We start from the raw sequence: 43,737 nt of genomic DNA on the forward strand, positions 1-43,737 counted from the left end.
GTAGGCACCGAGGACGTGGCCCTGCTCGGCGGACTGGCGCAGCCAGTACTCGGCGGCCGGCTCGTCACCGCGTTCACGGTGGTAGCGGCCGAGCGCGTGCGCGGCGGCGGCGGAACCGGCCACGGCGGCGATCCGCCACCAGCCGGCCGCCTCCTCGGCGTAACCGCGCTGGTGCAGCAGCACTCCCAGGTTGTTGGCGGCGGCCCGGTCACCGGCCGCGGTGGCGGCCCGCAGCTGAGGTTCGGCTCCGTCGAGGTCGCCACGGCGCAGCAGGATGGATCCGAGGACACTGGCCGCCTCGACGTCACCGCTCTGCGCGGCGAGCGCGAGACGCGTCTCCTCGGCGGCTTCCCCCATGTCCACCATTTCGTCGCGGGTCGGCTCCGTGCCGACAGGCTGCACAAATCGCCCTGTCTCGAACAGAGTTGCCTTGTCCCCCATAACGTCCATCGTCGCACCACCTGCAACCTGGGTACACCCGGTATACCGCAGCCCGTGAGGTCACTTCAGCGTTTTGTCGACATGCCCACAGGGAGACAAGTCAAACACACGGCGCCCAACTCCCCACGGCGGCGCGGCCGTCCCTCCCCCCAGCACATGAGTTCGCACACCACGAAGGCCCGGATCCGTGTCGGATCCGGGCCTTCGACTTCAGTAGCGGGGGCAGGATTTGAACCTACGACCTCTGGGTTATGAGCCCAGCGAGCTACCGAGCTGCTCCACCCCGCGCCGTTGCAGGTCAACCGTACCACGGCGCGGAGGGGGCCTGATCAGCTCTTGTTCTTGCCGTTGGTCCCGCCGGCCTTGGACTGTGCGTCCTCGGCCCGCTTGAGCGCGTCCCTCAGATCCTGCTGCGCCTTGGCGTAGGCGCCCCAGTCCGGCCCCTCCTTGAGCGCCTGCTGCCCGGCGTCGAAGGCCTTCTGGGCGTCCTGCAGGGCCTGTTGGACCGTCGGGTTGCCGGTGGCGGGCGGTTTGGTGGTGCCGGTGTCCGGTGGCGCGGTGGTCGTCGGACCCTTTGTGTCGAAGACCTTGTCGAGGGCGTCGCCGAGCGTGTTCTCGAACGCCGTCCGGCCCTCGTAGGTGACCAACACCTTCCGCAACAGCGGGTACTTCAGTCCACCGCCGCGTACGTAGACGGGCTCCACGTACAACAGGCCGCCGTCCAGTGGCACGGTCAGCAGATTGCCGTACTCGATATCGGAGTCGCCGCCCTTGAGCAGCTTGATCGCGGCGGCGATCTCCTGCTCGGAGTTGAACTTGCTCTGTACCTGTTTGGGTCCGTCGACCGTGGTGCTGGTCGGCAGTTTCAGGATTCTGATCCTGCCGTAGTCACCGGTGCCGGCCTCCGCGTCGACGGACATGAACGCGCTGAGGTTGTCCCGGCCGTTGGGCGTGAACGTCGTCGACAGCGAGAACGCCTGCTTCTGCTGGTCCGGCATCTTCATGCTCAGGTAGTACGGCGGCACCGCGTTGCCCGACTTGTTGGTCGGGTCGTCCGGCACCTGCCACACCTCGCTGCCGGTGAGGAAGGTCTCGGCGTCCGTCACGTGGTAGCGGGTGAGCAGCTCACGCTGCACCTTGAACAGGTCCTGCGGGTAGCGCAGATGGCCCATCAGTTCGGGGGAGATCGCGCTCTTCGGCTGCACCGTGCCGGGGAACGCCTTCATCCACGTCTTCAGCACCGGGTCCTTGGTGTCCCACTCGTAGAGCTTGACCTCGCCGGTGTACGCGTCGACCGTCGCCTTCACCGAGTTCCGGATGTAGTTGACCTGGTTCTGCTGGGCGACCACCGCGCGCGAGTTGTTCGTCGCCGTCAGCGAGTCGGCCGTCGTGTCACCGAGGGTCGTACGGGAGGAGTACGGATAGCCGTTGGTGGTCGTGTACGCGTCGACGATCCACTGGATGCGGTGGTGGACGACGGCCGGGTAGGCGTCGCCGTCGATGGTCAGCCAGGGGGCGACCGCCTCCACGCGCTCCTTCGGTGTGCGGTTGTACAGGATCCGCGAGCCCTTGCCGATCGCGCCGGAGTAGAGGATCTGCGGCTCGTTGAACGCCACCGCGTACGCGGCCCGGTTGACGGGGTTGTCGAGGTTGACCCCGCTCCCGCCCTCGTAGCTGGTGGTCTTCTCCCCGTCGTTGTCGGAGTAGTCGATCTCCTTCTGGGGACCGCCGACGATCGAGTAGGTACTGGTCTTCTCGCCGTAGTAGATCCGCTGCTGGTACGTCCCCAGGTCGCCCCTGGACGGCAGGTCGTACTCGGTGAAGACCGGCTCACCGTCCTTCGCCTCGGTGCCCTTGGCGGCGACCACGCCGTAGCCGTGCGTGTAGCGGAAGTGGTCGTTGATCCAGTTGTTCTTCGGGACGCCGTCCAGGTTCAGCTCGCGCAGCCCGAGGACCGTGTCCTGTTCCTTGCCGTCCTTGGTCGGATACCGGTCGACGTCGAGGTTGGTCGGGAAACCGTAGAAGTTCTTCATCTGCTGCAGCTGCTGGAACGTCGGCGAGACGATGTTCGGATCCATGATCCGGATGCTCGCCGCGTCGTTCGCGTCGCTGCGCAGCCTGGTCTTGTCCGAAGTCGTCGACACACCGTCGTACTTGGTGACCTCGGTGTCGCCGATGCCGTACGCCTCACGGGTCGCCTTGAGGTTCTTCTGGACGTACGGGGCTTCCTTGGCCTGCTCGTTGGGCTGGACCTGGAACTTCTGCACGATCGCCGGGTACAGGCCGCCGATCAGGATCGCCGAGAGGACCATCAGGCCGAAGCCGATCACCGGCAGCTGCCAGGTGCGCCGCCACAGTGTGGCGAAGAACAGCAGGGCGCAGATGACGGCGATGCAGAACAGGATCGTCTTGGCCGGCAGATAGGCGTTGGCGTCGACGTAGCGCAGGCCGGTCCAGTCGTCGGTCGCCTTGAAGTCGCTGGACTTGACGGCCAGGCCGTACCGGTCGAGCCAGTAGGCGACCGCCTTCAGGGCGACGAAGACGCCGAGCAGCACCGACAGGTGCCCGGTCGCGGCGGCGGTGGCCCGGGCACCGGGACTGGTGACGCGCAGCCCGCCGTACAGGTAGTGGGTGAGCGCCGCGGCGATCAGGCACAGGATGGCGGCGGCGAAGCCGAAGCCCAGCAGGAAGCGGTACCAGGGCAGGTCGAAGGCGTAGAAGGCCACGTCGAGGTGGAACTGGGGGTCCTTCTCGTGGAAGGGCACGCCGTTCACCCACATCAGCCAGGTCCGCCACTGGCTCGACGCCGAGGCGCCCGCGATCAGCCCGACCAGGGAGGTGACGGCGAACAGCAGCCACCTCTTGTACGGCGCGATGCCCATGCGGTAGCGGTCCAGGCTCTGCTGCTCCATGGACATGGCGCTGAGCGGGGGCCGCAGCCGGTGCGCGAGCCAGATGTTGACGCCGACCGCGAGGGCCATCAGCAGGCCGAAGACGAAGAACAGTCCGATCTTGGTCGACAGGGTGGTGGTGAACACGGACGAGTAGTGCACCGACCGGTACCAGAGCCAGTCCGTCCAGAAGCCCGCGAACATGGTGAACGCCATGCCGAGGACGGCAAGGACGCCCAGGGTCACGAGCAGGGCCCGGATCCTCCGGGACGGGCGGCCCGCTCTGATCCGTGGCCCCGTCGGGCCTCCGCCGCGGTCCGGCATCTGGAAAGCCAAGGTGCGCACCTCGAAGTTCGCTGTCGATCCGTCAGACCCCCGGGTTCGCGGGCCCGCCGTGGCCCCCCGTGATCGTGGGCCCACACCTATGCAACTTACTCACCGCTTACGCGGTTCCCGGTTCCGGCCGGGAACAAGGCAGGATTGTGACCATGTCCAACACTCCCATGGCAGCGAACCCGCTCACCCGGGCCGTACTCGAGATCGACGAGTACGTCTCCGGCCTCGGCTGGGACCAGCCCGCTCGCCTCTTCGCCCTCGTAGACACCGCACGGCTGCGGGCTCAGGAACCTTCGCTCGCGGCTCAGCTGGGTCTCGGGGACGAGTCCGAGACCGCCGGTCTCACCCCGATCGAACAGGACGAGGTCCCGTCCGGCAGCCCGCTGGACGAGTTCCTCGGCACCATCGCCTGGCCCGACGCGGTCACCGGCTGCGCGCTCACGGTGGAGCGTCTGATGCTGCCGCCGTCCGCCGAGGCCCAGGTCCCCTCCGGTCTGGACGAGGCCGGGCTGGCCAAGTGGGTGGCCCAGCACCCCGAGCGCCAGGAGGTCCGCATGACGGTGGCCGTGCTGCGCGACGGCAGCCGCGACGCGGCGCTGCGGCTGCGCGAGAAGGACTCCCCCACGGAGGTCCTGACCGGCCCCGAGCTGGTGCCGGGCCTGGCGGAGGCCCTGGCGGCGACGTTCGCGGACTGATCCCGTCCGCCGCGGTACGGCGATGGGGGCGCCCCTGGTCTTCGGGGAGCGCCCCCAGCCGTTTCCGGGCCGGCTCAGCCCTTGGTGGTGCACTTCGGCAGGGCGCCGGTGTCCCCGCCGCGGATGTCCTTGAGCGCGTCGAGCGCGTCGCCGATGGTCTTGACCCTGACCAGGGTGAGCCCGCTCGGCGTGTCCTTGGCGGCTGCCGCGCAGTTGTCGGCGGGGGTCAGGAAGTACCGGGCGCCCTTGCTGCGCGCGCCGACGGTCTTCATCTCGATGCCCCCGATCGGACCGACCGTGCCGTTGTCGTCGATGGTGCCGGTACCGGCGACGAACGTGCCGCCGGTGAGGTTGCCCGGCGTGAGCTTGTCGTAGATGCCGAGGGCGAACATCAGGCCGGCACTGGGTCCGCCGACGTCGGCGAGCTTGATGTCGATGGTGAACGGGAAGGTGTGGTCGGTCCCGGCGGAGATGCCGACGATGGCCCGCTTGGCGCCCTTGTCGTCGGAGGTCGCGGTCCTGATCGTGATGTCCCGCGTCCCGGTCGCCGTCCTGTGGGCCTTCTCGGCGGCTGCCTGGTCCTTCGCGGGGACGACCGTGAAGACGACGTTCTGACCGGGCTTGTGCTTCGTCACCAGCGTGGCGACGTCGGCCGGCTGCTTGACCGCCGTGCCGTCGACGGCCTTGATCACGTCACCGGCGTGCAGCCTGCCCTCGGCCGGGGAGCCCTTGACGACCGTGGAGACGATCACCCAGGACTTCACCGGGACGCCCAGCTCCTTCAGGGCGGCGACCTTGGCGCTCTCCTGGGACTGGCTGAACTCCTCGGCGTTCTCCTGGGTGGACTGCTCCTCCGTCTTGCCGTCCGGGTAGAGCGTGGCGTGCGGAACGATCTTGCTGTCGTGCGCCAGCCAGCCGTAGACGGCCTCGACCAGGTTCATCCGGTAGTCGGCGCTGGTGACCCGGACGGTGGTCATGTTCAGGTGGCCGGTTGCCGGATACGTCTTGTGCCCGGCGATCTGCAGCACCGGCTCGCCGTCGTGCTGCCCGAGCGTGTTCACGGTCGGGCCGGGAGACATCTCCGCGTACGGCACGGGGATGAGCACTCCCGCGCACAGGAGCGCGATCAGCATCAGGGTCGAGGCGAGCATCGTCGCGGTGCGGCGTGGCATGCCACGACAGTACGGGACGCGTCTGTCGGCGCACCGTCAGGGCACCCCGGTCACGCGCCGCGCGCACCCGAGCGGGGCTTCTCCATGGCCTCCCGGAACCGGGCGTATCCGTCCAGTTCAGGGCCATCGCCGCGCACCTTGCGGGTCCGGTTGGCCCAACTGCCCCACAAGCCGCCGCCGACCGCGGCCACCAGCGGGATCAGCAGCCAGACAAGCACCCCCATGCCGACCTCCCTCACGCCAAGAGCGTCCGCGACTGACTGATCAGCAGATTAACCATCCGCAGGGACAACGCTCACGCCAGGGTGCCGGTTACGCAACCGGAAGAGTGTGTGCACCGGCGGCATTCGGAGGATCAGCAGGCGCCGACCCACTCCTCGGTGCCGTCCGAGAACTTCTGGTGCTTCCAGATGGGCACCTCGTGCTTGAGGTCGTCGATCAGCTTGCGGCAGGCGTCGAAGGCCTCCGCGCGGTGCGGGCAGGCCACGGCGACGACCACGGCGAGGTCCCCGACCCGGAGGTCGCCCACCCGGTGCACGGCGGCCAGCGCGCGCACGGGATGGTCCGCCACGACCTTCTCGGCGATCCGCCGCATCTCGGCCTCGGCACTGGGGTGGCACGAATACCCGAGCGCGTCCACGTCGGCGCCCCCGTCGTGGTTCCGCACGGTCCCCACGAACAGCGCGATGCCTCCGGCGGCGTCGTCCCCGACGGCCTGGAACACCTCGTCCACGGAGAGCGGGGTCCGCCGGATGCCGATCAGCTTGATGGGGTCCTGTGCCGCCTGCTCACCGGGGTGCTCACTCGTCTGCGCCATAGGCCCATCGTGCCGCACGTCCCGGACAGCGCGGAATACGAGTTTCACCACTCACGCGCGCGGTGCCCTTTGGAGGCTTCTACAGCTGGGAGGCTCTACAGCCGGGAGGCTTCTGCCGCGCCTGTCCGCCCGGCCGGCAGGAGTGACGGGCAGGGGGGCGCCGGTCCCGTCACCGTGCGCCCTTCCGGTCGGCCGAAGCTCAGACCCGGCGACGGGCCTTCCGGGCCCGGCGTACGACAGCCGCCGCGCCCAGCAGGGCCACCGTCGCGCCCGCCGCCCCGGCCGCCGTCGCGTCCTTGCGCCCCAGCCGCCGCCCGGCCACCGTGTGCCGCCCGGACACCTCCTCCAGCAGTTCCGCGAGCACGTCCTCGTTGGTCCAGTTCGGCCGCCACCCGGCGTCGTGCAGCCGGCTCCCGCTGACCACCCAGGGGTACATCGTGTACGCCAGGTCTCCCGCCGGGGACGGAGTGAGCCCGATCCGGTGCAGCCGGGCCGCCGCACCGAGCGCGACCGCCGACGGCAGCTCCATCCGCCGGATCCCGCTCAGCTCCTCGACCTCCTCCTGCTCCAGCCAGCCGTCGCAGCCGACGGCCAGCTCCCCGTCGACCTTCTCCAGGACGGCGTACTCCAGAGCACCGCACAGGTCCTCGACATGGCAGAACTGCCACGCGGGCCGCGACCCGGCGACGACGAGCAGCCGCGGCGACTCGAAGTACCTGGTCAGCGCGGTGTCCGTGCCTCCGACCAGGATCGCCGGCCGCACCACGGTGACGTTCAGCCCGGGATGCGCGCGCGGGGCCCGCCGGGCCAGCCGCTCGATCTCCAGCAGGTCCCCCACGCCCGTGGCCTCGGCGGTGGCGCGCAGCTCGGCGTCCTCCGACAGGGGCAGCTCGTTGTCCGGCAGGGCGCCGTAGACCATCGCCGAGGTGCACAGAACCACCCGGTGCACTCCCGCCGCCGCGGCGGCGGTCAGGACGGTCTGGGTCCCCCGGACGTTGTACGCGGTGCGCGCCGCCGGGTCGGTCTCCAGATCGAGGTCGAGCGCGAGGTGGACGACCACGTCGGCGCCCCGCAGCTTGTCCGCGATCGCCGGGTCGCGCACGTCGAGGATGTGCCACTGCGCGTCGGCGCACTCGCCCCGCCGCTCGTCGATGGCGACGACCTGCTTGACCTCCTCGGACGCGGCGAGCCGCTCGGTGAGCAGGGCACCGACCCCGCCGGCGGCGCCGGTCACCGCCACCACGGGCCCGCGCGCGGCGGTCGTCTCACCGGCGCGGAACGCCGTCGTCGAGGGGCGGTGGTCGGGCGACGGAGGGGTTGAGGGGTTTCGCGCTGCGCGAACCTGTGGATCTGGGGAACTCACCGGGCGTCTCCAGCGGTTGTCTTCAGTACGCGCGCGAGTGACGCGTACGTACCAGGTGCATCCATCCTGCCGCAGGCCTTCCGCAGGCGAAGCACCGAGGCCCGATCGGGCCCGGGTGTCTACGCTGGGTGGTGTTGTCGGGCAGCCGCGCCGCCGGAGTGAGACCGGTGGCCTTACCAGCCGAGGAATCCCGTGAGTGACACCCCATTCGGTTTCGGCCTTCCGCCGGAGGAGCCGGAAGACGGCGACGAGGGCAAGAAGAAGGACCAGCAGAGCGGTGGTGGGCAGGGACCGGCGAATCCGCTCGGTTTCGGCGGCCTGCCCGGAGCCGGTGGCTTTGGCGGCCCCGGCGCCGACAATCCGCTCGCAGCCATGTTCGGCTCCCTGAACCCCACCGATCTGGGCGCCGCCTTCCAGCAGCTCGGCCAGATGCTCTCGTACGAGGGCGGCCCGGTGAACTGGGACATGGCCAAGCAGATCGCCCGCCAGACGGTCGCCCAGGGCACCCCGGACGGCACGAAGGACGCCAGCGTCGGGCCGGCCGAGCGCAGGGCCGTGGAGGAGGCCGTCCGCCTGGCCGACCTGTGGCTGGACGACGCGACGTCCCTGCCGTCGGGCTCCGCCGCGGCGGTCGCCTGGTCGCGCGCGGAGTGGGTCGAGGCGACCCTGCCCGCCTGGCAGGAGCTGGTGGACCCGGTCGCCGAGCGGGTCGGCGCGGCCATGGGTGACGTCCTGCCCGAGGAGATGCAGGCCATGGCGGGCCCGCTGATCGGCATGATGCGCTCGATGGGCGGCGCCATGTTCGGCACGCAGATCGGGCAGGCCGTGGGTGTGCTCGCGGGCGAGGTCGTCGGCTCGACCGACGTCGGTCTGCCGCTGGGCCCGGCGGGCAAGGCCGCCCTGCTCCCGGCCAACGTGGAGGCGTTCGGCAAGGACCTGAGCGTGCCGCAGGAGGAGGTACGGCTGTATCTGGCCCTGCGCGAGGCCGCCCACCAGCGCCTGTTCGCGCACGTGCCGTGGCTGCGCTCGCACCTGTTCGGCGCGGTCGACGGCTACGCGCGCGGCATCAAGGTCGACACGGCCAAGCTGGAGGACGTGGTCGGTCAGTTCGACCCGCAGAACCCCGAGCAGCTGCAGGACGCGCTCCAGCAGGGCATGTTCCAGCCGGAGGACACGCCCGAGCAGAAGGCCGCCCTGGCCCGTCTGGAGACCGCTCTGGCGCTCGTGGAGGGCTGGGTGGACGCGGTGGTCCACGCCGCCGCCAAGCCGCGCCTGTCGTCCGCCGACGCCCTGCGCGAGACACTGCGCCGCCGCCGCGCGACCGGCGGCCCGGCGGAGCAGACGTTCGCCACCCTGATCGGACTGGAGCTGCGCCCGCGCCGGCTGCGCGACGCCTCCCGCCTGTGGGCCTCGCTCACGGACGCGCGCGGGGTCGACGGCCGGGACGCCCTGTGGCACCACCCGGACATGCTGCCGACCGCGGCCGACCTGGACGACCCGGACGGCTTCGTCCACCGCGAGCAGCTGGACTTCTCCGAGCTGGACAAGATGCTCGGCGAGGCCGCGGGCGGCCCGGAGGGCAAGCCCGACCTGCGCAAGAAGGACGACGAGGCCGGGGGCGACGACACCGAGTGAGCCTGTACGACGACGCGGTCCTCGTCCTGAAGGGGTACGAGGGCCAGGAGGAGCTGCGCCGGTCGTACCTGGACCATCTGGCGGCTCACCCGGACGGGATGTGGAAGGCGTGCCAGGCGGGTCATCTCACGGCCAGCGCCCTGGTGATCGATCCCGAGCACGGCCGGGTGCTGCTCACGCTGCACAGGAAGCTGCGGATGTGGCTCCAGATGGGCGGCCACTGCGAGCCGGGCGACCCGACGCTTGGGGCGGCGGCCCTGCGCGAGGCGACGGAGGAGTCCGGCATCGCCGGGCTGACGCCGCTGCCCGGCGGCCCGGTGCGGCTGGACCGGCATCCGATCCCGGCGCCCTGCCACTGGCACTTCGACGTCCAGTACGCCGTCCTGGCCCCGCCCGGCGCGGTGCACGAGATCAGCGACGAGTCGCTCGACCTGCGCTGGTACGGCTACGACGAGGTGGCGGGCGTGGCGGACGAGTCGGTCGTACGCCTCCTGGAGGCCACGCGCGCCAGGCTCTGACCGGGTGAGGGGTGGCCGCGTGGCCGGTCACCCCTCACGTGTCGCTCTTCTCCCTCGTCGCGGTCCCTCGTCGCGGTCCCTCGTCGTGGTCCTGGGTCGTGACTCAGCTCCAGACGTTGCCCTGGTTCTGGCCGCGTGCCCCCTGCTGGCCCATGCCGAACTGGGCGGCGAGGCCCTGTCCGATCACCGCGTTCTGCGGCGGCAGCAGCTCGCTGGGCTGCACGAGCGCGAACCCGGAGCCCATGAAGCTCAGCTCCCAGCCCTCACCGGTGCTGCCCCGCCGGCGCCACACGCCGGAGGAGTGCGTCTGGGCCTGCATCTGCACGCGCAGCCCGGTGGACCAGGCGACGATGGCGTCGGCGTCGCAGTTGACGTACCTGTCGGGCGTGACCTGCATCAGCAGCGGAGCGCCCGAGGTCATCAGGGCGACCTTGCCGCGTCCGGTGATGTTGAGCTGGTACTTCCCCGAGCCGGCGATGCCGTAGAGGCTGTCGACGGCGATGACCTCGTGGTGCAGCGAGGAGTCCATGGCGAGGACGTAGGAGCTGTCGACGGTCAGCCCGTCCTGCTCGACGTCCATGACGTGCACGTGCTGGGCGAGGTTGGCGAGGTAGACCGTGCCCTGGCCGTGGCAGCGCATCAGGTCCAGGCCCTCGCCGGTGTACGCACGCGCGCGTGACTGGTTGTTGCTGCGGTACTCGGCGTCGAACTCGACGAGGCCCTGGTAGGCGACCATCGTGCCCTTGCGGGCGAGGATGTCGTCGTGGCCCTCCAGGGCGATCCGGAGCATCTGCTTGTTCTGCAGGCTCCAGCGCTCCTGGGTCTGGGAGTCGTTGTGCGCGAAAAGCGGGCTCTGCATGGTGTTCTGGCTCCCCCTCAGCCCCGGAACCGCAGGCGGTCGGTGCTGTCCTCGCTGGGCTGGACGACGACGATGCCCTGTCCGGAGAAGGCCATCTGGTAGGCCTCGCCGCTGCCCCGGCCGATCAGCGACTGGGCCTTGAAGCTGCGCTTGCCCTTCACCTTCAGGTTCGGCGACCAGGCGACGAGCGCGTCCGGGTCGACGTAGGTCTCGTCCTCGCCGCCGCCGCAGTCCACGACGATCGGCTTGCCCCGGGAGGTCAGCGCGACCCAGCCCTGGCCGGAGATCTTCGTGTTCCACAGACCCTGCCCGGCGAACTTCGCGAGGCCCTTGACCCGCTCCACGCCCCAGCTGAGGTGGGCGTCGAAGGCGAGCAGGTTGGTGGCGTTGACGGAGATGCCGTCGCCGTTGAGATTGATCACGACGACGTCGGCGCCGTAGTCCGCGAGGTAGAGCAGGCCGTCGCCGGAGCACTTCATCAGCGGGGCGCCCTCGCCGGTGATCCAGTCACGGGCGATCTGCCGGACGGCCGGCGGGTTGGGTTCGTACTGGATGAAGCCTTCGTAGGCGACCATCGACCCCACGCGCGCGAGGAGGTCGCTTCCGGTCTGCATGGCGACCTTCAGCATGTGGTTGCCGTGGTTCTCCATGCGGGCGGTGACGGGTGCGGGGGCGTAGCCCGCGAGCGGCTGGTTCATGACGGGCTCCCTCAGACCTCGTACGGCTGGACGACGATGAAGTTGCCGGGCGCGCCCCGGAACTGGAGGTTGACGCTCTCGCCGGTGTCGCCGGGGTAGGCGTTGCGGCGCATGCGGACCTGGCTGGACACGATCACCTGGGAGGCGGCCGACCAGGCGACGACGGCGTTGCAGTCGGCGAAGGTGGTCGGCGTGACCGGCAGCACCACGGGCGTGCCGTGCGTCTTGACGACGATCGTGCCGGTGCCCTGGAACTGCATGGTGAACAGCGCGCCGCCGGGGATGCCGTGTCCCTCGACGCGGCGGACCTCGTACTGGAGGCTCTCGTCGAAGGCGAGGACGTTCTCCGCGGAGACGCAGAGCGCGTCGCCCTGGAGCTCGACGGGGTGCAGGTGGGTGGAGTTGTCGGCGAGGAACACCTGGCCCTGGCCGGTGCAGCGCATCAGCTGCATCTCCTGGCCGGTGGCGTTGCCCACGACCCGGCCCATGAAGCCGGCGCCCTTGTAGCCGAAGTCGACCTTGCCCTGGTAGAGCACCATGCTGCCCTGCCGGGCCAGCACGGGCTGGCCGCCGACCCCGAGGTCGACCCGGATCAGTTTCTTGTTCTGCTGCGTCCAGCGCAGTCCGGTCGGCGTCTCCTTGAACGCCTGGAGCGCGGCCGTCACCCCGGCACCGCCGGGTGCGCCCTGCGGCACGCCGTAGGGGGCGGGCTGCCCGCCGGGGGCCTGCCCGTAGCCCGGAGGCATGGGAGGGGTCGTTCCGCCGCCGTAGGGGGGCGGCTGCTGGCCGTACCCGGGGGGCATCGACGCGCCGGGCTGCCCGCCGTACGACGGCTGCTGGGGCGGCCGGCCGTAGGGGGCGGCGGGTGCGGGGGGCGCGGCCGGCGGCGGGACGGTGCCGCCGGCGGGCGGGGTCAGGGGCGCGATGACCGTCGGTGCGCCGTGCACGTTCGGCGCGGGGGCCGGAGCCGGGGGCGGGGTGTGGCCGGGCGGCGGGGCGAAGCCCTGGGGCGCGGGGGCGGGCTGGGGGGCCGGCGCGGGGGCGGCCGGGGCACCGAACGCGGGCTGCGGGGCGGCCTGGGCCGGCGGGGCGAAGCCGGGGGCGGCGCCGGGCTGCGGCTGCGGCTGCTGCGGGGCGACGGGCGTCTCCTCCTCCAGCACCTCGCCGCCGAAGTTCTTCAGCAGCGCCTCCAGACCGCCGTCGAAGCCCTGCCCGACCGCGGCGAACCGCCATCCGTCCTTGAAGTAGAAGTCACCGAGCATCACGGCCCGCTCGGTGGAGAACTCCGAACCGTCGAAGGAGTACCGCGCGACTTCCTCTCCGCCCGCCACGATGCGCAGGTAGCCGGGGGCGATGTGCGACATCTGCCCGGCGCCGTCGATGGTCGCCGTGAAGGACAGCTTGCGGATCTGCGACGGGACCCGGTCGAGTGTGATCCGGAAGGACTCCGTGTCGCCCGCCTGGGCTCCCAGCAGCTGGACGGACTCCTCCGGGGACTTCGGCTGGTTGAAGAAGATGAAGTACCGGTCGTCCGACAGGCGCTCGTCGGCGTCCAGGCCGAAGCAGCTGATGTCGAAGGTCAGCCCCGGAGCGGAAATCTGGACGCCTACGTACAGATCGGTGCCCGGCGTGAGGTCACTGATCCTGGCCTTGTGGCCGCGTTGGAATTCCCTGGCCATGCGTTACGACCGTCCCCCATCCCGAATGTGAGTGCGTCGCGCCAGGCTAACGGCAAAGACCCACGACGAGGCCCGGGGGCGGTGGTCGGTACAGAGCCGGTACACAACCGCGTCCGGCCCCTCACACAGGAGGACGTCAGTGCCGGGACGGACACACGGACGGGCGCTCAGTCGTCGCGCTCGCCCAGCTCGTCACGTTCGCCGCGCTCGCCCAGCTCGTCGCGCTCATCGCGCGCGCCCGGTAGGTGCGGCAGCCGTTCGGCGGCGACCACGCCCTCCAGGTAGCCGCGGGCCCGCTCGGTGCGCGGATACGCCTCCAGCAGCCGCCAGAAGTCGGGGCCGTGGCCGGGGACCAGCAGGTGCGCCAGCTCGTGGCAGAGCACGTAGTCGATGACGTACTCCGGCATCCCCTGCAGGCGGTGCGAGAGCCGGATGCTGCCCTCGGCCGGGGTGCACGAACCCCAGCGGGTGTTCTGGTTGGCGACCCAGCGCACGGAGGCGGGCCGGGCCCGCCCGTCGAAGTACTGGGCGGACAGCCGCTCGGCACGCCCGGCCAGCTCGGCGTCGCCCAGCACTCGCCTGCTCTCCTGGGCGGCGAGTTTGTCGAGCATGACGGTCACCCAGCGCTGCTCCTCCGCCTTCGACATCCGGGCGGGGATCAGCACGACGGTGCGATCGCCCTCGCGGTACGCGGAGACCGTGCGGCGGCGCCGGGCACTCCTGCGGACCTCGATCGCGCTCACCCCCGAGCCGCCGGGCGGCTGGCTCGTCGTGCTGCGCTGTGGTGTTCCGGCGCTGTGCAGTGGGTCGGCGGGCACGCCCCGACGTTACCCGGTGGGCGGGGACAAAGTCCCGGCTCCGGGACGGTTCGCCGCCGATCCCCCACCATGTGTTTGATTCGTACGACCGATCCAGTTGTCCGATATGCGCAAGTTGAGCCCCTGTTCCCGTGTGGCATGCTCCCGATTTGTACGACGAATCCCTCGGCCTGTGGACAACCTTCGACGCCCGGTGCCCGGGCCGGGCATGCTGGCAGGCGTCGAGCATCCGGTGTCCGGCATCCGGCCACCGGTCCCGTCGGCAGGCCATGGGCTGTACCGGGCGTGTCGTACGTCTCGACTCGGTTTGCCGGACGTCTCGACGGACAGGGGGGTGGATCATGCATCCGGTGGTGAAGCCGGCACTGCGGCGCGGCTGGCGCGATCTCCGTACGGTGCAGTTCGGGATGACCCCGGCGCACGCGTTGACGCTGGGCCCGGTCGACGCGGCGGCGGGCAGCTTCCTGGACCTGCTCGACGGCACGCGCGGGCTGCCGCTGCTGCGCGAGGAGGGCCGCCGCGCGAGAGTCCCGGACGGTCGTGTCGACGCCCTGGTGGAGCGGCTGGCCGCCGCCGGCCTCGTCGACGACGCCCGCGGCGGCGGACCGGCCGCGGACGCGCTGCGGGAGAAGACGGACGTCCTCGAGCGGCTGCGCCCCGACCTCGCTTCGCTGAGCCTGATCACACCCGAGCCGGGCGGAGCGCCGGCCCGGCTCGCGGCCCGGCGCGCGCTGCGGGTGCGGGTGCGGGGAGCGGGCCGGGTCGGCGCCCTGCTGGCGTCGGTGCTGTCGGGCGCCGGCGTCGGCGAGGTCGACGTGCAGGACGGGGGCCGCGTGGAGCCGTGGGACGTGGCGCCGGGCGGGCTGGCCGCCGACTCGCTCGGCGACCGCCGGGACGCCGCGGCGCGGGCCGCCGTCCGCCGCGCGGCGCCCGGCCGTGCGCCCCGCCACGCGCATTCCCCGGGGTCGGGCGCCGAGCACCCCGGCCTCTCCCTGGTGATCTTCACCCCCCGGGACGACGTCGCCGTGCACGCCCCGGATCCGCTCACCGCCGAACCGCTTATGGCCTCCGGCACGCCTCACCTGTACGCGGGGGTCGTGGAGGGCACGGGAGTCGTCGGTCCGCTCGTGCTGCCCGGCGAGACGGGCTGCGCCGGATGCCTGGACCGGGACCGGACGGACCGGGATCCGGTCTGGCCCCGGCTGGTCACCCAGTGGCGGTCCGGCCGGGGCCCCCGGGTCGGGGCCTGCGATCTGGCGCTGGCCACGGCCGTCGCCGGTCTCGCCGCGGCGCACGCCCTGGCCTTCCTCGACGGGGAGTCGCCGTCCGTCGCGGGAGCCCGCTGGGAGGTGTCCCTGCCCCGCCTGAACTGGCACACCCGCCCGGTCCGGCCGCATCCGGCCTGCGGCTGCGGGGCGGCGAGAAGAGACAAGCGGGAGGACTCCTCAACGGACGGGGAGCCACGCGCGACAATGGCGGTGCAACGGCCGTCGACTGAGCGACGACGCGAAGCAGGCGCGGCACGGCCGGCTGGGACCTGGAGGGCGCATGTCTGATCTTCCCCGGAAGGCGGTCACCCGTACCGCGAAACTCGCCGCGCTCCCGCTCGGCATCGCCGGCCGGGCGACCTGGGGGCTGGGCAAGCGGATCGTGGGCGAGTCCGCGGAGATCGTCGGCCGCGAGCTGCAACAGCGTACGGCGGAGCAGCTCTTCAAGGTGCTCGGCGAGCTGAAGGGCGGCGCGATGAAGTTCGGACAGGCCCTGTCCGTCTTCGAGTCGGCGCTGCCGGAGGAGGTCGCCGGCCCCTACCGCGCGGCGCTGACCAAACTCCAGGAGGCGGCCCCGCCGATGCCGACCCGCACCGTGCACGCGGTGCTCCAGGAGCGGCTGGGACCGGACTGGCGCGATCTGTTCGAGGAATTCGAGGACAAGCCGGCCGCCGCGGCCTCGATCGGCCAGGTGCACCGGGCGGTGTGGCACGACGGCCGTGAGGTGGCGGTCAAGGTGCAGTACCCGGGCGCCGGCGAGGCCCTGCTCTCCGACCTCGGCCAACTCAGCCGTTTCGCCCGGCTCTTGGGACCGCTCATCCCGGGCATGGACATCAAGCCGCTGATCATGGAGCTGAGGGACCGCGTCTCCGAGGAGCTGGACTACGGGCTGGAGGCCCAGGCCCAGGACACGCACGCGCAGGAGTTCGCGGACGACCCGGACGTGGTCGTACCGGCGGTGGTGCACCAGTGCGAGCAGGTCCTGGTGACCGAGTGGATCGACGGCATCCCGCTGTCCGAGATCATCACGGACGGCACCCCGGAACAGCGCGACCGCGCCGGCCAGCTCCTGACCCGCTTCCTCTTCTCGGGGCCGGCCCGCACCGGCCTGCTGCACGCCGACCCGCACCCGGGCAACTTCCGTCTGCTGCCCGGCGGCCCGGACGGGGAGGACGACTGGCGCCTCGGCGTCCTGGACTTCGGCACGGTCGACCGGCTCCCCGGCGGCCTGCCGGCCGTGATCGGCGACTCCCTGCGGATGACCCTGGACGGCGACGCGGAAGCGGTCTACGAGCTGCTCTGCGCGGAGGGGTTCGTGAAGGAGACCATCGAGCTGGACCCCGACGCGGTCCTCGACTACCTGCTGCCGATCATCGAGCCGGCCCGGGCGGAGGCGTTCACCTTCACCCGCTCCTGGATGCGCGGCCAGGCCGCCCGCATCGCCGACCCCCGCTCCCCCGCCTACCAGCTCGGCAAGCGGCTCAACCTGCCACCGGCCTATCTGCTGATACACCGGGTGACCCTGAGCACCATCGGCGTCCTGTGCCAGCTGGGTGCGACGGTACGGATGCGGGAGGAGCTGGAGGCGTGGCTGCCTGGGTTCGTGGCCGACGTGGGTGACGTTGTCGAAGGTGACGTGGCCGAGGGTGACGCGGGCGAGGAGGAGTCGGCGGCGGGGGCCTGACCCGGCCCTCATCGGCCGGGGCCGGAGCCGGACGGCACTCCGCACGCCCGCTCACCGCCCGGCCCGTCACCACCAGGCCGAGTCCAGCCGCCCCTCGATCGCCCGGAGATTCTCCCGGGAGCAGGCGTCGCAGAAGTACTCCCGGACGCCGTTCTCCACGGAGCACGTCCAGGTGGCCGGCTGCGGTCCGCCGGCGGGGACGCCGCAGCGGGCGCACACCAGGCGTCGGCGCTCCGCGGTGGAGCCGCCCTGATCACTTCCTCCGGGAAGACTCGTCACCCGGCGACGATAACCCCGCACGTGGCGGATCCCCGTGCGCAACGCACCGCGGGGGCCGGTCCGTTCGGCCGGACCGGCCCCCGCGGGGAAGCTTCGCCCCCCCTGGTCGGGGAGGCCACCGCTGCTCAGGTGTGTTCGTTACTGCATGACGGCCATGGCGAGCGCGCGGCGGGCACGCAGCGAGGCACGCTCCGCCCGGCGCTGCATCCGCTGGGCCACCACCAGGCGCATGGCCCGGCGTTCGCGCACGGCGTCATGGAGCCGCTCGTGCATATGCGCACGAGCCAGGGCTTCTTGCATGAGTTGCATCTCTCGGTTCCTGTCCTGGCGCGCTTCGGTCGCGCCGGTGGTGGTGAAGTCTGGGGTCACGGAGCCGACGGGCTCGCTGGTGGACGGCTTCATCGGGGCCTGCTTCTTGGGGTCGTGCGTGACGGGGCGGTCGATCGTTCCTGCGGTTTTCATGCTGTGACCGGGTTCTTGCGCGGGCGGCCGCGGGGCCGCTTCCGGGCGACGACGACACCCTGGACGAACAGCTCGCCACCCCAGACGCCCCAGGGCTCACGCCGCTCCTTGGCGCCGGCGAGGCAGGCCTCGACCAGCGGGCAGGTACGGCAGAGGGACTTGGCGTACTCCACGTCCGCGGGCGACTCGGCGAAGAAGACCTCCGGGTCGTAGGAACGGCAGGGGACGGGTACGCCGAGGTTCTCGATGGCGTCGTCGAGCGCGGTGAGCGCAGTGAGGGGGATCAAGGTGGAGTCCTCCGTGAGACCGGGCGGGGGGATCGTTTGTGAAGGCGGTACGGACGGGGCGTGCGCTTCGAGTTGCACGGTTGGTTTTCCTCGTCTGGTCGTTCCGGCCGGTTGACCGGGTGGCGGCTGGTACCGGGTTCTCTTCCTGTCCCGAGGCCCCTTCGCTCCGTCCGCCCCGTTCGGGGCAAACAGAAGGGCCGCGGATCCCGGGTGGGGTTCCGCGGCCCTGAAGGCGCCGGCCTGATCGGCGATCAGGCTGGATCACTCCAGGGTTCTGGCCCACGGAAGGCCCACATCAGGTGGTGCTGCGTCGTCTGCTTCCGGAATCCGGCACCGGCCGCCGCAAAGGCATAGGCATGCGCCTGTGCCACTACCGCTTCCAGTGCCTTGGTCGGTCGCTCATTGCGCTCACGGACGGGAAGACCCGCGGGGGCAATGGAGGACGCCGGACGCACGGCACGGGCGCCGGACAGACCGGTGCCCTTGTTCGAGGCGCCGAGCATGCACAGGGAGACGGTCGAGCGATCGGTCAGTTTGGCCGCGCTGGTGGTGCTGATGTTGATGCTGATCACTGGACTCGCCTCCTCTCGGCGTCTTGAGGACTGGGATGAACCAGTCCGTTCGGATACGCAAGTACAACACGGAACCGGGGCCTCGGAGAAGGCCGCTGCTTCCGTGCCTAGAACCTATGGGGATTGCCGGGGCATGCGCAAACTATTTTCGCGACGAGTTCGGATCAGTCGCCCCCGTCACCCTCCACACGCTCCTGACCTGCACAGATGGCCAGAACGTCGGCTCCGTAGCTGCGCAGCTTGCGGCTGAGGACGCCGGGGATGCGGGCGAGCTCGGCGGAACTCTCCGGGCAGGTCTCGGCGATGGCCATCAGGGTCCGGTCGGTGAAGACGCAGAAGTCCGGCTGGCCGCTGCGCTCGGCCTGGGCCGCCCGCCACTCCCGGAGCCGCTCGTAGAGTCCCTCGTCCATGTCCGAGGGGCAGTCCGCGCAGCGCATCAGCTTCATCTCGCCCGCGTCGTTCAGCGTGCGACCGCAGACCCGGCAACGGGCCGGGGTGCGCTGGGCGCGCCGGGGAACGGCGGCGGGGCTCGCGGTGAACCCGCGCTCGACGCCTCCGCCCGCGGCGGAGCCGGTGTGGCCGACGGTGGGGGTGGTGCCGGGACGCAGGCCGTCCAGGAAGCGGCTCGGCCGGCGGTGCGGGCGCCCGCCGGGTGAACGGGACAGGGCCCAGGAGACATGGAGGCGCTGCCGGGCGCGGGTCACGCCGACGTAGAGCAGGCGGCGCTCCTCCTCGATCTGCTCGTCCGTCCGGGCGTAGGTGATGGGCAGCATGCCCTCGGCCACGCCCACCAGGAAGACGACGTCCCACTCCAGGCCCTTGGCGGCGTGCAGGGAGGCGAGGGTGACGCCCTGCACGGTCGGGGCGTGCTGGGCGTTCGCCCGCTCGTCCAGTTCCGCCACGAAGTCGGCGAGGGTGACTCCCGGCCGGACGGCGGCGAGGTCGTGGGCGAGGCCGACGAGGGCGGCCAGGGACTCCCAACGCTCTCGGACGGCGCCGGAGCCGGCCGGGGGCTGGCTGGTCCAGCCCTCGCCGGACAGGACGGCGCGCACCTGTGAGGGCAGGTCCACCACGTCGTCCAGGAGGGAGTCGTTGCCGCCGAAGCGGGCCGCGCCGCGCAGGGCGATGCCGGCCTTGCGGATCTCCGGCCGGTCGAAGAAGCGCTCGGCTCCGCGCAGCTGGTAGGGCACCCCGGCGTCGGCGAGTGCCTGCTCGTAGGTCTCGGACTGGGAGTTCGTGCGGAACAGCACGGCGATCTCGGCGGCCGGGACGCCCGCGTCGATCAGCTCGCGGATGCGCCGGGCGGCGCCCTCGGCCTCGGCGGGCTCGTCGGTGTACTCGATGTAGACGGGCTCGGGGCCCGGGGCGCGCTGGGAGACGAGTTCCAGCCGGTGGTCGGCGGCGCGGCCCCGGGCCTGGGCGAGCAGTCCGTTGGCGAGGCGGACCACCTGGGGGGTCGAGCGGTAGTCCCGGACCAGCTTCACGACCGTGGCACCGGGGTGCCGGGCACGGAAGTCGAGCAGATGGTCGGGCGTTGCACCCGTGAACGAATAGATGGTCTGGCTGGCGTCACCGACGACGCACAGGTCGTCCCGGTCGCCGAGCCACAGGTCCAGCAGCCGCTGCTGGAGGGGGCTGACGTCCTGGTACTCGTCCACGACGAAGTGCTGGTACTGCGCGCGGACCTGCTCGGCGATGTCGTGCCGGTCCTGCAGGACGGCGACCGTCAGCAGCAGGACGTCCTCGAAATCGATGACCGCGCGGTCACGCTTGAGGTCCTCGTAGGCCGCGTAGAGATGGGCGATCTCGGCCGGATCGCGGGGGGCCTCACGGCCGGCCTTCGCAGCCGCGTACGGGTAGTCGGCGGGGACGGTCTGGGTGACCTTGGACCATTCGATCTCGGCGGTCACGTCCCGCAGCTCGTTGCGGTCGAGGCGGGTGCCGAGAGCGGCGGCGGCGTCGGCGACGAGCTGGATCTTGCGGTCGACGATCCGGGGGAGGGAGCCGCCGATCGCTTTCGGCCAGAAGTACTGGAGCTGGCGCAGAGCGGCGGAGTGGAAGGTGCGGGCCTGGACGCCCTGGGCGCCCAGCTGGCGCAGCCGGCCGCGCATCTCCCCGGCAGCGCGGTTGGTGAAGGTGACGGCGAGCACGCTGGACGGCTGCAGGATGCCGGCGCGGACGCCGTAGGCGATGCGGTGGGTGATCGCACGGGTCTTGCCCGTGCCCGCTCCCGCCAGCACGCACACCGGGCCGTGCAGGGCGGTGGCCACCTCGCGCTGCTCGGGGTCGAGCCCTTCGAGCACCGCGTCGGCCGTCTCCGGTGCCTGCGGGAAAAGGGTGGAGTGCGTTGCTGCTGTCACACCGCCATGCTGCCAGGTCGCCCGGGACGGCTGTGCCGGTTGTCCACAGGCAGGGGCTCGCACTCGTATGAATGCGGTGGGTGCCACGGGTGAATGCGGTGGGCGTCACAGCTGGAAGGGGGCCGGGCGGGTGACTTCCGACCGGGAATGACGGGCCGGTCGCCTACGTTCTCTCCCTGGACGACTTATCCGAGCGGCCTGAGGAGAGCGAGACAGATGCAGGGCACTGTGACGATGTACAGCACCACGTGGTGCGGCTACTGCCGGCGGCTGAAGAGCCAGCTGGACCGGGAGGGCATCGCGTACAGCGAGATCAACATCGAGCAGGACCCCGAGTCCGCGGCTTTCGTGGAGAAGGCGAACGGCGGGAACCAGACGGTCCCGACGGTTCGGGTCGTTCCCGGCGACGGCGGTACGGAGGTCGTCATGACGAACCCGAGCCTCGCCCAGGTGAAGCAGGCTCTCGCGGTCTGAGGCCGCCCGGTCCGGCCTGCTCGTACGCGGCGGGCCAGGACACGGGAGGGCGGAACCGGCCGGATTCGAACCGGCGTCCTCGCGGTTTTGGAGACCGCGCGCGACGACCTCTGCGCTACGGCTCCGCCCGGCCGACATCGTAGTCGGGTGCACGGGGGTTCTCCCCGGAAAAACGGTCCGGTCCCCCGGTGACCGGACCGGCAGGGCGGCCCCTTCCTCGCGGAAGGGGCCGCCCTGTCGTGTCTCAGACGAAGCCGCGGGTCGGCAGGGGCTTGCCGTACCACATCTCGATCAGGCGGGCCGCGATGGAGATGCCGTAGGGCGGGAGCACCTCACCGGATTCGAAGGCCTGGTGGAGCTCTTCGCGGGAGAACCAGCGGGCCTCGTGGATCTCGTCGCCGTCGACGTCGATCTCGGTGGACGTGGCACGGGCCATGAAGCCGAGCATCAGGCTGGACGGGAAGGGCCAGGGCTGGCTGGCGACGTACTCGACCGGTCCTACGGCGACGCCGACCTCCTCGGACACCTCGCGGCGCACCGCCTGCTCGATGGACTCGCCGGGCTCGACGAACCCGGCGAGGGTGGAGAAGCGGCCTTCGGGCCAGTGCACCTGGCGGCCGAGCAGGATGCGGTCCTCCTCGTCCGTGACCGCCATGATCACGGCCGGGTCGGTGCGCGGGTAGTGCTCGGCGCCGCAGGCCTGGCAGCGACGGATGTGACCGGCCGCGGCGATCACCGTGCGCTCGCCGCAGCGGGAGCAGAAGCGATGGGTGCGCTGCCAGTTCTCCAGGCCGACGGCGTGCACCATGAGCCCGGCGTCACGCGGCGACAGCAGCAGGCCGGCCTCCCGCAGCCCGGCCGGACGCGCCGACTGGTCGATACGGCCGGGCAGCGAGTCCTTCTGGAGGGCGAAGTAGCTGACGCCTTCCTCATCGGTGCCGAGGAAGTAGCGGTGCGCCTCGGTGAGGGGGGCCTCGAAGGACGGCGTCATGACGAGTTCGGTCCGGCCGTCCGGGGTCTCGTCGACGAGGACCTGGCCGCCGGAGACCACGAAGCAGCGGGTCGTGGGGTGGCTCCATGCCGCCGCCAGCCAGGCCTCGTCCAGCCGGTGGTGGGCGGCGCGGTCGATGCCGCTCGGGGCGGTCAGCGAGATGGGTCGGTCGGCTGTGTGGTCGGTCCAGGTGGTCACGGGTGCTTCCAACTCCCCCAGTACAGCGGTTCTTTCGGCGGGCGGTTCGGCGGGACACAGGGCGGGAGGGCACCGGGTCGGGCACGGGCGGGGCGGGCGGGCGGTCCTTCCAGTGTGCCCCGCGCGCGGTGCCCTTCCGTTCGGCACCGGCCGGTCAGGATGCGGGACGCCAGTTCCGGGCCAGGTCAGCCCACAGGTAGGCGCTGGTCTCGACCCCCTTGAGGAGGAGGTCGAGCTCGACCTTCTCGTCGGGAGCGTGCCAGCCGTCGGACGGCACGGAGATACCCAGGAAGAGCACAGGGGCACCGAGGACTTCCTGGAGGTCGGCGGCGGGGCCGGAGCCGCCCTCGCGGGTGAAGCGGACCGGCTCCTGGAAGGCGCGGCTCATGGCGCGGACCACGGACCGCAGCGCGGGATGGTCGAGCGGCGTCAGACACGGGCGCGTGGCAGGGCCGAAGTCGATCTCGTGGCGGATCCCGGCGGGCACCTGCTCGGCGGCCCAGGCGCGCACGGCCTTCTCGAGGTGGTCGGGGTCCTGGCCGGCGACGAGCCGGAAGGAGAGCTTCACCATGGCCGCGGACGGGATGACCGTCTTGCTGCCCGGGCCCTGGTAGCCGCCGCCGATGCCGTTGACCTCGGCGGTCGGCCGGGCCCAGATGCGCTCCAGGGTCGAGTACCCGGCCTCACCGTGGAGGGCGGTGGACTTGGCGGTGTGCAGCCAGCGTTCCTCGTCGAAGGGCAGTTCGGCGAAGAGCTCGCGTTCGCGGTCGGTCAGCTCCACGACGCCGTCGTAGAAGCCGGGGACCGCCACGCGCGCGTGCTCGTCGTGCAGGGCCGCGACGAGGCGGGCGGCGGCGGTGGCCGGGTTGGGCACGGCGCCGCCGAAGGAGCCGGAGTGGATGTCCTGCTCGGGGCCGTGGAGCCGGATCTCGCACTCGGCCAGGCCGCGCATGCCGGTGCACACGGTCGGGGTGTCCTCGGACCACATGCCGGTGTCGGAGACGATCACGGCATCGGCGGCGAGCCGTCCGGCCCGCTCCTCGACCAGGGCCCGGAAGTGCGGGGAGCCGGACTCCTCCTCGCCCTCGATCAGCAGCTTGAGGTTGACGGCCGGCGCGGTGCGGCCGGTGACGGCGAGATGGGCGCGGACGCCGAGTGTGTGGAAGAACACCTGGCCCTTGTCGTCGGCCGCCCCGCGCGCGTAGAGGCGGTTACCGCGGACGACCGGCTCGAAGGGGTCGCTGTTCCAGCCGTCCTCGCGGGCGGCGGGCTGCACGTCGTGGTGGCCGTAGACCAGGACCGTGGGCGCCTCCGGGTCGCCCGAGGGCCACTCGGCGAAGACGGCGGGGGCTCCCGGGGTCTGCCAGACCTCGGCCGTCGGGAAGCCGGTCTCCTGAAGCTTGGCGGCGAGCCAGTCGGCGCTGCGCCGTACGTCGGGCGCGTGGTCGGGCTGGGCCGACACGGAGGGGATGCGCAGCCATGCGGCGAGGTCGTCGAGGAAGGCGGCGCGATGCTGCTCGATGTACGTACGGACGGCGCTGTCCGGGGTCTGGCTCATGCTCCCGAGCCTATCCGCCCGCACCGGCATCCCCGGAGGGCGGTTCGTCACACTCAGCCCGCCTCCGGTGACCGCTGCGTCCCGCCCGTGAGCAGGCGCTCCAGCGCGGCCCGGCCGGGCAGGCCGGTGGGCCGTACGACCTCGCCGCTGCGCACGTACAGGAAGGCGGCCGTGACCGACTCGGGCGGGACGCCCTGCTGCTCGGCCCAGGCCAGCCGGTAGACGGCGAGCTGGAGCGGGTCGGCGGTGCGGGTGCGGCCGGTCTTCCAGTCGACGATCTCGTACGTCGCCGCGTCGCCGTCACCGTGCCGGTAGACGGCGTCGATGCGGCCCCGGACGACGCGGCCGGCGAGGGTGAGCTGGAAGGGCGTCTCGACCCGGTACGGCGTGCGCCGGGCGTACTCGGTGCGTTCGAACGCCTCCTTCAGGGCTTCCAGGTCCCGTTCGTCGGCGATCTCGGCGTCGCTGCCGGGCAGCTCGTCCGGTTCCAGCAGGGGCAGCGTCAGCGTCTCGAAGCGGCTTTCGACCCAGGCGTGGAACCGGGTACCCCGGCGCGCGGCCGGTTGCGGGGGGCGCGGCATGGGGCGCGCGAGCTCCTGTGCGAGCCCGTCCGGGTCCTCGGCCAGACGCAGCAGCTGGGACGCGGTGAGCGTGGCGGGCAGGGGGACGTCGGTGACGGTCTGCCGGGCGCGCAGCAGCTCTCCGGTGAGCGCGTCCAGGTCGCGGTCCCAGGACGCGATGGCCCGCGCCTCCTCGGGAGTGAGGGCGGCGGGGGCCGACGGTTCGGCGGCCCGGGGGCGGGCCGACGGGGCCTGGTGGGGGACGGTGGGCCGCTCGGCGCTCCAGGCGTCCCAGCCGGCGGGACCGTCCGGGTCGGGGGCGGGGGCAGTGGCGGGGACGGCCGGGGCATCCGGGGACGCCTGAGCCCCCGGGGACACCTCCTCGGGGAAGCCCTGAGGGGGCTCCTCGTCGTACGGTCCCGCGTGGGGCACCTCGCCGTACGGCCCCCCGTAGGGATCCTCCTCGTACGGCTCGTCGTAGTCGTACGGCTCGTCGCCGAGGGGATCGTCGTCCGGCGGCGCGGGCCAGTCCGGGTGGTCGTCGCCGGCGGGGTCGTGCAGGGCCGGGCCGGGGCCGTCGGGACGGGTGGCGAGTGCGTCCAGGTGGGCGAGGACGGTCTCGGCGGCGGCGCGGCGGCGGGCCAGGGCGGCGGCGTCCAGCGGGAGCGGCCACACCTGGTCGGCGGTGGCCTCGTGCAGGGCGGGCTTCTCCGCGTCCTCGGCCGGCTCCTGCGCCCATGCCTCGATCTCGCCGTGTCCGGCGGCGCAGTGGTCGTACAGCTCCCGGAGGAAGTCGGAGGGGCCGCGCGGCTTCTTCTGGCTGGGTCCCCACCAGTGGCCGGAACCGAGCAGCAGCGAGCGGGGGCGGGTGAAGGTGACGTAGCCGAGGCGGAGCTCCTCGGTGTGCTGGTGGTCCTTCATGGCCTCGTGGAAGGCCTTCATGCCGCGCGAGTCCCAGCCGTCGACGTCGGGCAGGGTGTCGGTGTCGCCGCGCAGGGCGTGCGGCACCACCCTGGCCTGCGCGGTCCACTTCTCACGGCCCTGGGCGCTGGGAAAGGTGCCGGTCACGAGGCCGGGAACGGCCACGACGTCCCACTCCAGGCCCTTGGACTTGTGCGCGGTGAGCACCTTCACGGTGTTCTCCCCGCCGGGCAGGGCGTTGTCGAGCCCCTTCTCGTACTGGGCGGCGGTGCGCAGGAAGCCGAGGAAGGCCAGCAGGGTCGCCTCGCCGTCGCTCGCGGCGAACGACGCGGCGATGTCCAGGAAGTTGGACAGGGTCTCGCGGCGGCGGGCGGCGAGCGCGTTCGGCGAGGCCGACAGCTCCACCTCCAGGCCGGTGACGGCGAGGACCCGGTGCAGGACGTCCATGAGCGGGTCGGACAGGGAGCGGCGCAGGTCGCGCAGCTCGGCGGCGAGCCGGGCGAAGCGCACGCGCGCGTCCGGGGAGAACGGCAGCCCGTCGTCGGCGCCTTCCTCGTAGCCCCCGTCCGTCCGCGTCTCCAGGAACGTGTCCAGGGCGTCGGCGAGTGATGTCACCTCGGCCGGGTCGACCCCCTCCACCGCCGCGGCGAGCCGGCGGTCGGGGTCGTCGGTGCCGTCCGCGCGCGCGTGGGCGACCAGCAGGCGCGCGCGGCGGCCCAGCAGGGCGAGGTCGCGGGGGCCGATGCGCCAGCGCGGTCCGGTCAGCAGACGCACCAGGGCGGCGTTGGCACCGGGGTCCTGGAGGACCTCGCAGACGGCGACGAGGTCGGCGATCTCGGGCAGGTGCAGCAGCCCGGAGAGGCCGACCACCTCGACGGGGATGTCACGGGCGACCAGGGCGCCCTGGATCTCGGCGAAGTCGGTCGCGGTCCGGCACAGTACGGCGATCTCGCCGGGCGGCGTACCGGTGCGCACGAGGTGGGCGAGGGAGTCGGCGATCCAGTCGATCTCCTCGGCGTGGGTGGGCAGCAGCGCGCAGCGGACCATGCCGTCGTGCTCGGCGCCGGGGGCCGGGCGGAGGGCCTCCACGCCCGCGTGCATGGCGCGCAGGGGCGCGGCGAGACCGTTGGCGAGGTCGAGCAGGCGCCCGCCGCTGCGGCGGTTCTCGCTGAGCGCCTGCCGGGTGGCGGGCCGGCCGTCGGAGCGGGCGAAGTGGTCGGGGAAGTCGTCCAGGTTGGCGACGGAGGCGCCGCGCCAGCCGTAGATGGCCTGGCACGGGTCGCCGACGGCGGTCACCGGGTGGCCGGTGCCGCCGCCGAACAGACCCGCGAGCAGCACGCGCTGGGCCACCGAGGTGTCCTGGTACTCGTCCAGGAGCACCACGCGGAACTCCTCGCGCAGCAGGCGGCCCACATCGGGAATGCCGGCGAGCCGGGCCGACAACGCGATCTGGTCGCCGAAGTCGAGCAGATCGCGCTCGCGCTTGGCGGCCCGGTAGCGCCGGACGAGGTCGGCCAGTTCCCGGCGGGCCGCGGCCGTCTCCGGGATCTTGCGCAGGTCGGCGTTGGTGAGCTTCGCGCTCTCCAGGGTGCGCAGCAGGCCGGCGTCCCAGGCGCGCAGCTGCTCGGGGTCGACGAGGTGTTCGGAGAGCTCGGAGTCGAGGGCGAGCAGATCGCTGACGAGGTCGGCGAAGGAGCGGGTCAGCGCGGGGTAGGGGCCGGGCGCCTCGCGCAGCACGCGTGCGGCGAGCTGGTAGCGGGTGGCGTCGGCCAGCAGGCGTGAGGTGGGCTCCAGGCCGAGGCGCAGGCCGTGGTCGGTCAGCAGGCGGCCGGCGAAGGCGTGGTACGTCGAGATGACGGGCTCGCCCGGCGGGTTGTCCGGGTCGATGACGTCCGGGTCGGTGACACCGGCCTTGATCAGCGCCTTGCGGACGCGTTCGGCCAGTTCACCGGCGGCCTTGTTGGTGAAGGTCAGGCCGAGGACCTGTTCGGGGGCGACCTGTCCGGTGCCGACCAGCCAGACCACGCGGGCCGCCATCACGGTGGTCTTGCCCGACCCGGCACCGGCCACGATCACCTGCGGTGCGGGCGGCGCGGTGATGCAGGCCGTCTGCTCCGGGGTGAACGGGATGCCGAGGAGCTCCTTGAGCTGCTCGGGGTCGGTGATACGGGCGGACATGTCGAAAGAGGCTAGCGGCGGGGACTGACAGTCGGGGTCACAGTGCCGGGCAGAAACCAAAGACGCGCAGGTCAGCGCAGGTGGTGCCGTACGTCACTCCACCACCTGCCGGCCCTCCGGGCGCGCGCTGCAGGAGGCACGGAACGCGCAGTGCGTGCAGTGCTGGCCGGTGGTGGGCGTGAACCGCTCGTCGAGGACCTTTCCGGCAGCGGTGGCCAGCAGTTCGCCGGCCCATTCCCCGGTCGGCGGCTCCTGGGTCTGCACCTTGGGCAGGCTGTCGCCCCCGTCGCGCTTGGCGGCACCCTGTCTGAGGTGGACCAGTTCGGCGCCGCCCGGTTCGGGGCGTACGCCGTCGAAGGCCGTGTCGACGGCGCCCTCGCGGACGGCGAGCTGGTAGACGGCGAGCTGCGGGTGGCGTTCCACCTCGCGGGCGGTGGGCGCCTGCTTGCCGGTCTTGAAGTCGACCACGTAGGCCCGGCCCGCGGCGTCCGTCTCCACGCGGTCCATCTGGCCGCGGATGCGGACCTGGTAGTCGCCCGCTTCGAGGGTGACGTCGAAGTCCTGCTCGCTCGCCACCGGGGTGCGGCCGGCCTGGGCCAGCACGTGCCAGTTCAGGAAGCGTTCGAGCGCCACGCGCGCGTTGTCCTTCTCCTGCTGCGACTTCCAGGGGGCGTCGAAGGCGAGCGCGTTCCACACGGAATCCAGTCGCTCCATGAGGACGTCCAGGTCGGCCGGGGTACGACCGGAGGCGACCTCGTCGGCGAGGACGTGCACGACGTTGCCGAAGCCCTGCGCGGTGGTGGCGGGGGCGTCGGCCTTCACCTCGCGGCCCAGGAACCACTGCAGCGCGCAGGTGTTGGCGAGCTGGTCGAGGGCACTGCCGGAGAGCACCACGGGCTGGTCGCGGTGGCGCAGCGGCACCTTGCTCTCGGTCGGCTCGAACATCCCCCACCAGCGGTAGGGGTGCGCGGACGGCACCAGCGGGCGGCCGTCGTCGTCGGCGAGGGCGGCGAGCCGGGCGAGCCGGCGGGCGGCGGCCTCGCGCAGGACGGCCGACGCGCGCGGGTCGACCGTGGTGGCGCGCAGTTCGGCGACGAGCGCGGGGACGGACAGCGGGCGGCGGGGGCGTCCGGTGACGTCCCTGGGCTCGACACCCAGCTCGGTCAGGAACCGGGACGGCTGGTCGCCGTCGTCGGCGGGTGCCTTCACCGCGGTGACGACGAGGCGGTCACGCGCGCGTGTGGCGGCGACGTAGAACAGGCGGCGCTCCTCGGCGAGCAGCGCGCCCGGGGTCAGCGGTTCGGCGAGTCCGTCACGGCCGATGCGGTCGGCCTCCAGCAGTGAGCCGCGGCGCCGCAGGTCGGGCCACAGGCCCTCCTGGACGCCGGCGACGACGACCAGCCGCCACTCCAGGCCCTTGGAGCGGTGCGCGGTCATCACACGGACGGCGTCGGGGCGTACCGCGCGGCGCGTGAGCGTGTCGGCGGCTATGTCCTCGGCCTCGGTCTCCTCCAGGAAGTTCAGGGCGCCGCGGCCCCCGGTGCGCTCCTCCGCGCGCGCGGCGGTGGCGAACAGCGCGCACACGGCGTCCAGGTCCCGGTCTGCGTTGCGGCCCGCCGCGCCGCCGCGCCGGGCGGCCCGCTCCAGACGCGCGGGCCACGGCGTGCCCTCCCAGAGGTCCCACAGCGCCTCCTCGGCCGTACCGCCGCCCGCGAGGCGCTCGCGGGCCTTGCGCAGCAGCGCGCCGAGTCGCTGGGCCCCGCGCGCGTAGGCCGGGTCGTGCACGGCCAGGCGCTCGGGCTCGGCGAGGGCCCGCGCGAGCAGCTCGTCGGACGGGGGCGGCAGGGGGTTGCCGGCGGCCCGCTCCTCCTCGCGCAGGGCGCGCCCGAGGCGGCGCAGGTCGGCGGGGTCCATGCCGGCGAGCGGGGAGGCGAGCAGGGTGAGGGCGGTGTCGGTGTCGAGCCAGGACCCGTCCAGGGTCCACTCCGAGGTCCCCGCCGAGCCGGACGCCGCGCCCTCCACCACCGAGCCGGCCGACCCCCCGTCAGAGGTCGTCTCGTGGTCGGACACCGTGCCCTCCACCACAGACCCGGCCGGCCCGTCCGAGACCCCCGCCGAGCCGGACGCCGCGCCCTCCACCACCGAGCCGACCGCACCGTCCGAGGTCGCCTCCTGGGCGGACGCCCTGCCCTCCACCACAGACCCGGCCAGCCCCTCCGAGGTCCCCTCCGAGCCGGACACCGTGCCCCCCGCCACAGACCCGGCCGGCCCGTCCGAGACCCCCGCCGAGCCGGACACCGTGCCCCCCGCCACGGACCCGGCCGGGCCGTCCGACGTCGCCGTCGAGCCGGCCGGGGCGTCCAGCGCTCGTGCCGGGGCGGACGTCGCGCCCTCTCCCACGGATGCGGCGGGCTCCGCCTCGTGGCGTCGCGCCTCCGCCGTGGCCACCGCGCGCAGGGCCGTGAGCAGCGGTGCCACCGCAGGCTCGTGCCGCAGCGGCAGGTCGTCGCCGTCGATGTCCACGGGCACGCCGGCCGCGGTGAGGGCCCGGCGGAGGGTCGGCAGGGTGGAGCCGGCGCGTACCAGGACGGCCATGTCGCTCCAGCGGACGCCGTCCTCCAGGTGGGCGCGGCGCAGGATGTCCGCGATGTTGTCCAGTTCCGCACCGGGTGTCGGGTACGTGTGGACCTCGACCCGGCCGCCGTCCCGGACGGGGGCCGGCTCCCGGTGGGCGCGGACCTTGTCGGCGGGCAGCCGGGTCAGCGGCATGCGCTGGGTGATCAGGCGGGTCGCGGCCAGCAGGGCGGCGCCGGAGCGGCGGGAGGTGCGCAGCACCTCGACCGGTGCGGGGCGGCCGTCCGCGCGCGGGAAGGCGGCCGGGAAGTCGAGGATGCCGTTGACGTCGGCGCCCCGGAAGGCGTAGATCGACTGGTCGGGGTCGCCGAAGGCGACGAGGGTGCGCCCCTGGCCTGCCAGGGCCCGCAGGAGCCGGACCTGGGCGGGGTCGGTGTCCTGGTACTCGTCGACGTACACGGCGTCGTACTGGGCCGCGAGCCGTGCGGCGGTCTCCGGGCGGCGGGCCAGCAGCACCGCGCGATGCACGAGTTCCGCGTAGTCGATCACGCCCTGGAGGTCGAGGGTGTCGAGGTACTCGGCGAGGAAGGCGGCCGCGGCCTGCCAGTCGGGGCGGCCGATGCGGCGCGCGAAGGCGTCCAGGGCTTCCGCGCCGAGGCCCAGCTCGCGGGTGCGGGCGAGGACGGCACGGACCTCGTCGGCGAAGCCGCGCGTGGTCAGACAGGCGCGCAGTTCGTCCGGCCAGCGCACGTGGGTCAGCCCGAGCCGCTCCAGCTCGGGCTGGCCGGCGAGCAGCTCGCGGACGGCGACGTCCTGCTCGGGGCCGGAGAGCAGGCGCAGCGGTTCGGTGAACCGGGCGTTGTCCTGGTGGGCCCGGACCAGGGCGTAGCAGTATGAGTGGAACGTGGTCGCCCTGGGCGCGTGGGCCGCGCCCATGCGCAGGGCCATCCGGTCGCGCAGGTCTACGGCGGCCTTGCGGCTGAAGGTCAGCACCAGGATCCGCGCGGGATCGCCACCCCGGCCTGTCCGCGCGGCCACCGACTCGACCAGAGTGGTGGTCTTGCCGGTGCCGGGGCCGGCGAGGACGAGCAGCGGTCCGGTGCGGTGGTCAACCACGGCGCGCTGCGCCGCGTCCAAGCGAGGGGGATCCACGACGGCCGGTGGGGTACGGACAAGTCGGTAAGCGCCACGGCTCCCCTGCCGCACCGAGGGGTACGGCAGGCGCCTGGTGGAGGAAGAGGAGCTCACGTGATCGGCCGGTCCTGGTGGTTGTGCTGGTGGGCAGGCGGTCACGCGTGCGAGGAGGTGACCGCGGGGTGAGGGGGACACGCGCTGCCGACGCTACGCCGCCACTCCGGGCGGAAGCAGAGCTTCCGGTTCTTCCCTCGCGGCGCTCGGGCCTCGCGCGTCCCTCCCCCCACGAACGTACGGCATGCCACGGACGTCCCCCATGTCCCCCGAAAGGACCACGGGCACGCCCTGGCGTCATTCGATGGCGGAAGCTGTCAGGTGTGACCTCCCGCGTCCGAGCCGCCGTCCCATCGGGCCCGTCGCATGTCGAGCCGCGGCAGATGCCCCTCCGTGCTCGCGCCCGCCTGCTTCAGCGGGGTGCCCTCCGCGCGGTAGTGCGCGAGCGCGCGCAGTTCGTGCCCGGGCAGCAGCACCCCGTCGGCGCGGACGACGCGCCACCACGGGACGGCGCCGCCGTACAGGGCCATCGCCCGGCCCACCTGGCGGGGCCCTCCCTCCTCCAGCCACTCGGCGACATCGCCGTAGGTCATGACCCGGCCCGCCGGAATCCGCTCGGCGACCTCGAGGACCCGCTCGGCGTACTCCGGCAGCGCGTCCGCATACGCCTCGCGGGCGTCCTCGGGAGGGATCTGCTCGCTCATTCGTCCCATCCTGCCGCACCTCGCCGGCATCCCGGCGGGTGCGCGGGCAACGGTCCTCTCGCCCTCGGGCGGTCCTTCGGGCAGACTGTGCGCCCGCGCATCCGCACCCTGATGACCGCGTGTGCCGGTGGGGCATGCCACCATCGTGCGGGCGGTGACTGGTGATACGAGACCAAGAAGAGACCATGAACGAGCCGGGCGTGCACCCCGAAGGAGCGGCGGGCACTCCTGACGCCTCCGCACGCCCGGACAGCGCCGGAGCGCACCGGGAAGACGCCGGTCCCCGCAAGGACGACTCCCCCCGCGCGCGGGGGGATGACGCCGAAGCCGACGAAGCCCCTGTCACGCGCGCGCGTGACGACGGCGCGGATGCCACCGAGGGGGCGCCCGACTCGGGGAACGCGCCCTCGGCTCCCGGGCCGGGAGACGATGACGGCCCCTGCGGCGGGCGGGACGAAGACCCCCACGCCGAGCGAGTGGAGGGCGACGAACCGCTGCTCCCCGCGCGCGTGCACCGGCCCTCCGACCTCATGCGGCTCCTGGCGGGACTGCTCGGCATCGTGGTGCTGCTCGCGATCGCCGCGTTCGCGCACGGCACCACCTCGGGCCTCGAGCAGGACATCAACAAGGGCACCGGACAGGCCCCGGACCTGCTGATCAAGATCGCGGGGCTGGCGTCCAGCATCGCGATCCTGCTGGTGCCGGTGGCCTTCGCGATCGAACGGCTGATCAAACGGGACGGCCTTCGCATCGCCGACGGCGTCCTCGCGGCCGTCCTGGCCCATGGAGTGACGCTCGCCACCGATCTGTGGGTCGCCCGGGCCGCCCCCGGCTCCATCCAGGAGGCGCTCACCCAGCCCTCACCGGGCGACATCCACGCCCTGACCGACCCGGTGCACGGCTATCTGGCGCCCGTGATCGCCTACATGTCGGCCGTCGGCATGTCGCGCAGACCCCGATGGCGCGCGGTGCTGTGGATCGTGCTGCTGCTCGACGCGTTCTCGATGCTGGTCACCGGCTACACGACGCCTTTCTCGATCATCCTGACGGTGCTGATCGGCTGGACCATCGCCTACGGCACCCTCTACGCGGTCGGCTCCCCGAACGTGCGCCCGACCGGCCAGAACCTGATGGCGGGCCTCAGGCACGTCGGCTTCCACCCGGTCAACGCGGCCCGGGAGGAGGTCACGGAGTCGGAGAACGGCGACCGGGGCCGGCGCTACTTCGTCACCCTGGAGGACGGCCCGCCGCTGGACGTCACGGTCGTCGACCGGGAACAGCAGGCGCAGGGCTTCTTCTACCGCGCGTGGCGCAATCTGACCCTGCGCGGCTTCGCCACCCGCTCCAGCCTTCAGTCACTGCGCCAGGCGCTGGAGCAGGAGGCGCTGCTGGCGTACGCGGCGATCGCGGCGGGCGCCGACGCGCCCAAACTGATCGCCACCGCCGAACTCGGCCCCGACGCGGTCATGCTCGTCTACGAGCACACCGGCGGACGCACCCTGGACTCCCTGGCCGACGACGAGATCACCGACGAGGTGCTGCGCAACACCTGGCACCAGGTGCAGGCGTTGCAGTCCCGGCGCATCGCCCACCGCAGGCTGGCGGGGGACGCGATCCTGGTGGATCGTTCCGGCAGGGTGATCCTCACCGAGCTGCGCGGCGGCGAGATCGCTGCCGGTGAGCTGCTGCTGCGCATGGACGTCGCCCAGCTGGTCACCACGCTCGGCCTGCGGGTCGGTGCCGAGCGTGCCGTCGCCTCGGCGGTCGGGGTGCTCGGCCCGGACGCGGTCGCCGGCTGTCTGCCGATGCTCCAGCCCATCGCGCTGACGCGCTCCACGCGCGCGACGCTGCGCCGGCTGGCCCGGGAGCGGGCCGAGCGGGAACGCGACGCGGTACTCGAAGCCTCCCGGCAGGCCAAGCTGACCCGTGAGGAGGCGTCCGAGACGGCCGCGCCCGTGCTGGAGAAGCCGGACAAGAAGACGGTCCGCGCCGAGCAGCGCGCGGAGAAGCGGGCCATCGACGAGGCTCTGGACGAGGCGCGCGAGGAGGATCTGCTCACCCAGATCCGGCACCAGGTGCTGCGGATCAGGCCCCAGGCGCCCGTCGAACCGGCCCGGCTGGAGCGGATCCGGCCGCGCACGCTCATCAGCTTCATCGCCGGTGCGATCGGCGCGTACTTCCTGCTGACACAGCTGACCCACATCGAGTTCGGCACGCTGTTCGCGCGGGCCCAGTGGGGCTGGGTGATCGCGGCGGTCCTGTTCTCCGCGCTCAGTTACGTCGCCGCGGCGATGGCCCTGCTGGGGTTCGTGCCGGAGCGGGTGCCGTTCGTGCGGACCGTGGCGGCGCAGGTCGCCGGGTCGTTCGTGAAGATCGTGGCGCCGGCCGCGGTCGGCGGTGTGGCCCTCAACACGCGCTTCCTGCAGCGGGCGGGCGTGCGCCCGGGGCTCGCGGTGGCGAGCGTCGGCGCGTCGCAGCTGTTCGGGCTCGGCTGCCACATCCTGATGCTGCTGTCCTTCGGCTATCTGACCGGCACCGAGAAGACGCCGTCGCTGTCGCCGTCCCGCACGATCATCACCAGCCTGCTGACCGTGGCCGTCCTCGTGCTCGTCGTCACCTCGGTGCCGTTCCTGCGCAAATTCGTCGTCACGCGCGTGAGGTCGCTGTTCGCCGGTGTCGTGCCGCGCATGCTCGACGTGCTCCAAAGGCCCCAGAAGCTCGTCACCGGTATCGGCGGCATGCTCCTGCTGACCGCCTGCTTCGTGATGTGCCTGGACGCCTCCATCCGGGCCTTCGGCGACGGCACCGTGTCGCTGAGCATCGCCAGCGTCGCCGTGGTCTTCCTCGCCGGCAACGCGCTCGGCTCCGCGGCGCCCACCCCCGGCGGCGTGGGCGCGGTCGAGGCGACCCTCACCGTCGGTCTGATCGCCGTCGGCCTGCCCAAGGAGGTCGCCGCCCCGGCCGTGCTGCTGTTCCGGCTGCTGACCCTGTGGCTGCCCGTGCTGCCGGGCTGGCTGGCCTTCAACCACCTCACCCGCAAGGGAGCCCTCTGAGCGTCCTCGCCGGGTGAGGTACTCCGGACGGCCCGCGCCCCGCGCGGGCCCGTGTGCGCGCCCCCACCATGGGGAATATGGCGAACCCCTGCAGGCTGCGTGCCGCCGCGCTGACCACCACCGTGCTGCTCTTCGCTGTGCTGGCCGGATGCGGCGGCAGCGCCAAGGACGGGGATCTCACGGCGCAGGAACTCGACTGGCAGGACTGCCCGGCCCCGTCCGAGGCGGAGGGCGGCGGCAGCGCCCCGTCCCCGCTGCCGGGCGGCACCGCGTGGCAGTGCGCCACCATGAAGGCGCCGCTGGACTGGAGCAGACCCAAGGGCGACACGATCGGCATCGCCCTGATCCGCGCCCAGGCCGACGGCCCCGCGAACAGACGGATCGGCTCGCTGGTGTTCAACTTCGGTGGCCCCGGCGGCAGCGGCGTCACCACGCTGCCCGCGTTCGGCGCGGACTACACGACCCTGCGCACACGCTACGACCTGGTCAGCTTCGATCCTCGCGGGGTCGGCCGCAGCGCGCCGGTGCGGTGCGAGAGCAACTCCCAGCTGGATGAGTACTTCCAGCAGGACGCCACCCCGGACGACAAGGCCGAACTCGCCGAGTTCATCAACCGCACCAAGCAGTTCAACGCGGCCTGCGAGAAGAACTCCAAGAAGATCCTTCCGCATGTGCGCACCACGGACGCGGCCCGCGACATGGACCTCATGCGCCAGGTCCTCGGCGACGACAAGCTGCACTACTTCGGCATCTCCTACGGCACCGAACTCGGCGGCGTCTACGCCCACCTGTTCCCCAGGCACGTCGGCCGGGCCGTCCTCGACGCCGTCGTCGACCCCACCCAGAACCCCGAACAGGGCGCGCTCGGCCAGGCCGAGGGCTTCCAGCTCGCTCTCGACAACTTCGCCAAGGACTGCACCTCCCAGCCCAAGGAATGCCCGGTGGGCGACACCGAGCAGCAGGTGAAGGCGCGCATCGCGAAACTGCTGGCCGACCTGGACAAGAAGCCGATCCCCGGGATCTTCCCGCGCCGGCTGACCGAGACCGAGGCCACCAACGGCATCGCGCAGTCCCTGTACTCGAAGGACTTCTGGGAGTACCTCACGGAGGGGCTGGAGCAGGCGTACGACGGTGACGGCAAGGTCCTCATGCTGCTGTCGGACTCGCTGAACGGCCGGAGCGAGAACGGCGAGTACAGCAACCTCCTGGCCGCGAACACCGCCATCAGCTGCTCCGATGCCAAACCGCGGTACAGCCCGGACTACGTCCAGCGGAAACTGCCCGAGTTCCGTGCCGCTTCCCCGCTGTTCGGACCGTTCATGGCATGGGGCATGCTCAGCTGCACCGACTGGCCGGTGCCGGGCGCCGCCGACCATCCCGACGTCAGCGCGCCGGGTTCGGCGCCCATCCTCGTCGTGGGCAACACCGGCGACCCGGCCACCCCCTACGAGGGCGCGAAGAAGATGGTGGAGGCACTCGGCAGGGGCGTCGGCGTCGAGCTGACCTACAAGGGCCAGGGCCACGGCTCGTACGACAGCAAGAACAAGTGCGTGCAGAGCGCGGTGAACGGCTACCTGCTGGACGGGAAGGTGCCGAAGGCCGGCGTCGTCTGCTCCTGACCGACCTGTGACGCTCGGGCGAAACGGCAGGCCGCGGGGTCAGCGCTGGAAGGAGCCCCTGGCCCGTTCCTTCGCGCCCCGCATCCTGCCCCGGGCTTCGAGAGCGGCACCTTTCGCCGCGAGGGTCTCTTTGTGCACCGCGTGGGCCGCCTTCCGCACGGTCTTCCCGACGATCTGTTCGGCCTTTGCCTTGGCCCGTTCTCCGGCGCTCATATCGGTACCTCCCTGGGGTCTCACCGACCGTGTGCCCCTTGGGGGAAGGGCGGAAAACAACGGCAGAAGCCCACGGCATCCGAAAGGTCGCAGCCGTGGGCTTCGTCGTCCCGCTGGTGAGCGAGACCGGTGATCAGTAGACCGGCTTGTGCGGTTCGATCTGGTTGACCCAGCCGATCACGCCGCCGCCGACGTGGACCGCGTCGGCGAAGCCCGCCGACTTCAGGACCGCGAGGACTTCCGCACTGCGGACACCCGTCTTGCAATGCAGGACGATCTTCTTGTCCTGAGGGAGGCCCCCCAGGGCGGATCCCATGAGGAACTCGTTCTTCGGGATCAGCTTGGCGCCCGGGATGGAGACGATCTCGTACTCGTTCGGCTCGCGGACGTCGATGATCTCGATGTTCTCGCCGTCGTCGATCCACTCCTTGAGCTGCTTGGGAGTGATCGTGGAGTCGGCCGCCGCCGCCTGGGCCTCCTCGGACACGACGCCGCAGAAGGCCTCGTAGTCGATGAGCTCCGTGACGGTCGGGTTCTCGCCGCAGACCGCGCAGTCGGGGTCCTTGCGGACCTTGACCTGCCGGTACTGCATCTCCAGGGCGTCGTAGATCATCAGGCGGCCGACCAGCGGCTCACCGATGCCGGCGAGGAGCTTGATGGCCTCGTTGACCTGGATGGAGCCGATGGACGCGCACAGCACGCCCAGGACGCCGCCCTCGGCGCAGGAGGGCACCATGCCGGGGGGCGGGGGCTCCGGGTAGAGGCAGCGGTAGCAGGGGCCGTGCTCGGACCAGAAGACGGACGCCTGGCCGTCGAAGCGGTAGATCGAGCCCCACACGTACGGCTTGTTGAGCAGCACGCAGGCGTCGTTGACCAGGTAGCGGGTCGCGAAGTTGTCCGTGCCGTCGACGATCAGGTCGTACTGGCTGAAGATGTCCATCACATTGTCGGCTTCCAGCCGCTCCTCGTGAAGGATCACGTCCACGTACGGGTTGATGCCCTTGACGGTGTCACGTGCGGACTCCGCCTTGGAGCGGCCGACGTCGGCCTGACTGTGGATGATCTGGCGCTGCAGGTTCGACTCGTCGACCTCGTCGAACTCCACGATGCCGAGGGTGCCCACGCCCGCGGCGGCCAGGTACATCAGCGCCGGCGAGCCCAGGCCGCCGGCGCCCACACAGAGCACCTTGGCGTTCTTCAGCCGCTTCTGCCCGTCCATGCCCACGTCGGGGATGATCAGGTGGCGGGAGTACCTGCGGACCTCGTCTACGGTGAGCTCGGAAGCCGGCTCGACCAGGGGTGGCAGCGACACGGGGACTCCGTTGGTCGGTCAATCACTACAGTTGTTCTCCTCGTAACACTGCCACGCCCTTCTTCATTCCGAGACACCCGTTCCGACACGCGAGACGATTTCGTCCCAGTAGCCGGGCATCGTCTCCCAGGGGTCGATACGCCCGCCCCCGTCGGTGCGATCCGTGAAGTAGATCGTCGCCGCTCCCTGCCAGCGGGCTATCCGCAGCGCCTCGTCCAGATGGGCGCGCGGCACGCCGTGCACGAAGTGACAGAAGCGGTCCGGGGGGTATTCGGCGGTCCACTCGGCCACCTGCGACCAGCGGTAGTCGGACCAGGGGCCCGCGAAGGTCACCAGCTGGTCGGCGTTCTCGGCGTAGCCGGGGTGCGGGTGGCGGCCGTGGCCGAGGACGATGTGGGCGCTGTCGCTGATCGTCCGGAGGGTGGTGATCGCGCGGCGGACCTCGGTGAGCGCGGTGCGCTCGGTGGGGCAGCGGTCCAGCAGGAAGCCGTCCACGCGGTACCAGTCGAGATGGCGGTGGGCGTCGCAGAGCAGGTCGCCGAGGGCACGGGCCCCGTGGGTGAGGTCCAGGTGGCCGAGGACGCGGACGCCCGCCGCGCGCAGCCGGCCCGCGGCCTCCAGGCAGTGCGGGTCCGGGCGGCTGCCGGGGCCGGCGGCGACGTTGAGGACCACCCAGTCCAGCGGGGTGCCGGGGCGGGCGAGTTCGCCCCACTGGGCGGGGGCGACGAGCGGGTGGGCGTAGCCCGGGACACCGAGCCCGGTGCGGACCCCGGTACCGGTGGCGCCGGCGGTGGTGCTGGTCAGATGCGGCATGCCGCCTCCATCCAGATGTCGGCCAGGGACTCCTCGAGGTTGATGCGGGGCCGCCAGCCGAGCCGGTCGCGGGCGGTGCGCACGTCGGCCTGCTGCCAGCTGCCGCAGCCGTCCGGGTAGGGATACGCCATCGGGGCCACGTGCTCGGAGTCGCGGGGGTGCCCGATGGCGGCGCGCAGCGGCCCGGGCGGGGCGTCGAGTTCGTGGAGGGCACCGCCGTACCCGGCGACGCGCGCGAGGACGGCGGCGGCGTCTCTGAGGCGGACGGCGCGGCCGGAACCGATGTTGATCACGCCCTGCGCGGCGGAGAGCGAGGCGGCGTGCACGGCCCGCGCGACATCGCGTACGTCGATGAAGTCGCGCTGGACGCCGAGACCGCCGAGTTTGAGCTCGCCGTCGCCGGACTGCATGGCGCGGCGCATGGCCTCGGCGAGCCGGCCGAGCGGGGAGCCGGCCGGGGTGCCGGGACCGGCCGGCGAGAAGACGCGCAGGACGACGGCGTCCAGGCCGGAACCGAGGACCAGTTCGGTCGCGGCGAGCTTGCTGACGCCGTACGGGCCGCCGGGGCGCGGTACGGCGTCCTCGGCCGTGGAGGAGCCGGGCTGGCTCGGGCCGTACTCGGAACCGCAGCCGACCTGCACCAGGCGGGCACCACACCCACTGCGCCGCAGCGCCTCGCACACCGTGGCCACGGCGACGGTGTTGTGCCGGGTGAGTTCGCGCGCCCCGCCACGGGTGGCGCCGGCGCAGTTGACGACGACCCCGGGATGGACGGCGTCCAGGAAGCGGGTGAGCGCGCCCGGGCTGCCGGTGGCGAGGTCGAAGCGGACGTCGGCGTCGTCGCCGCGGCCGAGGGCGGTGAGCTGGACGGCCGGGTCGGCGAGCAGGCGGTCGGCGACGAAGCGGCCGATGAATCCGTTGGCTCCGATCAGCAGGACCCTCATCGTGCGGCTCCCGGGGTGTGCGCGCCGGTGGTACCGGCCGTGTCGACGGCTCCTGGGGCCGCTCCGGACGCTCCGGATCGGGAGGTGGTCATCTGGTGTTCTCCTTCAGAGGGGTGGTGCGGGTGCCTCCGGCGGTGGGTCGGACCGGTGGGCGGAAGGTTCACTCGGGTGCTCCCGCGGGGGCGTGGGCCGAGGCCCGGGCCAGGGTGCGACCGGCGTGCCACAGCAGGGCGAGGGCCGCGAGACCGCAGGCGAGGGCCGGTACGGCGGCTTCGCCCGCGGTGTCGACGAGGGTCTCGACGGGGATCGCGAGGAAGGCGCAGCCGGGCAGCCGGCCGGCCACCGGCAGTGCGAGGGCCACCGCCTCGGTGGCCGCCGCGGCGGCCAGCGCGAGGGCGGGGGCGTGCCGGTGCCGGTGCACGATGAGCAGGCGGGCGAGCAGGAGGAGCGCGCCCAGGGTGAGTGCCTGCGGACAGGCCGCCGGCTCGTGCAGGGCTGTGCCGCACAGTGCCAGCAGTGCGCCGAGGGCGCCCAGGAAGAGGGCGAACGCGCCGAGCAGCAACGGCCTGGCGGCGGCCGCGAACTCGTCCAGGCCCCGGCTGCCGGCGAGCCTGCGGCGGGCGCCGGCGGCGAGGAGGTGGGCGGAGCAGGCCGCGGGGGCGAAGGCCAGCAGGAGGGCGACGGCGGGCGCGGTGGCCGTGGGCCAGGGGCCGTCCGCGGCGCCGGTGGGCGGGGCGTCGGGTCCGCCCGCCAGGACGGCGCGGAGCAGGCCGTCACCGGCCAGGGCGTAGCCGAGCAGGAAGAGCGTCCACGCGCGTGTGCCGGCCGTGGTGCGCCACGCGCGCGGGGCGGGCGGACCGGCCAGCGGGCCCTGGCGCAGGGCCGCGCGTACGGCGAGGGCGACGGCGAGGAGGCCGCCGAGGGCCACCAGCGGACGGGCGTGTCCGTGGGTGAGGCGCAGTCCGGTCACCGTGGCCGCGCCGAGCACACCGGGCAGGAGGGTGAGCAGGACCCAGCCGACGCGGACGTGAGGCACCGGCAGGGGGTGGGGCGCCGGGCGCGGCTCGGCGTCACGCGGCACGCGCGCGTACAGCTCCTCGGCGAGCGAGAAGACGTCACGGTGCCGGAAGCGGGCGGCGGTGCGGTCGGTGACGCCGTGCGCCTCCAGCCCCGCGGCGATCTCCAGCGGGTCCACGGCCCGCTCACACAGCTCACGGTGCCGGTGCAGCAGGGCTTTCACGGGGTCGACGGACCTCCGGCGGGCACCCGGGGCGGGTTCGGCGCGTTCCCGGTCAAGGGTTACGCCCGGCCTCGCCTCCTTCCCGCCGCGCGGCCCGGCCGGGGTGTGGTCGTCCCGGGCGGCCTCGCCGGTGGTGGCGGGGGCGCTCGCGGAGCTGAGGGCGGCCCGGCGGGGGCGGCCGGCCGGGCCGTGCACGGGGCCCGGCCGCACGGAGGGTGCCGTGCCGAAGCCCGTCCCGGGAGACGCTCCGCCCGCGGAGGTGTTCGGATCGTCCGCCAGCCACTCCCCCGACCGCGCGTCCCACGGAGCGGCGGTGCTGGGCATCCCCGGCCGGTCCGCCCCGGTGGGCTCTGCCCGGCCCGGGCTTGCGTCCGCGAGGCACCCCGGGTTCCCCGCCGCTCCGGCACCCGGCTCGCCGGCCGTACCGGCACCCGGTTCGCCCACCGCCCCGGCACCCGGTTCGCCCACCGCCCCGGCACCCGGCTCGTACCGCGCACCCCGTTCCCGGGGCGCACCCACCAGGCCGGAACCCGCCCCGCTGCCGGGAGTCCGGCTGTCCAGGCCGCTCATCGTGCCCCCTCGGCGGTCGCGAGCGGGGTCGCGCGGACCGGTGCCGTCGTGGCCCAGGCGGGCACGCCGCGGGGCAGGGCGCGTGCCGTGGGACCGGTCCAGCGGCCGGGGACGCGGGACTCGGCCGGTGCGGCGAAGGGCAAGGGCTCGCCGAATTCGTCCAGGAGGACCCGGCGGACCGGACAGTGCGAGACGATCTCCAGGTAAATGCCGTGAAATGCCGCGACGTTCTGCTCGACGGTGAACAGTTCGAGCGCGCGGGCGCGTGCGGCGGCGCCGAGGCGCTCACGGCGCTCGGGATCGCGCAGCAGCGCCACGCACGCCTCGGCGAGCGCCCGGGGATTGCGCGGGGATACGACCAGACCCGTGCCGCCGATGACCTCCACGACCGCGCCCGCGTCGGTGGACACGGTGGCCCGGCCGCAGAACATGGCCTCGACCAGGCTGATGGGGAAGCCCTCCACGACGCTGGAGAGGACGACGACGGCGCCGGCGGCGTACGCGTCGGCCAGTGTCGGGGTCTCCGGAGCGCCGATCTCCTCGAAGGAGACGGGGTTGTCGCCGACGGCGTACGCGCCCTCCGCCTCGTCCGGGAAGAGCTGTGCGGCCAGTGCCCGGCAGTGGGCGAGGTAGGCCGCGCCCTCGGCACCGGCGGGGGCGCCCACGATCCGCAGGCGGGCCTTGGGCTCCTCCTTGCGGACGTCGGCGAAGGCGTGCAGCAGGGACACCAGGTCCTTGGCGGGTTCGACGCGCCCGACCCAGACCAGGGTGTCCGGCTCCGCCCGGTCCGGGGACTCGCCGGTCTCCGTGAAGCGGCCGGCCTCCATGCCGGGGTACACCGTGCGGATGCGGGCGCGGTCGGCCCCGCACCGTTCCTGCCAGCGGCGGGCGTGCGCGTTGCCCGGGGTGAGGATCTCGGCCGCGCGGTAGACCTCGGCGGCGAGCCGGCCGTGGAAGGCGCCGAGCAGGGCGCGTACGGCGGGGGTGGCGGCGTCGGGGCCGAGGGTCAGGTAGTGCGAGCGGAGCTGCACTCCGTACTCGGTGACGAGCAGCGGTACTCCGCAGAAGTGCCGGGCGAGCAGCCCGCAGAGGGCGGCGGGGCCGCCCGCGGTGGCGTGGCAGAGGTCGACCGCGCCGAGGGTGTCGTCGTCGTACCAGTCGAGGGACAGGGGGCGCAGGGCGCGTTCGAGGTGCGCGGCGACGGTGAGCAGATCGGGCACGCGCGCGTCGCGCGCCGTGCGCAGCGCGCTGGGGGCTCGGCAGGCGCGCTCCAGGGCACGTACGGCGGCGTCGGAGCGCAGGGCGCCGACGAGTCCGCCCTCCTCACGGGCGAGTTCGGCGAGCCTGTACAGCGCGCTGCCGAAACGGTCCGCCAGATGGCCGGACGCTCCCGCGGCCCCGGCGCACACCGCCGCCACCAGCTCCCCGTAGCACTCGGCGAACCGCCGGCGTGCGCGCCGCCCGTGGACGGCCCCGCCGTCCGCGGCCGTCCACAGCGGTGCCGTACGCACCCGGCGGACCTGCGGTGGGAGCGGAACGCAGCCGTCGGCCTCCTGCTGCCGGCTGCGGCTGAGCGCGTAGACGTCGAACTCGTGCTGCTCGAGCCCGCGCACGAGCCGGTCGCACCAGAGCCCGGCGTCACCGCTCACATACGGGTAACCACTCTCGGTCAGCAGTCCTATGCGCACGTGTGCACCCCCGTTCTCCCGTCTGGGGAGCCGCCGTTGTCCCGGCGGCTCGCGGCGGGATGAACGTAAGGGGACAAGGCGGTGGTGCGACGGACGGTTGTCCTT

Annotated in this window: 34 protein-coding genes and 2 tRNA genes (1 of these 36 running past the window's edge); 8 read left to right on the forward strand and 28 right to left on the reverse strand. The window is 72.7% G+C overall.

Translation table 11 applies throughout. The features are described from left to right. From AB0B40_RS07005 to AB0B40_RS07015, 3 genes are all read right to left on the reverse strand, one after another. Positions 1-450, reverse strand: the beginning of a protein-coding gene (locus AB0B40_RS07005; protein ID WP_345059737.1) for a tetratricopeptide repeat protein. It extends 1,362 nt beyond the left edge of the window; the window shows 450 of its 1,812 coding nt (coding positions 1-450); its start codon is at positions 448-450; the stop codon falls past the left edge of the window. Positions 451-655: 205 nt separating this feature from the next. Then, a tRNA-Met gene (locus tag AB0B40_RS07010) sits at positions 656-729 on the reverse strand. Between the two features lie 41 nt (positions 730-770). Then, a complete protein-coding gene (locus AB0B40_RS07015; RefSeq protein WP_345059763.1) occupies positions 771-3,656 on the reverse strand; it encodes a UPF0182 family protein in 2,886 nt (961 codons plus the stop codon). 164 nt (positions 3,657-3,820) lie between these two features. Between AB0B40_RS07015 and AB0B40_RS07020 the strand changes: the two genes are divergently transcribed. Then, positions 3,821-4,363: a PPA1309 family protein gene (locus AB0B40_RS07020; RefSeq protein WP_345059739.1), complete on the forward strand. Its 543-nt coding sequence runs from the start codon at positions 3,821-3,823 to the stop codon at positions 4,361-4,363. Positions 4,364-4,437: 74 nt separating this feature from the next. On the opposite strand, the gene AB0B40_RS07025 is transcribed toward AB0B40_RS07020, so the two are convergent. From AB0B40_RS07025 to AB0B40_RS07040, 4 genes are all read right to left on the reverse strand, one after another. Then, positions 4,438-5,535, reverse strand: a complete 1,098-nt coding sequence (locus AB0B40_RS07025; RefSeq protein ID WP_345059741.1) for a PDZ domain-containing protein — start codon at positions 5,533-5,535, stop codon at positions 4,438-4,440. A 50-nt stretch (positions 5,536-5,585) separates the two neighbouring features. Beyond that, positions 5,586-5,759: a hypothetical protein gene (locus AB0B40_RS07030; RefSeq protein WP_345059743.1), complete on the reverse strand. Its 174-nt coding sequence runs from the start codon at positions 5,757-5,759 to the stop codon at positions 5,586-5,588. Between the two features lie 131 nt (positions 5,760-5,890). After that, entirely contained in the window at positions 5,891-6,352 is a 462-nt protein-coding gene (locus AB0B40_RS07035; RefSeq protein WP_345059745.1) for a molybdenum cofactor biosynthesis protein MoaE, read from the reverse strand. Between the two features lie 199 nt (positions 6,353-6,551). Beyond that, complete coding sequence (locus AB0B40_RS07040) at positions 6,552-7,715, reverse strand: SDR family oxidoreductase (RefSeq protein WP_345059747.1); 1,164 nt, start codon at positions 7,713-7,715, stop codon at positions 6,552-6,554. 192 nt (positions 7,716-7,907) lie between these two features. On the opposite strand from AB0B40_RS07040, the gene AB0B40_RS07045 reads away from it, so the two are divergent. Continuing rightward, the gene (locus AB0B40_RS07045) at positions 7,908-9,350 is read left to right on the forward strand and encodes a zinc-dependent metalloprotease (protein ID WP_362263379.1); all 1,443 of its coding nucleotides are present in this window, start codon (positions 7,908-7,910) and stop codon (positions 9,348-9,350) included. Continuing rightward, positions 9,347-9,868 carry an NUDIX hydrolase gene (locus AB0B40_RS07050; protein WP_345059751.1) on the forward strand — a complete coding sequence of 174 codons (522 nt, stop codon included), beginning with the start codon at positions 9,347-9,349 and terminating at the stop codon, positions 9,866-9,868. Before AB0B40_RS07045 ends, AB0B40_RS07050 begins: the two co-directional genes overlap by 4 nt. Positions 9,869-9,971: 103 nt before the next feature. Here the strand turns inward: AB0B40_RS07050 and AB0B40_RS07055 are convergent, their stop codons facing one another. From AB0B40_RS07055 to AB0B40_RS07070, 4 genes are all read right to left on the reverse strand, one after another. Next, complete coding sequence (locus AB0B40_RS07055) at positions 9,972-10,727, reverse strand: AIM24 family protein (protein ID WP_345059753.1); 756 nt, start codon at positions 10,725-10,727, stop codon at positions 9,972-9,974. Between the two features lie 17 nt (positions 10,728-10,744). After that, positions 10,745-11,425 (reverse strand): AIM24 family protein, encoded by a 681-nt coding sequence (locus tag AB0B40_RS07060; RefSeq protein WP_345059755.1) that lies wholly within the window; start codon positions 11,423-11,425, stop codon positions 10,745-10,747. A gap of 11 nt (positions 11,426-11,436) precedes the next feature. Further along, the gene (locus AB0B40_RS07065) at positions 11,437-13,104 is read right to left on the reverse strand and encodes a TerD family protein (RefSeq protein ID WP_362263382.1); all 1,668 of its coding nucleotides are present in this window, start codon (positions 13,102-13,104) and stop codon (positions 11,437-11,439) included. A 167-nt stretch (positions 13,105-13,271) separates the two neighbouring features. Then, the gene (locus tag AB0B40_RS07070) at positions 13,272-13,922 is read right to left on the reverse strand and encodes a M48 family metallopeptidase (RefSeq protein WP_362263385.1); all 651 of its coding nucleotides are present in this window, start codon (positions 13,920-13,922) and stop codon (positions 13,272-13,274) included. A gap of 341 nt (positions 13,923-14,263) precedes the next feature. Between AB0B40_RS07070 and AB0B40_RS07075 the strand changes: the two genes are divergently transcribed. Continuing rightward, positions 14,264-15,478: a TOMM precursor leader peptide-binding protein gene (locus AB0B40_RS07075; RefSeq protein ID WP_362263388.1), complete on the forward strand. Its 1,215-nt coding sequence runs from the start codon at positions 14,264-14,266 to the stop codon at positions 15,476-15,478. Next, complete coding sequence (locus tag AB0B40_RS07080) at positions 15,471-16,874, forward strand: AarF/ABC1/UbiB kinase family protein (RefSeq protein WP_345056647.1); 1,404 nt, start codon at positions 15,471-15,473, stop codon at positions 16,872-16,874. Before AB0B40_RS07075 ends, AB0B40_RS07080 begins: the two co-directional genes overlap by 8 nt. A 66-nt stretch (positions 16,875-16,940) precedes the next feature. On the opposite strand, the gene AB0B40_RS07085 is transcribed toward AB0B40_RS07080, so the two are convergent. The 5 genes from AB0B40_RS07085 to AB0B40_RS07105 form a co-directional block, all read right to left on the reverse strand. Next, positions 16,941-17,153, reverse strand: a complete 213-nt coding sequence (locus AB0B40_RS07085; protein ID WP_345056649.1) for a hypothetical protein — start codon at positions 17,151-17,153, stop codon at positions 16,941-16,943. Positions 17,154-17,291: 138 nt separating this feature from the next. Next, positions 17,292-17,615: a hypothetical protein gene (locus AB0B40_RS07090; RefSeq protein WP_345056651.1), complete on the reverse strand. Its 324-nt coding sequence runs from the start codon at positions 17,613-17,615 to the stop codon at positions 17,292-17,294. Then, a complete protein-coding gene (locus AB0B40_RS07095) occupies positions 17,612-17,980 on the reverse strand; it encodes a WhiB family transcriptional regulator (protein ID WP_345056653.1) in 369 nt (122 codons plus the stop codon). The genes AB0B40_RS07090 and AB0B40_RS07095 overlap by 4 nt, the downstream gene beginning before the upstream one ends. A gap of 173 nt (positions 17,981-18,153) precedes the next feature. After that, complete coding sequence (locus AB0B40_RS07100; RefSeq protein ID WP_345056655.1) at positions 18,154-18,474, reverse strand: hypothetical protein; 321 nt, start codon at positions 18,472-18,474, stop codon at positions 18,154-18,156. A gap of 164 nt (positions 18,475-18,638) precedes the next feature. Beyond that, positions 18,639-20,834, reverse strand: coding sequence for an ATP-dependent DNA helicase UvrD2 (locus AB0B40_RS07105; RefSeq protein WP_345056657.1), 2,196 nt, complete (start codon positions 20,832-20,834; stop codon positions 18,639-18,641). A 216-nt stretch (positions 20,835-21,050) separates the two neighbouring features. On the opposite strand from AB0B40_RS07105, the gene AB0B40_RS07110 reads away from it, so the two are divergent. Beyond that, on the forward strand, positions 21,051-21,308 hold the full coding sequence (locus AB0B40_RS07110) for a mycoredoxin (protein ID WP_362263393.1): 258 nt from the start codon (positions 21,051-21,053) through the stop codon (positions 21,306-21,308). Between the two features lie 50 nt (positions 21,309-21,358). On the opposite strand, the gene AB0B40_RS07115 is transcribed toward AB0B40_RS07110, so the two are convergent. From AB0B40_RS07115 to AB0B40_RS07140, 6 genes are all read right to left on the reverse strand, one after another. Then, a tRNA-Trp gene (locus AB0B40_RS07115) sits at positions 21,359-21,433 on the reverse strand. A 119-nt stretch (positions 21,434-21,552) separates the two neighbouring features. Then, positions 21,553-22,497 (reverse strand): NAD(+) diphosphatase, encoded by a 945-nt coding sequence (gene nudC / locus AB0B40_RS07120; RefSeq protein WP_345056661.1) that lies wholly within the window; start codon positions 22,495-22,497, stop codon positions 21,553-21,555. A 154-nt stretch (positions 22,498-22,651) separates the two neighbouring features. After that, positions 22,652-24,055 (reverse strand): dipeptidase, encoded by a 1,404-nt coding sequence (locus tag AB0B40_RS07125; protein ID WP_362263396.1) that lies wholly within the window; start codon positions 24,053-24,055, stop codon positions 22,652-22,654. 53 nt (positions 24,056-24,108) lie between these two features. Then, positions 24,109-27,714: an ATP-dependent DNA helicase gene (locus tag AB0B40_RS07130; RefSeq protein ID WP_362263399.1), complete on the reverse strand. Its 3,606-nt coding sequence runs from the start codon at positions 27,712-27,714 to the stop codon at positions 24,109-24,111. A 93-nt stretch (positions 27,715-27,807) separates the two neighbouring features. Further along, a complete protein-coding gene (locus AB0B40_RS07135) occupies positions 27,808-31,440 on the reverse strand; it encodes a UvrD-helicase domain-containing protein (protein WP_362263401.1) in 3,633 nt (1,210 codons plus the stop codon). A 353-nt stretch (positions 31,441-31,793) separates the two neighbouring features. Further along, positions 31,794-32,180, reverse strand: a complete 387-nt coding sequence (locus AB0B40_RS07140; protein WP_345056669.1) for an MGMT family protein — start codon at positions 32,178-32,180, stop codon at positions 31,794-31,796. Positions 32,181-32,365: 185 nt separating this feature from the next. Between AB0B40_RS07140 and AB0B40_RS07145 the strand changes: the two genes are divergently transcribed. Together AB0B40_RS07145 and AB0B40_RS07150 are read left to right on the forward strand one after the other, a co-directional pair. After that, positions 32,366-35,233 carry a lysylphosphatidylglycerol synthase domain-containing protein gene (locus AB0B40_RS07145; protein WP_345056671.1) on the forward strand — a complete coding sequence of 956 codons (2,868 nt, stop codon included), beginning with the start codon at positions 32,366-32,368 and terminating at the stop codon, positions 35,231-35,233. 77 nt (positions 35,234-35,310) lie between these two features. After that, the gene (locus tag AB0B40_RS07150) at positions 35,311-36,852 is read left to right on the forward strand and encodes an alpha/beta hydrolase (protein WP_345056673.1); all 1,542 of its coding nucleotides are present in this window, start codon (positions 35,311-35,313) and stop codon (positions 36,850-36,852) included. Between the two features lie 39 nt (positions 36,853-36,891). Here AB0B40_RS07150 and AB0B40_RS07155 read toward each other — a convergent pair whose 3' ends face one another. The 6 genes from AB0B40_RS07155 to AB0B40_RS07180 all read right to left on the reverse strand — a co-directional run bounded on the left by AB0B40_RS07155 (position 36,892) and on the right by AB0B40_RS07180 (position 43,632). Next, positions 36,892-37,065: a hypothetical protein gene (locus tag AB0B40_RS07155; protein WP_345056675.1), complete on the reverse strand. Its 174-nt coding sequence runs from the start codon at positions 37,063-37,065 to the stop codon at positions 36,892-36,894. A 133-nt stretch (positions 37,066-37,198) separates the two neighbouring features. Further along, positions 37,199-38,377 carry an adenylyltransferase/sulfurtransferase MoeZ gene (gene moeZ, locus AB0B40_RS07160; protein WP_345056677.1) on the reverse strand — a complete coding sequence of 393 codons (1,179 nt, stop codon included), beginning with the start codon at positions 38,375-38,377 and terminating at the stop codon, positions 37,199-37,201. Between the two features lie 63 nt (positions 38,378-38,440). Further along, on the reverse strand, positions 38,441-39,190 hold the full coding sequence (locus AB0B40_RS07165) for a spherulation-specific family 4 protein (RefSeq protein WP_345056679.1): 750 nt from the start codon (positions 39,188-39,190) through the stop codon (positions 38,441-38,443). Then, on the reverse strand, positions 39,178-40,134 hold the full coding sequence (locus AB0B40_RS07170) for an NAD-dependent epimerase/dehydratase (RefSeq protein WP_345056681.1): 957 nt from the start codon (positions 40,132-40,134) through the stop codon (positions 39,178-39,180). The genes AB0B40_RS07165 and AB0B40_RS07170 overlap by 13 nt, the downstream gene beginning before the upstream one ends. 160 nt (positions 40,135-40,294) lie before the next feature. After that, a complete protein-coding gene (locus tag AB0B40_RS07175; RefSeq protein WP_345056683.1) occupies positions 40,295-41,698 on the reverse strand; it encodes a hypothetical protein in 1,404 nt (467 codons plus the stop codon). A 242-nt stretch (positions 41,699-41,940) separates the two neighbouring features. Continuing rightward, complete coding sequence (locus tag AB0B40_RS07180; RefSeq protein WP_345056685.1) at positions 41,941-43,632, reverse strand: DUF3492 domain-containing protein; 1,692 nt, start codon at positions 43,630-43,632, stop codon at positions 41,941-41,943. Positions 43,633-43,737 lie beyond the last annotated feature (105 nt).

Origin of the sequence: Streptomyces sp. NPDC042638, from assembly GCF_040647235.1 — a bacterium.
GTDB lineage: Bacteria > Actinomycetota > Actinomycetes > Streptomycetales > Streptomycetaceae > Streptomyces > Streptomyces rameus.

Coding starts and splice junctions, on each gene's coding strand:
- AB0B40_RS07165 (WP_345056679.1), bottom strand. CDS start 39,190: ATGCCGCATCTGACCAGCACCACCGCCGGCGCCACCGGTACCGGGGTC.
- AB0B40_RS07025 (WP_345059741.1), bottom strand. CDS start 5,535: ATGCCACGCCGCACCGCGACGATGCTCGCCTCGACCCTGATGCTGATC.
- AB0B40_RS07145 (WP_345056671.1), top strand. CDS start 32,366: ATGAACGAGCCGGGCGTGCACCCCGAAGGAGCGGCGGGCACTCCTGAC.
- AB0B40_RS07170 (WP_345056681.1), bottom strand. CDS start 40,134: ATGAGGGTCCTGCTGATCGGAGCCAACGGATTCATCGGCCGCTTCGTC.
- AB0B40_RS07020 (WP_345059739.1), top strand. CDS start 3,821: ATGTCCAACACTCCCATGGCAGCGAACCCGCTCACCCGGGCCGTACTC.
- AB0B40_RS07140 (WP_345056669.1), bottom strand. CDS start 32,180: ATGAGCGAGCAGATCCCTCCCGAGGACGCCCGCGAGGCGTATGCGGAC.
- AB0B40_RS07150 (WP_345056673.1), top strand. CDS start 35,311: ATGGCGAACCCCTGCAGGCTGCGTGCCGCCGCGCTGACCACCACCGTG.
- AB0B40_RS07155 (WP_345056675.1), bottom strand. CDS start 37,065: ATGAGCGCCGGAGAACGGGCCAAGGCAAAGGCCGAACAGATCGTCGGG.
- AB0B40_RS07055 (WP_345059753.1), bottom strand. CDS start 10,727: ATGCAGAGCCCGCTTTTCGCGCACAACGACTCCCAGACCCAGGAGCGC.
- AB0B40_RS07130 (WP_362263399.1), bottom strand. CDS start 27,714: ATGTCCGCCCGTATCACCGACCCCGAGCAGCTCAAGGAGCTCCTCGGC.
- AB0B40_RS07175 (WP_345056683.1), bottom strand. CDS start 41,698: ATGCCCAGCACCGCCGCTCCGTGGGACGCGCGGTCGGGGGAGTGGCTG.
- AB0B40_RS07035 (WP_345059745.1), bottom strand. CDS start 6,352: ATGGCGCAGACGAGTGAGCACCCCGGTGAGCAGGCGGCACAGGACCCC.
- AB0B40_RS07125 (WP_362263396.1), bottom strand. CDS start 24,055: ATGAGCCAGACCCCGGACAGCGCCGTCCGTACGTACATCGAGCAGCAT.
- AB0B40_RS07060 (WP_345059755.1), bottom strand. CDS start 11,425: ATGAACCAGCCGCTCGCGGGCTACGCCCCCGCACCCGTCACCGCCCGC.
- AB0B40_RS07110 (WP_362263393.1), top strand. CDS start 21,051: ATGCAGGGCACTGTGACGATGTACAGCACCACGTGGTGCGGCTACTGC.
- AB0B40_RS07015 (WP_345059763.1), bottom strand. CDS start 3,656: ATGCCGGACCGCGGCGGAGGCCCGACGGGGCCACGGATCAGAGCGGGC.
- AB0B40_RS07030 (WP_345059743.1), bottom strand. CDS start 5,759: ATGGGGGTGCTTGTCTGGCTGCTGATCCCGCTGGTGGCCGCGGTCGGC.
- AB0B40_RS07080 (WP_345056647.1), top strand. CDS start 15,471: ATGTCTGATCTTCCCCGGAAGGCGGTCACCCGTACCGCGAAACTCGCC.
- AB0B40_RS07075 (WP_362263388.1), top strand. CDS start 14,264: ATGCATCCGGTGGTGAAGCCGGCACTGCGGCGCGGCTGGCGCGATCTC.
- AB0B40_RS07090 (WP_345056651.1), bottom strand. CDS start 17,615: ATGAAAACCGCAGGAACGATCGACCGCCCCGTCACGCACGACCCCAAG.
- AB0B40_RS07065 (WP_362263382.1), bottom strand. CDS start 13,104: ATGGCCAGGGAATTCCAACGCGGCCACAAGGCCAGGATCAGTGACCTC.